We start from the raw sequence: 44,930 nt of genomic DNA, 5'->3' as shown, positions 1-44,930 counted from the left end.
GGGGGGGGGGGGGGGGGGGGGGGGGGGGGGTTGCTCCCCCTCATCCGCCCTTCGGGCACCTTCTCCCAGAGGGAGAAGGAAGTTCGTCAACGGTAGACCGGGAAGTCCGCGCACAGCCCGGCGACCTGGGTCGCCACCTTGGCCTCGACGTCGGCGTCGCCCAGATGGTCCAGCACGTCGCTGATCCAGCCGGCCAGCTCGCGGCACTGTTCTTCCTTCAGCCCACGGGTGGTGACCGCCGGGGTGCCGATGCGAATGCCGGAGGTGACGAACGGGCTCTGCGGGTCGTTCGGCACGGCGTTCTTGTTCACCGTGATGCCGACGCGGCCGAGGGCGGCGTCCGCTTCCTTGCCGGTCAGGCCCTGCTTCACCAGGCTGATCAGCATCAGGTGGTTGTCGGTGCCGCCGGAAACCACGTCATAGCCGCGTTCGATGAACACCTTGGCCATGGCCTGGGCGTTCCTGATCACCTGGGCCTGGTAGTCCTTGAAGCCGGGCTCCAGCGCTTCCTTGAAGCACACCGCCTTGGCGGCGATCACGTGCATCAGCGGGCCGCCCTGGGCGCCGGGGAAGACGGCCGAGTTGAGCTTCTTCTCGATCTCTTCGTTGGATTTCGCCAGGATCAGGCCGCCGCGCGGGCCGCGCAGGGTCTTGTGGGTGGTGGTGGTGACCACGTCGGCGTAGGGCAGCGGGTTCGGGTAGAGGCCGGCGGCGACCAGGCCGGCAACGTGGGCCATGTCGACGAACAGCAGCGCCCCGACCTTGTCGGCAATGGCGCGGAAGCGCGGGAAGTCCAGGGTCTTGGAGTAGGCGGAGAAGCCGGCGACGATCATCTTCGGCTGGTGCTCCACGGCCAGGCGCTCGACCTCGTCGTAGTCGATCAGCCCGGTGTCGGTGTTCAGGCCGTACTGCACCGCGTTGTACAGCTTGCCCGAGGACGACACCTTGGCGCCGTGGGTCAGGTGGCCGCCGTGGGCCAGGCTCATGCCCAGGAGGGTGTCGCCGGCGTTGAGCAGGGCAAGGTACACGGCGGCGTTGGCCGAGGAGCCGGAGTGCGGTTGCACATTGGCGTAGTCGGCGCCGAACAGCTGCTTGGCGCGGTCGATGGCCAGCTGCTCGACTTTATCCACATGTTCGCAACCACCGTAGTAGCGCTTGCCCGGATAACCTTCGGCGTACTTGTTGGTCAGCCCGCTGCCCTGAGCCTGCATGACGCGCTTGCTGGTGTAGTTTTCCGAAGCGATCAGCTCGAGGTGGTCCTCCTGGCGCGCTTCCTCGGCATCCATCGCCGCGAGCAGTTCGTCGTCATAGCCCTGGATCTGGTCGTGCTTGCTGAACATCGCTGGTCTCCCTGCGGCGCCCGGAAGCGCCATGGCCGGTACGGGACCGAGTGGTCCCCATGGCAGCGATGGTATGACTGGCCCAGCCGGTCCAGATGCCTGCGCACGTCGCGGGTAGGTGCGTTTGCGACATGCCGCGACAGGCGCAAAAGCGACCGGGTGCGTGGAATTGCTCGCGACGGCTGGTCAGAATGCGACATGCCTGCGCCAGGGCGGCGTGGCCGGTGGAGTCATGCGGATGAAGCGCTGCTTTCTATGGGGGTCGCTGGGCCTTGCCCTGCTGGTGTCGACGGGGTCGGCCTGGGGCATGTCGCGCCTGTTCGACGGCGACGCCAATGTCTGGATGCAGGGCAGGACGCTGTGCTTCGGCGGCGCGGCGTTCAAGTCGCCCGGTTTGTTCTTCAACCGCACGCTGAAGGTGGATGAGCGGCAGGTAGCGGTGCATGACATTGAGGTCTCCCGCGAGCCTTACGAGCCGTTCTGGGCATCTTCCAGTATCGAGCCGGCCCAGGGCGTGCCGCTGCGCAGCGACACCTGCTTCGCCTACGGCCAGGCGATCCCCGGCTTCACCGAGAAAACTCCGGCCCGGCCCCTCGAGCCGGGCCTGTACAGCGTCACCGTTGGTGGGCACGACAGCCGCGGGGACGGCGCACGGGCGACGTTCATGAGGACCTTCTGCCTGGAGTCGCGCGGCGACGGGCTCGCAGTCATTGACGCGGGCTTCGACGAGAGATCCGGTCGCTGGCTCTGCAAACCCGCGCAATGAAGCTTTGGATAGGAACCGCCCGGCCAAGGGACTAAACTGCGACCCTCACGAAATGCGAGGACGCCATGAACCGTTCCCTGACTCTGCTTTCCGCCCTGCTGCTCACCGCGACGCTGCAGGGCTGTGGTGACGACAGCAAACCCGCCAAGGCCGAAGCGCCCCAGGCTGCCAGCAGCGCCGCCGCTACCCCGGCTGGCGACAGTTGCTCCGGCCATGAACTGGAACGCGCGTTGCCGCCGACCAAGGCCGTCTACGGCTATCCCTACCTGTCCCGCGAGTGCGGCTATGACAGTGCCACCATCGTCTACGGCAAGGCCGATGGCAGCCAGCAACTGGTCGTGACCCTGACCGACACCGGCCTGCCGGCGCCGGGCGCCGACCAACAGGGTGAGGCCGCCAAGCAGTACCTGGCCGCCCAGGCCAAGCTGCGCGACACCACCGCGAAGAACGTCTCGCTGCTCAACCAGGCGCGCCAGGCCGCGCTGCAGAACGGCACCGCCGCGCAGTTCGGCGGCGAGCAGTACCTGCCGGTGATCGACAGCACCCGTATGGGCGACCCGCTGGCCATCAGCGTGCCGGGCCCGGACGACAAGGCTGGCGAGTCGAGCCTGACGGGGCTGATCAAGGGCCGCTACGTGCTCAACATGACCTCGCCGGACAAGCCCAACGGCGGCACCGCCCAGTCCCTGCGCGAGCTGTTCGTGCCGATCTCCGAGCAGATGGCGCTGACCAAGCTGCCCTGACAGATAGAGATATATCTGACAGGAAGTCATTCCGGTTTCTGATCCTCCATCTCACCTAGTTCTTAGGAAGATTCTCGGCATCGTTCGTTACCGATCGCCCGAGGCCGAGGTGGAGGACCATGAAATTCAAATTGAGAAACCTGCCCCTGCTGCTGGCAGCGGCGTTTTCGCTGGCCGGCCATGCGACGCAGATACCCGCGCAACCCGCACCCGAGGTCAAGGCCTACAGCGGTGCGGACGGCGTCAAGGTCTGGCTTGAACAGATAGGCCCGCGCAAGGCCAATATGTTCCTGGTGCGCATCGGCGGGGTGGCCCACGCATGGAACATGCGCATCCATCGGATGGATGGCCTCAGCCTGCTCGACGAATCCCTGTTCAAGCTGCATTCCCAGGACAGGGAACCTATCGCCCTGGTACTGCGGGGCGATTGCGGTGAAGTGATGCTCCCCGGCGAGAGCAATACCCGGAAGGTCTGCTACGACCAGCAGTTGTCGGCGACCCAGGATGCCAAGCAGTTCGTCAGCGCCTACGTGAACCAGCGGCTGTAAGAGTCCGGCTGCACGAGAGGCGGGGTTTTCGCTACGCTGCTGACTGACATTTCTGCGCAGTGCCGAGGCAGCCCATGACCGACAACACCCAACAGTTCGCCAGCGACAACTATTCCGGCATCTGCCCCGAAGCCTGGGCGGCGATGGCCGAGGCCAACCGCGGCCACGAGCGCGCTTACGGCGACGACCAGTGGACCGCCCGTGCCTCCGACTATTTCCGCGAGCTGTTCGAGACCGACTGCGAAGTCTTCTTCGCCTTCAACGGCACCGCGGCCAACTCCCTGGCCCTGGCCGCCCTGTGCCAGAGCTACCACAGCGTGATCTGCGCCGAGACCGCCCACGTCGAGACCGACGAGTGCGGCGCGCCGGAGTTCTTCTCCAACGGCTCCAAGCTGCTGCTGGCGCGCACCGACGCCCAGGGCAAGCTGACCCCGGCTGCGATCCGCGAGATCGCCCTCAAGCGCCAGGACATCCACTATCCCAAGCCGCGCGTGGTCACCATCACCCAGGCCACCGAGGTCGGCACCGTCTACCGCCCGGATGAGCTGCAGGCGCTCAGTGCCACCTGCCGCGAGCTGGGCCTGCACCTGCACATGGACGGCGCGCGCTTCTCCAATGCCTGCGCCTTCCTCGCCGCGACCCCGGCCGAGCTGACCTGGAAGGCCGGCGTCGAGGTGTTGTGCTTCGGCGGTACCAAGAACGGCATGGCGGTGGGTGAGGCCATCCTGTTCTTCAACCGCGAGCTGGCCGAAGGCTTCGACTACCGCTGCAAGCAGGCCGGCCAACTGGCCTCGAAGATGCGCTTCCTCGCCGCGCCCTGGGTGGGCGTGCTGCAGGACGATGCCTGGATGCACTACGCCAGCCATGCCAACCGCTGTGCACAACTGCTGGCCGAGCGCGTCGCCGATGTGCCGGGCGTGCAGCTGATGTTCCCGGTGGAAGCCAACGGCGTGTTCCTGCAGATGTCCGAACCGGCGCTGGAAGCCCTGCGTCAGCTCGGCTGGCGCTTCTACACCTTCATCGGCGCCGGCGGCGCGCGCTTCATGTGTTCGTGGGACACCGAGATCGAGCGGGTCGAGGAACTGGCCGCTGACATTCGCAAGGTCATGGCGGCAGGCTGAAGGGCGCCGGAGTTGTCCCCAGGCGCTGGGGACGGTTGCACGGGCAACCTGTCGCCAACCTGTGGATGAATGCTTGCAGGCCGCGGGCGGACTGGCCTGCACAGGTCTGGTCAATATTTGAGCGGCGCGGGTTGATGGTAAGAGCGAGCTTGCTCGCGAACATCCGTAGCCTCGCTTCACTCCGTGGAATCAGGCGGACTGCGGTTCGCGAGCAAGCTCGCTCCTACAAGGGGGCTCACTCTCCACGGAGCGATTGGCACAGGATGAGACGGTGGTCTCAGCCGGCACGGATTGCCCCCTCTCCCTGAGGGAGAGGGCTGGGGTGAGGGGAATGCAAGGCACGGACCTCCCGGAGCACAAGCAGGATTTCTATATCTTCACCGCCGTCCCGCTCACGCTGACCATCAGCATGCTGCCGTTCTGGCCCACCACCTCGTAGTCCAGGTCGATGCCGACCACGGCGTTGGCGCCCAGCTCCTCGGCGCGTTCCTGCAGCTCCTCGAAGGCAATCTCCCGCGCCCGCCCCAGCTCCTTCTCGTACGCTCCGGAGCGGCCGCCGATGATGTCGCGCAGGCCGGCGAACAGATCGCGGAACACGTTGGCGCCGAGGATCGCCTCGCCGACCACGATGCCGCGGTATTCCTGGATGGTCTTGCCCTCGATGGTGGGTGTGGTGGTCAGGATCATGGGACTGGCTCCTCTGCTGGGGAAATCCAGCATAGCCCTGCACCTCAGGGAAGGCCGCGCCGGCTGTGTTTCAGCGTTTGGCGAAGATACCGGGGAAACCTTGTGATAAAGCTGTGGACAACCTGGTGGAAAATGACACTCCCGCGGCACTTTCGTGACGGCTGGAAAATCGTCGCTCATTTTCGCAAGGTGCCCGTTATTCGCGGCTTGCAGAGGTAGAAGTGAGCGTTGGGGAGATCTCCACAGCTGCTGTGGAGGCACGCTTGCCCAACCTGTGGAAAACCTGTTGGGAGGTGCCTGCGGAGCTGGTGGTGCCTGGCTTGCCCGAATCTGGCTGTTTTCTGATCAACTCCTTCTTTTCAACCACTTGGGAGTCTGTGTATCGATTTTCGGCAAAGGGTCTGTGCACGATCTTTCCTCCGCTATCCCCGGTTTGTGTTGACCCGCTTGTGCGCCTCCTGTGGAAAACATCCTCCGCGCCACGCCTGCCGTGGGTTTCACAGCCTTGCTCAAGGATTGACCAGCAAGGGAGCAAGCAATTGATCCACAGCGACTTTTCCCCGGCGCCGGGAGCGGCGTAAAACTTTCCACAATGGCTGTGGGGCGAATCTCGAGGAAGCTGTGGACAAGCTGTACCCAGATCGCTGGAGGCCGCGCACGGCGCGCCGTCCTCATATCAGTACGTTTTTTGATCAAATGGCGAAAGTGGCGTCGTTACTGGCTTCCAGCGGCTTTTCCGGCGAGTTTTCCACATCGGCTGTGCAGCGTTCTGCCAGGAACTTGTGGGCGGGTTGTGGATGGATCGCTGCGAGCCCCGCTCCCTATGGCTCTCGCGGGGTTGATCAATATTTGTCCAGGGCCCTGGGGGAGGCTGCCTATAATTTAGCCACGGCGGGCAGAAACCCTGGTGGCGGGAGATCCAGCATGTCCAGTTACTCGGTGGAACAGATCCGCACCGTGGCCCTGGTCGGCCACGGTGACAGCGGCAAGACCCTGCTTGCCGAGGCGCTGCTGCAGCACGCCGGCGCAATCCCCAGCATGGGTTCGCTGGAGCGCGGCGACACCCTCTGCGATTCCGACCCCATGGAGCGCGAGTACCACCACTCACTGGCCGCCGCACTGGCGCACTTCGAGCACGCGGGCGCACACATCCGCCTGGTCGACACCCCCGGTTATCCCGACTTCATCGGCCACGCGTTGCCGGCGCTCGCTGCGGTGGAAACCGCGCTGGTGGTGGTGAATGCGCAGAACGGCATCGAGCTGTCCACGCGGCGGATGATGGACTGGGCGGGCGAACGCGGCCTGTGCCGGATGCTGGTGGTGAACAAGATCGACGCCGAGCGCGTTGACCTGCCGGCCCTGTTGGCGGGTTTGCGCGAGTCGTTCGGCAAGGAAGTACTGCCCCTCAACCTGCCCGCCGAGGGTGGCGCGCGGGTTGTGGATTGCTTCTTCAATCCTGACGGGCAGGCTGACTTCTCCTCCGTGGCCGAGGCGCATCAGGCGCTGGTGGACCAGGTGGTGGAAGTGGATGAGGCGCTGATGGCGCATTACCTGGAGGAGGGCGAGGTGGCGCCCGAGGCGCTGCATGAACCCTTCGAGCGTGCGCTGCGCGAAGGGCACCTGATTCCCCTGTGCTTCGTTTCTGCCCGCACCGGTGCTGGCGTCCCTGAGCTGGCCGACATTCTCGCGCGCCTCGCGCCCAACCCCGGCGAAGGCAACCCGCCGCTGTTCCTGCGCACCGACGACAAGGGCAAGGAACACCCGGTGACCTGCCAGCCGGACCCCAAGGCCCATGTGCTGGCCCACGTGTTCAAGGTGGTGATCGATCCCTTCGTCGGCCGCCTGGCTGTATTCCGCGTGCATCAGGGCACGGTGCGCCGGGAAATGCAGTTGTTCGCCGGCGACGGGCGCAAACCGTTCAAGGTCGGACACCTGTTGCGCCTGCAGGGGAAGAAGCATGAGGAGGCGCCGTGGCTGATCCCGGGAGACTTCGGCGCGCTGACCAAGGTCGACGAACTGGAGTACGGGGTGGTGCTGCACGATTCCCACGATGAGGACCACATCCACCTCAAGCCGCTGGAATTCCCCGAGCCGATGCAGGGCCTGGCCATCGAGGCGAGCCGCCGCGGCGACGAGCAGCGCCTGGCGGAAATCCTCCAGCGCCTGCAGGCCGAAGACCCCTGTGTGCGTCTGGATTACAACGCCTCGACCCAGCAGACCGTGCTGCGCGGCATGGGTGAGATGCACCTGCGCTACCTGCTGGAACGCATGGCCGGTCAATACAAGCTGGAGGTGCAGACCCGCGCGCCGGCCGTCCCTTACCGCGAGACCGCCACGCGAGCGGCAGAGGGCCACAGCCGGCACAAGAAGCAAACGGGCGGAGCGGGGCAGTTCGGCGAGGTGTTCCTGCGCATCGAGCCGCTGCCGCGTGGCGAGGGCTTCGCCTTCGTCGATGCGATCAAGGGCGGGGTGATCCCCGGCAACTTCATCCCCTCGGTGGAAAAGGGCGTGCGCGCGGCGCTGGCAGCCGGGCCGCTGGCCGGCTTCCCGGTGGAAGACGTCAAGGTCACGGTGTTCGACGGCAAGAGCCATTCGGTGGATTCCAAGGACATCGCCTTCCAGGCCGCCGGGCGCAAGGCGATGCTCGATGCGCTGCGCAATGCCGGGGGCATCGTGCTGGAGCCGGTGATGCAGATCGAGGTGACGACGCCCGAGTCGCATCTGGGCGATATCACCGCCGATCTCACCGGCCGCCGGGGCCAGGTGCTGGGTACCGAGTCGCTGTCGGCCAGCGTCGCGCTGGTGCGTGGCCAGGTCCCGCTGGCGGAGATGGACGGCTACGCCAATCGCTTGAAATCCATTACCGCCGGGCAGGGGCTCTACAGCCTTTCCTCCAGCCATTACAGCGCCGTCCCACAGGACGTGCAGCAGCGCCTGTCCAGTGGCTACAAGGCAACCCCGGAAGAAGATTGAACGAATGTGGATAGTTGTCGCAGGCGGGCGCCGCAAAGGCCCGTGCCTGTGCGCTTCCACGCGTCGCCACAATGGCCTCGTCGGTCTGCCGTAAGCCACGTGGCATGCGGGTTGCAGGCGGGATCGAGGCGGCCATTCGGGTCGGCCGGAGGTGTCTCCAGCCTTGCGCCGGGACACCCCTTTCCTGTGGATAACTCGGTGGGTAACGTGTGGGACGGATGGGGGCAGCCTGTGATCAGTACTCGATCACCACATCGCCCTTGGGCACGCTGCAGCAGGACAGGATGTAGCCTTCGGCGACATCTTCGTCGGTGATCCCGCCGTTGTGCTCCATCTCCACCTCGCCGGAGCGCTTCATTACTTTGCAGGTGCCGCAGATGCCCATGCCGCAGGCCTTGGGAATGTGCAGGCCGAGCTGGGCAGCGGCGGCGTGGACGGTCTCGCCCGGCGCCACGCGGATGCTTTTGCCGGTTTCGCAGAATTCCACGAGGTTCTGCTCGGCCAGCGGCACGGCTGGCGCTTCGGCGGCCTCGGCGGCCAGCTCCTTCACGTCGGCGCGCACTTCCGGTGGGGTCGGGCCGAAGGCTTCCTCGTGGTAGCGCGACATGTCGTAGCCTTCGGCTTCGAGCAGGCGCTTGACCGCATGCATGTACGGCGTCGGGCCGCAGCAGAAGACTTCGCGTTCGAGGTAGTCCGGCGCCATCAGTTGCAGCATCGCCTTGTTCAGGAAGCCCCGATAGCCGGCCCAGGACTCGCCCATCTCGTACTTCTCGCAGACCAGGTACAGCTTGAAGTTGTTGATCCGCGAGTTCATGTGCTCCAGCTCGCGGTGGTAGATGATGTCCTTGGGCGTGCGCGCGCTGTGCACGAAGACCATGTCGACGTTGGCGTTGGTGTCGAAGAACCAGCGCGACATGGACATCACCGGGGTGATGCCGACACCGCCGGAGAGGAATAGCACCTTCTCGGCGGGAAAATCGATGGCGTTGAAGTTGCCCACCGGGCCGTGCACCGGGATCTGGTCGCCTTCCTTCAGGTTGTCGTGCAGCCAGTTCGAGACCTTGCCGCCGGGCACCCGCTTGATGGTGATGGAGAAGCTGTACGGCACCGAGGGCGAGCTGGAGATGGTGTAGGAACGCATGATCGGCTGGCCGTCGATCTCCAGTTCCAGGGTGACGAACTGGCCGGGCTTGAAGAAGAACATGATCGGCGCGTCGGCCATGAAGCAGAAGGTGCGCACATCCCAGGTTTCCTGGATGGCTTTCACGCAGCGCACCAGGTGGCGGCCGTTGGCCCAGGTCTGGGTGTTCACCGGGTTGAGGAAGGTGTTCGTCGACATGCTGTCTCTCCGCGCACGCGGGCCGTGCTGGGCCTGAGGGGGCAGCGCCGGGGTCCGTTGCCTACGTCGCTTGAGCGTAGAAAGCACGGGGCCTGTCGGCATGCCTGATGGGGCGGATTGTGTGCACGAGGATGACCGGTGCATTTACCTGCCAGCGACATTTGCATGCTTATCGCGACCTGCCGCCTGGGACGTGCGGTTGCGCGTCGGGAAATGATCTGGCCGTGTCGCCCATGGATAAGGGTTCCTACAGGGCGCGGCCCCACACTCAGCTCCATGCCGAGCAACCCCCCAGGTTGAGCGAGACGGCGGGAAACGGCGCACTCGGCGCGCCTGGCACCTGCCGCAAATGCCCTGCGTGGCACACCGTATCAGCCACTTATTTCCGCCGGCAGCCAAACGGGCTGCGGCATGAGGACCTAGCAATGGACGTCACTACTACCCTGAGTCTGGGCGATCCGCTGGAACCGGCCCGCAAGGCCACCGCCGAGATGCTGCGCACTCGCGACCACAGCTTCTCGCTGCCGCAACCCTTCTACAACGACGAACGCCTGTTCCAGCTGGACATGCAGGAGATCTTCCACAAGGAATGGCTGATCGCCGGCATGACCTGCGAGATCCCCGCCAAGGGCAACTTCCTCACCCTGCAGATCGGCGACAACCCGGTCATCGTGCTGCGCGGCGCCGAGGGCAAGATCCACGCCTTCCACAACGTCTGCCGCCACCGTGGTTCGCGCCTGTGCGTCAGCGACAAGGGCAAGGTCGCCAAGCTGGTCTGCCCCTACCACCAGTGGACCTACGAGCTGGACGGCCGCCTGCTGTTCGCCGGCACCGAGATGGGCGCCGACTTCGACATGAAGGACTACAGCCTGAAACCGGTGAACGTGAAGACCGCCGGCGGCTACATCTTCATCTCGCTGTCGGAGAACCCGCCGGCCATCGATGACTTCCTGCGTACGCTCGAGCACTACATGGAGCCGTACGACATGGAGAACACCAAGGTGGCGGTGCAGACCACGCTGCGGGAAAAGGCCAACTGGAAGCTGGTGCTGGAAAACAACCGCGAGTGCTATCACTGCAACGGCTCGCACCCGGAGCTGCTGAACACCCTGCTGGAGTGGGACGACGTCACCGACCCGCGCGCCAGCCAGGCGTTCAAGGACCAGGTGGCAGCCTGCACCACCGCCTGGGAAGCGGAGAAGATTCCGTACGCCCACGCCAGCTTCGGCCTGCGCAACCGCATCGTGCGCATGCCGCTGCTGCAGGGCACCGTGTCCATGACCATGGACGGCAAGCAGGGCAGCAAGAAGCTCATGGGCCGCATCCAGAACCCGGACCTGGGATCGATGCGCATCCTGCACCTGCCGCACTCGTGGAATCACTGCATGGGCGACCACCTGATCGTCTTCACCGTCTGGCCGATCAGCGCGCAGGAAACCGTGGTCACCACCAAGTGGCTGGTGCACAAGGATGCGGTGGAAGGTGTCGACTACGACGTGGCGCGCCTGCGCGAAGTCTGGGACGCCACCAACGACCAGGACCGCCGCCTGGCCGAAGAGAACCAGCGTGGTATCAACTCCACCGCCTACCAGCCGGGGCCGTACTCCAAGACCTACGAGTTCGGTGTGATCAACTTCCTCGACTGGTACAGCGAGCGGATGTTGAACAACCTGGGCGAGGAATCCGCCCACGCGCGCCTGGTCGCCGAGAAGTAAGCCCCCGCCACCCAGCGCCCCCTTTGCGGGGGCGCTGTCGTTGAAGAGGAATCCCCTTGGACGCCATGCTCTTCTACAGCAGCTCCGCCTTCGTCACCGGCCTGGTGGCGTGGAACCTCTTCGCCTGCTGGCGCAAGCGCTGAAATCGCCCTGGCGCAGCGTTACTTGTAGGAGCGAGCTTGCTCGCGAATGTCCCCCGGCGGACCCGGTGCCGCCGACGAAATACCCCCTCCCTAACCCTCCCCCTGAAGGGAGAGGGGACTGTTCGTGCAGCGGGCAGATCAAGTGCTCGCTGGTTGACGCTGGTCTTTCCGCGAAATCAGGATCGCTCCCTCTCCCTTCAGGGAGAGGGCTGGGGAGAGGGCGTTTTCAGCTCTCACGCCGCGTCCCGCAACGAAGAGCATTCGCGAGCAAGCTCGCTCCTACAGGTACTGCGAACCCTGCAGCACATGGGGTTCCGCACCACACATTCCCCTGTGCGACGCAAACGCTGTCGCCCATGTCGCGAGGTTGACGCTTTCGGGTCGACCCTGGTCGTTTTCGAACCGGGTCGCCTCGGGGGGCAGGGATATCCTGCCTGCAAAGCGTCGGCACAAGCCCCGGCGCGCCAAGCCTGAGAAGGGGTACGCCAAGATGAGCCCAGCCGAAGTCCACGCCGACAGCATCGTCATCGATGGCCTGATCATCGCCAAGTGGAGCCGCGAGCTGTTCGAGGACATGCGCAAGGGCGGGCTGACCGCCGCGAACTGCACCGTCTCCGTGTGGGAAGGCTTCCAGGCCACGGTGAACAACATAGTCACGAGCAACAATTTGATCCGCGAGAACAGCGACCTGGTCATCCCGGTGCGCACCACCGCGGACATCCGCAAGGCCAAGGAGCAGGGCAAGACCGGCATCCTCTTCGGCTTCCAGAACGCCCATGCATTCGAGGACCAGATCGGCTACGTCGAGGTGTTCAAGCAGCTGGGCGTGGGCATCGTGCAGATGTGCTACAACACCCAGAACCTGGTCGGCACCGGCTGCTACGAGCGCGACGGCGGCCTCTCCGGTTTCGGCCGCGAGATCGTCGCGGAGATGAACCGCGTCGGCATCATGTGCGACCTGTCCCACGTCGGCTCGAAGACCTCCGAGGAAGTCATACTCGAGTCGAAGAAGCCCGTCACCTATTCCCACTGCCTGCCGTCGGGCCTCAAGGAACATCCGCGCAACAAGTCCGACGCCGAGCTGAAGTTCATCGCCGACCACGGCGGCTTCGTCGGCGTGACCATGTTCGCGCCCTTCCTCGCCAAGGGCATCGACTCGACCATCGACGACTACGCCGAAGCCATCGAGTACGTGATGAACCTCGTTGGCGAGGACGCCATCGGCATCGGCACCGACTTCACCCAGGGCCACGGCCAGGACTTCTTCGAGTGGCTGACCCACGACAAGGGTTATGCCCGCCGCCTCACCAACTTCGGCAAGATCGTCAACCCGCTCGGCATCCGCACCGTGGGCGAGTTCCCCAATCTCACCGAAACCCTGCTCAAGCGCGGCATGCCCGAGCGCGTGGTGCGCAAGGTCATGGGCGAGAACTGGGTGCGCGTCCTGAAAGACGTGTGGGGCGAGTAACACCGACTTTCCACTCTCCCGCTCGCGGGAGAGGCAAGGGGTGAGGGCCGCCGGCGCTCACCCGCGATCCTCTACATCCCGACCCTCTCCCAGAGCGAGCGGGTCCTACCCGGAATCGGAGCTGCACACATGGCCAAACACGCCCCCGAACTGCCCATCGAAGTCGACAGCGAAACCGGCGTCTGGACCACCGACGCCCTGCCGATGCTCTACGTACCGCGGCACTTCTTCGTCAACAACCACATGGGCATCGAGGAAGAGCTGGGCGCCGAGCGCTACGCGCAAATCCTCTACAAGGCCGGCTACAAGTCCGCCTGGCACTGGTGCGAGAAGGAAGCGGAGTGCCACGGCCTGGTCGGCGTGGAAGTCTTCGAGCACTACATGAAGCGCCTGTCCCAGCGCGGCTGGGGCCTGTTCCAGATCGAGCAGATCGACCTCGACAAGGGCACCGCCCAGGTTCGCCTGAAGCACTCGGCCTTCGTCTACGTCTACGGCAAGGTCAACCGCAAGGTCGACTACATGTTCACCGGCTGGTTCGCCGGCGCGATGGACCAGATTCTCCAGGCACGCGGCAGCGATATCCGCACCGTCGCCGAGCAGGTCTACAGCGGCGCCGAGGAAGGCCACGACGACGGCCTGTTCGTCGTCAAACCGCTCTGATCTTTCGCCCTCTGTAGGAGCGAGCTTGCTCGCGAACAAGCAGCCGCAAGGCCGCCAGACAACAAGAAACCTCTGATCCCGTGAGGATGCCGCAATGGCTTTCGAGGCAATGTTCCAGCCGATCCAGATCGGCAAGCTGACCATCCGCAACCGCGTACTCTCCACCGCTCACGCCGAGGTGTATGCCACCGACGGCGGCATGACCACCGAGCGCTACGTGAAGTACTACGAGGAGAAGGCCAAGGGCGGCATCGGCCTGGCCATCTGCGGCGGTTCCTCCGTGGTCGCCATCGACAGCCCGCAGGAATGGTGGAGCTCGGTGAACCTCTCAACCGACCGCATCATCCCGCACTTCCAGAACCTGGCCGACGCCATGCACAAGCATGGCGCCAAGATCATGATCCAGATTACCCACATGGGCCGCCGCTCGCGCTGGGACGGCTTCAACTGGCCGACCCTGATGTCGCCCTCCGGCGTGCGCGAGCCGGTGCACCGCGCCACCTGCAAGACCATCGAGCCGGAAGAGATCTGGCGGGTGATCGGCAACTACGCGCAAGCGGCTCGCCGTGCCAAGGCCGGCGGCCTGGACGGCGTCGAGCTGTCCGCCGTGCACCAGCACATGATCGACCAGTTCTGGAGCCCGCGGGTCAACAAGCGCACCGACGAATGGGGCGGCACCTTCGAGGGCCGCATGAAATTCGGCCTGGAAGTGCTCAAGGCCGTGCGTGCCGAAGTCGGCGACGATTTCTGTGTCGGCATGCGCATCTGCGGCGACGAGTTCCACCCGGACGGCCTGTCCCACGAGGACATGAAGCAGATCGCCAAGTACTACAGCGACACCGGCATGCTCGACTTCATCGGCGTGGTCGGCTCGGGTTGCGACACCCACAACACCCTGGCCAACGTCATCCCGAACATGACCTTCCCGCCGGAGCCGTTCCTGCACCTGGCCGCCGGCATCAAGGAAGTGGTCAACGTGCCGGTGCTGCACGCGCAGAACATCAAGGACCCGAACCAGGCCACGCGCATCCTCGAAGGCGGCTACGTGGACATGGTCGGCATGACCCGCGCGCACATCGCCGACCCGCACCTGATCGCCAAGATCAAGATGGGCCAGATCGACCAGATCAAGCAGTGCGTCGGCGCCAACTACTGCATCGACCGCCAGTACCAGGGCCTGGACGTGCTGTGCATCCAGAACGCCGCCACGTCCCGTGAGTACATGGGCGTGCCGCACATCATCGAGAAGACCACCGGCGTGAAGCGCAAGGTGGTGGTCGTCGGTGGCGGCCCGGCAGGGATGGAGGCGGCGCGCGTTGCCGCCGAGCGTGGCCACGACGTCACCCTGTTCGAGAAGAAGGAACAGCTCGGCGGACAGATCACCACCGCCTCGAAAGCCCCGCAGCGCGACCAGATCGCCGGCATCACCCGCTGGTACCAGCTGGAGCTGGCGCGGCTGAACGTCGACCTGCGCCTGGGCACCGGCGCGGATGCCGACACCATCCTCGACCTGCGCCCCGACGTGGTGGTGCTGGCCAACGGCGGCCATCCGTTCCTCGAGCAGAACGAACACTGGGGCGCCGCCGACGGGCTGGTGGTCAGCAGCTGGGACGTACTCGACGGCAAGGTCGCGCCGGGCAAGAACGTGCTGGTCTACGACACCATCTGCGAGTTCAGCGGCATGTCGGTGGCGGACTTCCTCGCCGACAAGGGCGCCCAGGTCGAGATCGTCACCGACGACATCAAGCCGGGCGTGGCCATCGGCGGCACCACCTTCCCGACCTACTACCGCAGCATGTACCCCAAGGAAGTGATCATGACCGGCGACCTGATGCTGGAGAAGGTCTACCGCGAGGGCGACAAGCTGGTAGCGGTGCTGGAGAACGAATACACCGGCGCGAAGGAAGAGCGGGTGGTCGACCAGATCGTCGTCGAGAATGGCGTGCGCCCGGACGAGAGCCTGTACTACGCGCTCAAGCAGGGCTCCCGCAACAAGGGCCAGATCGACGTCGAGGCGCTGTTCGCGATCAAGCCGCAGCCGTGTCTCAGTGCTCTTGATGACAACAGCGGGGGTGACGGTTACCTGTTGTTCCGCATCGGCGACTGCGTGGCCCAGCGCAACACCCATGCGGCGATCTACGACGCGCTGCGACTGTGCAAGGACTTCTAAGACACGTCATGTGATGTCCGGCAAGCACGGACAACCCCCTCTCCCTTCAGGGAGAGGGTTGGCGAGAGGGTGGTAGGCCAAGTGACCGAGCCGACCGGAAACACCCTCTCCCCCCGCCCTCTCCCGCAAGCGGGAGAGGGAGCTTGTCCAGCGCCCCCTGAGGTCCCGTAGGGAGACCAGAAATGCTCAACATCATCCTCCCCATCCTGCTCTTCGCCGCCCTCGGCCTCGCCGTGCTGGGCGCCGTGAAGCGCTTCGCGATGTGGCGCCGTGGCCGGCCCGCGCAGGTCGACTGGATCGGCGGCCTGCTGAAGATGCCGCGTCGCTACCTGGTCGACCTGCACCACGTGGTCGAGCGCGACAAGTACATGTCGAAGACCCACGTCGCCACCGCTGGCGGCTTCGTGCTGGCCGCGCTGCTGGCCATCCTCGTGCACGGTCTCGGCCTGCACAGCCGCATTCTCGGTTTCGCCCTGCTGGCGGCCACCGCGCTGATGTTTGGTGGCGCGCTGTTCGTCGCCAAGCGCCGCCTCGACCCGCCGTCGCGCCTGTCGAAAGGCCCGTGGATGCGCCTGCCGAAAAGCCTGCTGATGTTCTCGGCGAGCTTCTTCATCGCCACCCTGCCGGTGGCCGGCATCCTGCCGGAGGGTTTCGGCGGCTGGTTCCTCGCAGCCATTCTTGCCATCGGGGTGGCCTGGGGTGTGTCCGAGCTGTTCTTCGGCATGACCTGGGGCGGCCCGATGAAGCACGCCTTCGCCGGTGCCCTGCACCTGGCCTGGCACCGCCGCGCCGAACGGTTCTCCAGTAAAGATGGGCGCGGCGGCCGCTCCACTGACCTCAAGCCGCTGGACCTGCAGGACCCGATGGCGCCGCTGGGCGTCGAGAAACCCACCGATTTCACCTGGAACCAGTTGCTCGGCTTCGACGCCTGCGTGCAGTGCGGCAAGTGCGAAGCCATGTGCCCGGCGTTTGCCGCCGGCCAGCCGCTGAACCCGAAGAAGCTCATCCAGGACATGGTCATCGGCCTTGCCGGTGGCAGCGACGCCAACTTTGCCGGCAGCCCGTATCCCGGTAAACCGCTGGGCGAACACCGCGGCGGCCCGCACCAGCCGATCGTCGCGCTGGACGGCAAGGCGCTGGTGGATGCCGAGACGCTCTGGTCCTGCACCACCTGCCGCGCCTGCGTCGAGGAATGCCCGATGATGATCGAGCACGTCGACGCCATCGTCGACATGCGCCGCCACCTCACCCTGGAAAAGGGCGCGACCCCGAACAAGGGCGCCGAGGTGCTGGAAAACCTGATCGCCACCGACAACCCCGGCGGCTTCGCCCCCGGCGGCCGGCTGAACTGGGCGGCCGACCTGAACCTGCCGCTGCTGGCGGACAAGCAGCAGGCCGACGTGCTGTTCTGGGTCGGCGACGGCGCCTTCGACATGCGCAACCAGCGCACCCTGCGTGCCTTCGTGAAGGTCCTCAAGGCCGCCAACGTCGACTTCGCCGTGCTCGGCCTGGAGGAGCGCGACAGCGGCGATGTGGCACGCCGCCTGGGTGACGAAGCCACCTTCCAGACCCTGGCCCAACGCAACATCGCCACCCTGGCCAAGTACCGTTTCAAGCGCATCGTCAGCTGCGACCCGCACAGCTTCCACGTGCTGAAGAACGAATACGGCGCGCTGGGCGGCAACTACCAGGTGCTGCACCACACGACCTTCATCGATGAACTGGTGCGCAAGGGCGCGCTGAACCTCGGCCAGAGCAAGGCCGGCAGCGTGACCTACCACGACCCGTGCTACCTCGGCCGCTACAACGGCGAGTACGAAGCGCCGCGCGCCGTGCTCAAGGCCATCGGCATCGAGGTCAAGGAAATGGCCCGCTCCGGCTTCCGTTCACGCTGCTGCGGCGGTGGCGGCGGCGCGCCGATCACCGACATCCCCGGCAAGCAGCGGATTCCCGACATGCGCATGGTCGACATCAAGGAAACCGGCGCCGAACTGGTTGCCGTGGGCTGCCCGCAATGCACCGCCATGCTCGAAGGCGTGGTCGCGCCGCGCCCGGAGATCAAGGACATCGCCGAACTGGTCGCCGAGGTCCTCATCGAGGCCACCGAGGTGCCGGCAAAAAAGCCCTCGCTGGCGCGCCGTGAAGAAGCGGTGGAGGTGCACCTGTGAACGTCCTGCGTAGCCCCGTAGGGCGCATAAAGCCGAAGGCTTTATCCGCCGCCTCGGCCACTTCGGCGGATGACGCTGCGCGTTATTCGCCCTACTCCAGCCCGGAGCATCGAGCATGAGCGACATCATCCGCCGCGACCCGCGGGCCGAGTGGATCGCCCGCAATCGCCTGCACCCGCTGCACGCGGCCATGCAATCGGCTCAGGGTGGCGAGAGCCGCTGGATGGGGCCGAACGGCGTGGTGCGCAAGAATCCCCACGCCGTCGGCTTCATCGGGGCCAATGGCGTCAAGCGCATCGACCGTTCCGGTGGCCAGCAAGGTACGGCAGGCGGCAAGCGCAGCAGCGCGCCGGAGGTGATGCAGCTGCCGCTGGTGATCATCGAGCAGCCGGCCTTCCTGATTGCCGTGGTGCCCGACATGGTGGGCGGCCGCCTCTCCAGCCACGACCGCGACCTGCTGGGCCTGGCCCGCAAGCTGGCCGGCAGCGACGGTGCGGTGCTGGCCGTGGTGTTCGGCGAGCACAAGGAAACCGCCTTCGACACCGCCGGCGTCGACCGCCTGTTGCAGATCGAGGGCAACGAATACGACGGTTACGCCCCGGAACAAAGGGTGCTGGCGCTGCGTTCGGCCAACAGCCAGTTCGCACCGCGTCACTGGTTGCTGCCCGACAGCCGCACCGGTGGCGGCGAACTCGGCCGCCGTCTCGCCGCCAGCCTGGGCGAACGCCCGGCCACCCGCGTCTGGCAGGCCGAAGGCGAGCGCTGCATCGGTCGCGCCGGAGCCGGCCAGCAGGACCTGCACCGCGACCTGCCGCGCCTGATTCTGGCTGCCGCCGAGTGTGCGGAGCCGGTCAGCGAAACCCGGCACGAGGCCCGCGCCGTGGAACTGGAAAGCAGCGTCGCGCGCAACCTGCCGCGCATCGAGGACCTCGGCCCGGTGGCCGTGGACCCGGCGCAGATTCCCATGGCCGAGGCGGAGTTCATCCTCTCCGGTGGCAACGGCGTGAAGGACTGGGAGCTGTTCCATCGCGCCGCCGTTGCGCTCGGCGCCACCGAAGGCGCCTCGCGCGTGGCAGTGGACGACGGCCACATGCCGCGTGCCCGTCAGGTTGGCGCCACCGGTACCTGGGTCACCGCGCGGGTCTACCTTGCCGTCGGCATTTCCGGGGCGATCCAGCACCTGCAGGGCATCGGTTCCTGCGACAAGGTGGTGGCGATCAACATGGACCCGGGCTGCGACATGATCAAACGCGCCGATCTCTCGGTGATCGGTGATTCCGCCGCGATCCTCAAGGCGCTGATGGTCCTGGCCGAAGCCCATCGCAATGGAGCGGCGCGCGATGCGGCGTGATAGGAGTTCCTCGGTAGGGCGGATAAAGCCTTCGGCTTTATCCGCCGCCAACGCATCATCGGCGGATAACGCTGCGCGTTATTCGCCTTACGCCAGCTTGAAAGCCCGAGGTGGCTTATGAACGACCTGAACATCGTCGCCCTGGTGTCCATCGGCGCCCACCCGGCCTCTGGCCGTGCGCGGCGCGCCGACCAGGATGCCCGTGCGGTGGAACTGGGCATGAACCTCGCCGGTAAGCGCCTGCGCGTCGTGCATGCCGGTGATGCCGGGGAAGAAGCGCTGCGCGGTTACCTCGGCATGGGCCTGGATGAGCTGGCCGTGCTCGAACAGCCTGCCGGTGCCGACGTACTGCCAGCATTGGCCGCCTACCTGGGCGACAGCGATGCGCAACTGGTGCTCACCGGTACCCAGGCGGAAACCGGTGAAGGCTCCGGCATGTTGCCCTTCCTGCTGGCCGAGCGCCTCGGCTGGCCGCTGGTGGTCGGCCTGGCGGAAGTGGAGAAGTTCGAAGGCGGCAGTGCCCAGGTATTGCAGGCCTTGCCTCGCGGCCAGCGCCGTCGTTTGAAGGTGCGCCTGCCCTTCGTCGCCAGCGTCGACAATGCCGCGCCGGCGGCTCGCCAGAGCGCCTTCGGCCCGGCTCGCCGGGGTTATCTGGAAGCCCACGAAGTGGAGGTGGTGGACGATCCACTGCTTGCCGACGGCAACCTGCAACCCGCGCGCCCGCGTCCCAAGCGGCTGAAGATGATCAAGGCGAAGACCGGCGCCGAACGCATGAAGGCCGCCACCGCCAAGGCCTCTGGCGGTACCGGGCAGGTCCTCAAGGACGTCTCTCCCGAGGCGGGCGCCGAGGCAATCTTCAAGCTGCTGCGTGAGGAAGGCGTGATTCGCATCTGACGTTCCGGCTCTTCGTAGGAGCGAGGGGCCATCGATATTGCTCGCGAACAATCCCCGCAGCGAGCCCTGGTTCGCGAGCAAGCTCGCTCCTGCAGGATGCCTTCCCCATCGGAGCGGAAGCCGGCGCCGTAGGCGAACCTTGTGGGTTGATTCCCGGTCCAAATTTCGTTGGTGGTAGGAAATCATTGAAATAGCACGAGAATTATCTCGTAAGCCATTGAATCGACAGCATACGGCTTGTCAGAAGAACCGCGTTTTTACTGGCCCCGCCGCGCCCCTTTCTTTATCCTCCGCACCCTTTGAAAGGCTTTGCGGAGGCTCCCATGCTCGATTCCACCCTCGAACAACTTGAACAGCTGGTCGCCGAGCTGCTGCAGCAGAATGAAGTACTGGTGCAGGACAACGCCCAGGTGCGTGAAGAGCTGCTCAAGGCCCGTGAGGAAAACGACACGCTGCAACTGTCGCTCATGGAGCAGGAAGAGAAGCACAACGCCACCGCGACTCGCCTGCAGGCGCTGATCCGCCGCGTCAGCGACAGCCGCGCCAGCGCATGAGTGGCGACGGCGTCCGCGTCCTGCGCATCCTCGGGCGCGAATACAGCGTCCGGGCGCCGGCCGGTGAAGAGCGCCGGCTGCAGGACGCGGCTGCGCTGCTGCAGGCGGAGATCAGCGCCAGCAAGAAGAAATTCCCCTACGTCACCAGCAATGAGCTGATGGTGCTCTCTGCGCTCAACCTCTGCGCCCGCCAGCTCGGTGCGTCGGATACCGAGTGCGATGAGGCGGACGCCGTGGAGCGTATCGCCGCTCTCAATCGGCGGATTCTCGATCACCTGCAACGTCAGGATTGATCTCCCGCAGCCCCTGCTTTTTGTAGGAGCGAGCTTGCTCGCGAACCCCTCCTGCGCCGGTATTGACGGGAGGGAGATCGTGTTCGCGAGCAATGACGATGGCGTCCCCCTCTCTCCTACAGAAGCCGCACCGCCACGACCGGAACTCCAGGAAAGTGTTTTGTAGGGCGAATAACGCGCAGCGTTATCCGCCACTGTGCCTGGCACGGAACTGGCGGATCACAGCAAGCGGTTATGCGCCCTACGGTGCCGTGCGACTCATGCCAATCGCGGACGGAGTCCGTTCCTACGAAACCTGAACCGGCGTAGGCGCGGACTCCGTCTGCCATGTTTTCCGCCGCGCCCGGATTTCAGGCAAAAAAATAGGGACACCGGGGTAAGCGGTGTCCCTTCTAAAGGAGAGTGGGCCAAGAGGCCCCTCAACCGGTGAGACGTGGCGCCTCGGGTAAACCCGCGGCGCCGGGTATAAAAGAAGGGACTGGGGGTAACCAATCCCTGAAAGGTGAGGGAGGAATACTCCCCCTCAACCGGTGAGACGTGCCCGGCTCGCGCCGGGCGGAGGATCAGGCGCGCAGCGGAATCAGGCGCGGGGCGATCATGTTTTCCGGCAGCAGGATGTCGGCCAGGGTGGCTTCGTCCAGCAGCTTCTCCTCGCGAACCAGCTCCAGCACTCCGCGGCCGGTTTCCAGCGCAGTCTTGGCGATACGGGTGGAGTTTTCGTAGCCGATGTACGGGTTCAGCGCGGTGACCAGGCCGATGCTGTGCTCCACCAGCTGGTGGCAGCGCTCGACGTTGGCGGTGATGCCGGTGATGCAGTGCTCGCGCAGCATGTCCATGGCGCGCTGGAGCAGGCGGATCGAGTCGAAGATCTTGTAGGCGATCAGCGGCTCCATCACGTTCAGCTGCAACTGGCCGCCTTCGGCCGCGATGGTCAGCGCCAGGTCGTTACCCATGATTTCGAAGGCGCACATGTTCACCGCCTCCGGGATCACCGGGTTGACCTTGCCCGGCATGATCGAGCTGCCCGGCTGGCGCGGCGGCAGGTTGATCTCGTTGATGCCGGTGCGCGGGCCGCTGGACAGCAGGCGCAGGTCGTTGCAGATCTTCGACAGCTTGACCGCGGTGCGCTTGAGCATGCCGGAGAACAGCACGAAGGCGCCCATGTCGGAGGTGGCTTCGATCAGGTCGGCAGCCGGAACGACCGGGTGGCCGCTGATTTCAGCCAGGCGCTGGACAGCCAGCTTCTGGTAGCCGGGGTCGGCGTTGATGCCGGTGCCGATCGCGGTGCCGCCGAGGTTCACTTCGGTCAGCAGTTCCGGCGCCAGGCGACGCAGGCGGTCGAGGTCTTCGCCCAGGGTGGTGGCGAAGGCGTGGAATTCCTGGCCGAGGGTCATCGGTACCGCGTCCTGCAGCTGGGTACGGCCCATCTTCAGTACGCCGGCGAACTCGACGCCCTTGGCGGCGAAGGCCTGGATCAGGCTGTCGAGGCTGGCCAGCAGGGTGTCGTGGCCGAGCAGCAGGCCCAGGCGGATGGCGGTCGGGTAAGCGTCGTTGGTCGACTGCGCCATGTTCACGTCGTTGTTCGGGTGCAGGTACTTGTACTCACCCTTGGTATGGCCCATGGCTTCCAGCGCGATGTTCGCGATCACTTCGTTCGCGTTCATGTTGGTGGAAGTACCGGCGCCACCCTGGATCATGTCCACCACGAACTGGTCGTGGAAGTCACCGCGGATCAGGCGGGCACAGGCTTCGCTGATGGCAGCGTGCTTCTCGTTCGACAGGTGGCCAAGCTGGTGGTTGGCATCGGCTGCCGCCTGTTTGACCATCGCCAGGCCGACGACCAGTTTCGGGTAGTGCGACAGCGGCACGCCCGAGAGGCGGAAGTTGTTCACAGCGCGCAGGGTCTGGATGCCGAAGTAGGCGTCAGAAGGTACTTCGAGGGTGCCGAGGAGGTCTTTCTCGATGCGGAACGATGCAACAGGGGACATGACGGGGATTGTCTCAGGGAAACACGGCCAGTGCCGCGATGCCCGGTAGACTAGGGATTTCGCCTTTCGTCGGCCAATGCTGTTAAAGGCTGCCTCATGCACGAACGGCATAATGTACCCTGTGACGAATTGATGACGGCGAGCGTGTGACTGTGCTACGCGCGCCCGGCTCCTGACCAATCGATCAGCGTGTGAATGCGTTGGAGTTGACGTGAACCTCGAGACCAAATGGCTGGAAGACTTCAGCACCCTGGCCACCACCCGCAGTTTTTCCCAGGCCGCCGAAAAGCGCTTCGTCACCCAGCCGGCCTTCAGCCGACGCATCCGCAGCCTGGAAGATGCCCTCGGCCTGACCCTGGTGAACCGCCAGCGCACGCCCATCGAGCTGACTGAGGCCGGCCAGCTGTTCCTCGTCACCGCCCGCGCGGTGGTTGAGCAACTCGGCCAGGTGGTGCGCCACCTGCACCACCTGGAAGGCGGGCAGGGCGAGGTGCTGCAGTTCGCCGCCGCGCACTCGCTGGCGCTGGGCTTCTTCCCCGCGTGGATTTCCCGGCTGCGCTCGGAAGGCCTGAATATCGCCAGCCGCCTGGTGGCGACCAACGTCGGCGAGGCGGTACACCTGCTGCGCGAAGGCGGCTGCGACCTGATGATGGCCTTCTACGACCCGGACGCCGCCTTGCAGATGGACCCGGAGGTCTTCCCCTCGCTGCACCTGGGGCGCACCGAAATGCTGCCGGTGTGCGCGGTGAACTCCGCCGGCGTGCCGCTCTTCGATCTCGACAGCGGGCAGAGCGTGCCGCTGCTGGCCTACAGTGCCGGTGCCTTCCTCGGTCGCGGCGTGAACCTGCTGCTGCGCCAGCGCAACCTGCGTTACACGACGGTCTATGAAACGGCGATGGCCGACAGCCTTAAAAGCATGGCGCTGCAAGGCATGGGTGTGGCCTGGGTGCCGCGCCTGAGCATGGAGTCGGAGCTGGCGCGTGGTGAGCTGGCGCTGTGCGGCGGCCCGCACTGGATTGTCCCGCAGGAAATCCGCCTGTACCGCTGTGCGCTGGTGCGCAAGGCGCAGATTCGCCTGCTCTGGCGCAAGCTCGAAGGCGGCCTGGGGCTGGACGAAACGCCCTGAGGCAGACAGCCGGGGCTATTCTGTTTATTTGATAAGCATTATCATTTGCGGCTTTCCACGGTCTCCCCCTCGCACCGGTTTCGGTGCGGACCGCTGGCGAGCCTGCAGCCCCGATGTCCCATTCCGACCGCCCGGCCGATTCCCGCACCGCGGACGCCCCGGCGCCCGCCGAGGCGTTGCCGCGCGAGGATTTCCTGCGGGTGTTCCTTTCCCAGCGTCCGCGCATGGAAGCCCTGGTACGACGTCGCGTCGGTTGCCGGGCCACCGCGGCGGACCTGGTCCAGGACCTGTTCCTGCGCTTCTGGAAGCGCCCGCAGGCACCAGTGGAAGAACTCGGCAGCTACCTGCTGCGCAGTGCGCGCAACCTCGCCATCGATCACCTGCGCGGTGAAGATTCGCGCGGGCGAACCCTGAGCGCGCTGCTGCCCGACCAGGACGATGCCCAGCCTTCCCCAGAGCAGGCGGTGCAGGCCAGCGCCGAACTGGACCTCATCGAAGACGCCCTGCGCCAGTTGCCCGAGCGCACCCGCCATATCTTCCTGCTCAGTCGTGTGCATGGCCGCACCTACGGCGAGATCGCCGCGGCCATGGGGCTTTCCCAGAGCGCGGTGGAAAAACATATGATGCGCGCCCTCGATGCCTGCAAGGCGAGCCTTGAGCCCGCCGCGCGGGCAGATCGCCGTGGAGCCGCCGACCGATGAAGCCTGAAATCGCCACCTCGCCCGAGGACGCCCAGCGGCAGGCGCGCCAGTGGCTGCTGCGCCTGAACGACGCTGGCGGCGACGTATGGCTGGCGGCTTTCCAGGCGTGGCTGGCGGCCGATCCGCAACATGCCCGCGCCTATGCCGAAGTCGATGCGCTCTGGCAGGCCAGTGCCGCGCCGGCGCAACGGCTGGCGGCGGAAGAGGGCAATGCTTTGGGCGCCTATCTCACCGCGATGGACCGTCCGGCGCCGCGCCGCGCGCAGAGCAACCACCGGCGTTGGGCCTACCCGCTGGCCAGCGCCGCCTGCCTGTTGCTGATGCTCTGGGCCGGTGCCTGGTGGTCGCCGGGGCACTGGCTGACCGATCTCTCCGCCGACTACGTCAGCGCGCCGGGCGAAGTGCGGGAGATCACCCTGGGCGACGGCTCGCGCCTGACCCTGGACGCCGACAGCGCCGTCGCGGTTTCCCTGGACGGTGAACAACGCCGCGTCGACCTGCTGCGCGGTGCTGCGTCCTTTGCCGTGAAACATCTGCCCAAACCCTTCGTGGTGCGCGCCGGAGAGGGTGAAGCGCGGGTGCTGGGCACCGAGTTCGAAGTCCGTCGCCGGGGCGAGCAGACCCGCGTCACGGTCGCCGAAGGCCGCGTCTCGGTGCGTGGCAGCCATGCCGCCGGCATGCCGGAAGTGGTGCTGGGCGCTGGCGAACGGGTCGGCATCGACGGCACGCGGCTCGGTGATGCGCAGCCCGCCGATGCCCAGGCCGCGCTGGCCTGGCGCCAGGGCTGGCTGACCTTCTACCGCGCGCCGCTGGGCGAGGTGCTGGAGCGCCTGGGCACTTACTACCCGGGCCGCATCGTGCTGCTGGACAGCGAGCTGGCGCAGCGCCGGGTCAGCGGCAGTTTCCGCAGCACCGACCCTCAGGCGGCGCTGGATTCCCTGCAGGCGGTGGTGGGCTTCCATCAGCAGCCTCTGCTCGGTCGCTTCGTGCTGATCCGCTGAGGGCGAAGATTTTTTCGAAAAAGGGGTGAGGTACTGCGGCGGCTGCTCCGTGTAGTGGTCATGAATGCGATTTATTCGCATGTGTAGTCCGACCTTCGAGCAAGAGAGCCCCGATGATCCCGCTGCGCCGCGTTGTTCCCGAGCTATCCCTGAAACCCCTTGCCGCCGTCGTGCTGGGCGCTGCCCTGGTCGCCGCGCAGGCTCCCTCCGCGTGGGCCGAGAATGCCGCCGCCGGCGCTGCCCTGCAGGCGCGCTTTGGTTTCGCCATTGCGGCTCAACCCTTGCCCCAGGCGCTGAGCGAGTTCAGCCGGGTGACCGGCCTCAGTGTGGTCTACACCGACGAGGCGCCGTACGACCTCCAAGCCCCGGCGGTCTCCGGCCAGCTCAGCGCCAACGACGCGCTGAATCGCATGCTGGCGGGCTCCGGCTATCGCTTCCGCGACCTCGATGGCCGCACCCTGACCCTGGAGCGCGTGCCGACCGACACCCTGAGCCTCACCGATACCACCGTCACCGGCCAGGCGGCGTCGACCAGCTACCAACCGGCACCGGTCGCCTCCATCGGTCGCACCGACACGCCGGTGTTGGAAACCCCGCAAAGCATCGTCACTGTCCCGGCCCAGGCGCTGCACGACCAGAAGCCGCGCAATCTTGACGACGCGCTTGGCAACATCAGCGGTATCACCCAGGCCAACACCCTCGGCGGCACCCAGGACGCGGTGATGAAGCGGGGTTTCGGCGATAACCGCGACGGTTCGATCATGCGCGACGGCCTGCCCTCGGTGCTGGGCCGCAACCTCACCGCCACCGCCGACCACGTCGAAGTGCTCAAGGGGCCGGCCTCGTTGCTGTATGGCATCCAGGACCCGGGCGGCATCGTCAACGTGGTGAGCAAGAAGCCGCAGCTGCAGCAGTACAACGCCGTCACCCTGCGTGGCTCGACCTACGCCCACGGCAAACAGGGCAGCGGCGCGCAGGTCGACACCACCGGCCCGCTGGGCGAGACCAACCTGGCCTACCGGCTGATCGTCGATCACCAGGACGAGAACTACTGGCGCAATTTCGGCCAGCAGCGCGAGACCCTCGTCGCGCCCTCGCTGGCCTGGTTCGGCGAGGACACCACGGTGAACCTCAGCTACGAGCACCGTGAGTTCAAGACGCCGTTCGACCGTGGCACCGCCATCGACCCGCGCACCAACAAGCCGCTGGATATCCCCCGTACGCGTCGCCTGGACGAGCCCTTCAACATCACTGAAGGCCGCTCCGACCTGACTCGACTGGACGTCGAGCAGCGCATCGACGATGCCTGGAAGGCGCATTTCGCCTACGGCTGGACCCGTGAGACCTACGACGACAACCAGGCCCGCGTCACCAGGGTCAACAGCAACGGCACCCTGACCCGCCGCACCGACGCCACCCGCGGCGCGGTGAGCAGCGACAGCTTCGCCACCGCCGGGCTGAACGGCGACCTGCAACTGGGCGGCTTCCGCCACGAAGTCAGCTTCGGCATCGACAGCGAGAAGCGCAAGATCTACCGCGCCGACCTGATCCGCGACACGAAGAACACCACCTTCAATTACCTCGATCCGGTCTACGGGCAGATTTCACCCGCCACGCGCGTCAGCCCGGCGGACAGCGACCAGACCGACAAGCTGCGCAGCGACTCGCTGTTCCTGCAGGACTCCTGGCACCTGGACGACCACTGGATTCTGGTCGCCGGCGGGCGCTACCAGATGTATGACCAGTACGCCGGGCGCGGCCGGCCGTTCAAGGCCAACACCGATATCAGCGGACAGAAGTGGGTACCGCGCGCCGGGGTGATCTACAAGATCAACGACGAGATGTCGCTATATGGCAGCTACACCCAGTCGTTCAAGCCCAACTCCACCATCGCGCCGCTGTCCACGGGCGAGGTGATCGACTCGGCGATCCAGCCGGAAGAAGCGACCTCCTGGGAGATCGGCGGCAAGCTCGACATCCCCGGCCGTGTCACCGCCAACCTGGCCTTCTTCGACATCCGCAAGCGCAACGTGATGGTCACCCAGCTCGACGCCAACGGCGACAGCCGCGTCAGCACCGCCGGCAAGGTGCGCTCCTATGGCGCGGAACTGGATGTCACCGGCCAGCTGAGCGAGCACTGGAACCTGATCGGCAGCTACGCCTGGCTGGATGCCGAGGTCACCGAAGACCCGGTGCTGGAGGGCAACCGCCTGCAGAACGTGGCCAAGGAAACCGCCTCGCTGGCGGCGGTATACGACGCCGGGTCGATCTTCGGCGGCGACAACCTGCGCCTGGGCGGCGGGCCGCGCTACGTGGGCAAGCGTGCGGGCGACCCGTCCAACTCCTTCGAATTGCCGTCCTACACCGTGACCGATGCCTTCGCCAGCTACGACACGAAGCTGGGTGGCCACAACGTCGGCTTCCAGTTCAACGTGAAGAACCTGTTCGACCGCACCTACTACCCGTCGGCGGCGAACAACCTCTACGTCGCCGTGGGCGAGCCGCGGCAGTTCGAGGTTTCGACCACTGTGGAGTTCTGAAGCTGAGCCCGGACGCTCCTGCAGGAGGGTTGGAGCGCAGCGATACCCATGCTGTCTGCAGCGCAATCGATGGGTATCGCTGCGCTCCACGCCATCCTACGCAGAGCTTGGTGTTTGGAGCGGGGCCTACATCTCCACCACGATCCGTCCTTCGATCTGCCCGGCGCGCATGCGGTCGAGGATGGCGTTGATGTCATCCAGCTTGCCGGCGGCGACGGTGGCTTTCACCAGGCCTTCGCCGGCGAAGTCCAGGGCTTCCTGCAGGTCCGCGCGGGTGCCGACGATGGAGCCGGTGATGTGCAGGCCCTTGAGCACCACGTCGAAGATCGGCGTGGGGAAGTCGCCCGGCGGCAGGCCGACCAGCGACACGGTACCGCCCCGGCGGGCCATGCCGATGCCCTGGCCGAAGGCGCTGTTGGACACGGCGGTGACGACTACGCCGTGGGCGCCGCCGATATCACGCTGCACCACTTCGACCGGGTCCTCTTTCTTCGCATTGACGGTCAGGCTGGCGCCGAGCTTGCGCGCCAGCTCCAGCTTGGCGTCATCCACGTCCACTGCCACCACGTGCAGGCCCATGGCCTTGGCGTACTGCACGGCGACGTGGCCCAGGCCGCCGATGCCGGAAATGGCCACCCACTGGCCGGGACGTGCCTCGGTTTCCTTCAGCGCCTTGTACACGGTGACGCCCGCGCAGAGGATCGGCGCAATCTCGGTAAAGCCGACATTCTTCGGCAGGATGCCGACATAGTTCGGGTCCGCCAGCACGTATTCGGCGTAGCCGCCGTTTACCGAGTAGCCGGTGTTCTGCTGGCTTTCGCAAAGGGTTTCCCAGCCGGTCAGGCAGTGCTCGCAGCAACCGCAGGCGGTGTACAGCCAGGGCACGCCGACGCGGTCGCCTTCCTTCACGCGGGTGACGCCAGCGCCGACCGCGGCGACGAAACCGACGCCTTCATGGCCGGGGATGAACGGCAGGCTCGGCTTCACCGGCCAGTCGCCTTCGGCGGCGTGCAGGTCGGTGTGGCAGACGCCGGAGGCCTCGATCTTCACCAGGATCTGCCCGGGGCCGGGCAGCGGGACTTTGACTTCCTCGATCCGCAGCGGCTCGCCAAAGGCGTGGACGACAGCGGCTTTCATGGTCGTGGGCAGGGTCGTGGACATTGCACTCGCTCCTTGAAGGGTGAGGGACCTGCCCCGTCCGGGACAGGAACGTGTCAGAAGAGTCTGAGCCCCTGAGCCTAGGCCATCTTGAGCTGAGGCAAGCTTTTCCGAAGTCTCTTCGGAGGTCGTTGCAGGCATCTTCGATGCAGGAATGACGAAATCGGGACCAACGGTCATGCCCAGTGCACTCCGTCGTGCCCTTTGCGGTATACTGCGCCGCCTTCAAGCCGGCACTGCCCGCCGGTTTGGCCACGTACAAGCCACGCCCTCACGGAGTCGTGGCTTGTTGGTTTCTGACGCGCCCAAGAGCGCACTTGAGAGAGGCACGACGATGAGCGCACTGGTTGGCGTGATCATGGGTTCCAAATCCGACTGGAGCACCCTGAGCCACACCGCAGACATGCTGGACAAGCTCGGCATTCCGTACGAAGTGAAGGTGGTTTCCGCCCACCGTACTCCGGACCTGCTGTTCCAGTACGCCGAAGAGGCCGATGGCCGCGGCATCGAAGTGATCATCGCCGGCGCCGGCGGTGCCGCCCACCTGCCGGGCATGTGCGCCGCCAAGACCCACCTGCCGGTGCTCGGCGTGCCAGTGCAGTCCTCCATGCTCTCGGGCGTCGATTCGCTGCTGTCCATCGTGCAGATGCCCGCGGGCGTCCCGGTCGCCACCCTGGCCATCGGCAAGGCCGGCGCCACCAATGCCGCCCTGCTGTCCGCCAGCATCCTGGGCGCCAAGTACCCGAAATACCACGAGGCGCTGAAGCAGTTCCGCGCCACCCAGACCGAGACGGTGCTGGACAATCCCGATCCGCGCGAGGCCTGAGCAGAACCATGAAGATCGGTGTCATCGGTGGCGGCCAGCTGGGCCGCATGCTGTCCCTGGCGGGCACCCCGCTGGGCATGAACTTCGCCTTCCTCGACCCGGCGCCGGACGCCTGCGCGCAAGCCCTGGGCGAGCACATCCGTGCTGACTACAGCGACCAGGACCACCTGCGCCAACTGGCCGACCAGGTCGACCTGGTGACCTTCGAGTTCGAGAGCGTCCCGGCCGAGACCGTGGCCTTCCTCTCGCAGTTCGTGCCGGTCTATCCGAACGCCGAGTCGCTGCGCATCGCCCGCGACCGCTGGTTCGAGAAGTCCATGTTCAAGGACCTGGGGATTCCGACCCCGGCCTTCGCCGACGTGCAGTCCCAGGCCGACCTCGACGCCGCGGTGGCCAGCATCGGCCTGCCGGCAGTGATGAAGACCCGCACCCTGGGCTACGACGGCAAGGGCCAGAAGGTCCTGCGCAAGGCCGAGGACGTCACTGGCGCCTTCGCCGAACTGGGCAGCGTGCCCTGCATCCTCGAAGGCTTCGTGCCCTTCACCGGCGAAGTGTCGCTGGTGGCGGTGCGTGCCCGTGATGGCGAGACGCGCTTCTACCCGCTGGTGCACAACACCCACGAGAACGGCATCCTGCGCCTGTCCGTGGCGAGCACCGACCATCCGCTGCAGCAGCTGGCCGAGGACTACGTCGGCCGCGTGCTCGACAAGCTGGCCTATGTCGGTGTGATGGCCTTCGAGTTCTTCGAGGTCGACGGCGGCCTGAAGGCCAACGAGATCGCTCCGCGCGTGCACAACTCCGGGCACTGGACGATCGAAGGCTCCGAGTGCAGCCAGTTCGAGAACCACGTGCGCGCCATCGCCGGCCTGCCGCTGGGCTCCACGGCGAAAGTGGGCGAGAGCGCCATGCTCAATTTCATCGGCGAAGTGCCGCCGGTGGCCGAGGTGCTGAACATCGCCGACTGCCACCTGCACCACTACGGCAAGGCCTTCAAGGCCGGGCGCAAGGTGGGCCACGCCACCCTGCGCAGCACTGACCTGCCGACCCTGAAGGCGCGTATCGCCGAGGTCGAGGCGTTGATCGCCAGGGGTTGACCGTTACGGTGCTCCGAAAGAAGCCGCGTCAATCACTGGCGCGGCTTTTTTCATGCCGGTCTTCCACAACGCTGTAAGGCTGGCGAAACACCGGCAGTCGCTCTGGGGCGCGGCAAAACACGGAACGCCGACGTTTCCTACACTGTCCCATGACAAGCGCGTACTCACCGCGCTCAACCCACAAGGAGGGTTTGTCATGGGATTAATCGGAACCATCGTCATCGGCCTGATCGTCGGACTCATCGCACGCTTCCTCAAGCCCGGCGATGACAGCATGGGCTGGATCATGACCATCCTGATCGGCATCGGCGGCTCGCTGTTGGCCACCTATGGCGGCCAGGCGCTGGGCATCTACGCGGCCGGCCAGGCGGCAGGCTTCATCGGCGCGGTGATCGGCGCCATCGTGCTGCTGGTCATTTACGGCCTGATCAAGAAGAATTGACGGTGAATTCCGGCCCTCTCCCACCAGGGGGAGGGCGCTGGAGGAATATCCCGCCTGTGCCCGACCGGGCCTCTCGAGTCCACGATGCGCCGACCATTGCTCGCCTGCTGCCTGATTCTGCTGACTTCCCTGGCGTCCGCCGCCGAACTCCCGGAAACCGACTGGCTGTCCCTGATGCCGCCCAGTGACCGCAAGGCGCTGGAAAACATGCCGGAAATCACCCACAACGGCCCCGAGGCCAATGGCACCTTCACCAACAAGGGCGGGCTCAAGCAGTCCGACAAGAAGCTGCCGCAGGTGATGTACTCGACCAAAACCGTTGCCGCGCTCAATGGCAAGGCGCTGCGTCTGGGCGGCTACCCGGTGCCGCTGGAGAACGACGCCAAGGGGCGTGTCACCGAATTCTTCCTGGTGCCTTACCCAGGCGCCTGCATCCATGTGCCGCCGCCGCCGCCGAACCAGATCGTGCTGGTGCGCTACCCCAAGGGCATCCGGATCGACGATATCTACAACCCGATCTGGGTCAGCGGCACGCTGAAGGTCGAAAAGGTCAGCAATGACCTGGCCGATGCGGCCTACGCCATCGACGACGCCAAGGTGCGGCCGGTGGAGGAGAGCGATCTGTAGGGTATTGCCCTCGTAGGAGCAACGGTCTTCTTCAGATAAGTCCGTGCCAGTGCCTTCCCTCACCCCAGCCCTCTCCCTTTGGGAGAGGGCTGGGGTGAGGGCCGCCCCAAGCGCAGAAGCATCTCGTAGGAGACTCCGTCCGCGATTGGCGTCCGGCCCGATGCGGACCGATCGCAGACGGAGTCCGCTCCTACGTATTGTCATATCGCTGAGGCATCAGCCCTCCAGCGGTTTGCCCCAGATTTCCACCGTCATCGTTTCGCTGCGTCCCGGCGCCACGCTCATCACGTCGTCCCAGACCCGCGCGGTCTCGATACACAGCATCTGCTGCCAGGCATCGTCGGGGAACTGTGACAGGCGGGCGGCCTTGTCGATCCAGGGGTTCCACACCACCGCCGAGCGCGAACCGCTGGCCTTGATGTGGATGTCGCGCTCCCAGGCCTGGTCGCGGATCACCAGCGGCTTCTCCACGTCCAGGTAGATGCGGTCGGTTTCCCCGGCAATGCGCACCACGCCGTGTTGCTCGCGTAGCTCCCAGTTTTCCAGCGTTTCGACATAGCGGCAGCCCTGCAGCCCCTCGATGCTGGCCTGGCGCGCGTCGCCTACGGCGAAGTAGGTGTGCAGGGCCTGGCTGATCGGCAACGACGCGGTGCCCAGGTTGTGGGTGGTCATTTCCAGCGTCAGGTGTTCGCCGAAACGCATCACCAGCTCCAGCCGTGCGGAGTGGGCCCAGCCCGGCAGACCGTTGCGCGCGTCGAAGCTGAAGTGCACGGAAAGCTGGCCCAGCTCGTCGGCGATATCGTCCAGCTGCCAGTCCAGCGCTCGCACCAGGCCGTGGGCGGGGGGCTTGTCGCCCTGGTAGGCGGTACGGATTTCCACCGGGTTGCGCTCCAGGTTGCCAAACCAGGGCCAGCAGACGGGCGCGCCGCCGCGCAGCGACTGGCCATGGCGGTACTCCGCGGTGTCGCTCAGCCATACCAGCGGCGGTTGCTCGTGGGGCTGGTAGCTCAGCAGTTGCGCGCCCTGCTGGGCAATCAGGGCTTCACCATAAGCGGTATGGATGCGCCAACAGGGCAGCTCATCGATCTGCACCTGTTCGACGCGGGGAGTCTGGATGTCGCTGCTCATGGTGGTCTCCGGGACTGCGCTGCGAAAGTTTCAGTATCACCGATCCTTCGCGGCGCAGGCAGTTCCCGGAGAATGAAAAGATCAGCGCAGGCGCAGCTCTGCCAGGTGTGCGCGCTGTCGCCCTTCGCCGTCGAAGTTGGACGCACCCAGCCAAGCCTCGAAGGCCTGCTCGCAGCGCGGCCACTCGCTGTCGATGATGGAGAACCAGGCGGTGTCGCGGTTGCGGTCCTTGACTACCGTAGCCTGGCGGAAAGTGCCCTCGAAGACGAAGCCCAGGCGCTCGGCGGCGCGCATGGAGCGGGCGTTGAGCGCGTTGCACTTCCATTCCAGGCGGCGGTAGCCCATCTCGAAGGCCCACTTGGCCAGCAGGTACACGGCCTCGGTGGAGGCCGGCGAGCGCTGCATCACGCGGCCGTAGGCAATGTGGCCGATTTCGATGCTGCCGTCCTTGGGGAAGATCCGCAGGTAGCTGAGCAGGCCGACAGCGCGGCCGTTCGTACGGTCGATCACGGCGAAGAACAGCGGGTCATTGCTCGCCGCGTTGCCCGCCAGCCAGGCATCGAACGGCGCGCGTTCGGGGAAGGGCCCGTAGGGCAGGTAGTCCCACAGGAGCGGGTCGGAATCCGGACCTTGCAGCGCTAGCCACAGGTCATCGCCGTGGAGGGCGACGTCCAGCGGCACGAGGTTGATGCTGCGGCCGGTCAGGGTGCGGCGTTCGGGGCTGGCGGCGGGGTGCCAGTTCAGCAGGGGTTGGTCGTTCATGGGCGCTCCGGCTCAGAGAATCTTGCGGTACTGGACGAACCCGGAGCGGTCGGCGATCCGGTCGTAGAGGAACATGGCGTCGGTGTTGCTCTCGTGGGTCAGCCAGTGCACCCGCGAGGCGCCGTTGGCGCGGGCGTCGGCGTAGACGTGTTCGATCAACTGCGCGCCGATGCCGCCGCCGCGCTGGCCTTCAGCGACGTACAGGTCCTGCAGGTAGACGTAGTCGCCCTGGGTCCAGCAGGAGCGGTGGTAGATGAAGTGCACCATGCCGATGGCCTCGCCGTCGCGCCAGGCGAGGGCCGCGTGCATCGGCTCGGCCGCATCGAGGAAACGCTGCCAGGTGACCGCGCTGGTGGCCTCATCGATGGTGGTCTTGTAGAAGCGCTGGTAGCCCTGCCAGAGCGGCAGCCAGGCGGCGTGATCATCGGTGGTGATCGGGCGAATCTCGACAGCGGAAGACATGGTGACGGCCTTGTGTGCGTTGGAATGCTTCCAGCCTAGGCGCTGAATTGGTTCTGCTAAAGAGCCATTCGTGATCAAATCAAAGGAACCATTGCCGCTGCCCTGGAAGCTGCCCCATGAGTGTTCCGCTGCCTTTCAACCCGTCCGGTATTCGCCTCGATCCCGCGCGCCCGCTGGGGCTGCAGTTGTTCCAGGCGCTGCGTGAGCGGATTCTCGATGGCCGCCTCGCGGCGCGTTCGCGATTGCCGGCCAGCCGCGACCTGGCGGCGTCGCTGAATGTTTCCCGCAATACCGTGGTGCGCGCCTACGAGCAGCTCTACGCCGAGGGCTATATCGAGGGGCGTACTGGCGATGGAACCTATGTGGCCGAACGGGTGCAGCCCTCTGTTGATACGGTGCGCAATGAAACGCGCAGCCCCGACGCACCGTCGCTGGAGCGCCTCGCGCGCCATCATCTGCCGCTGCCGCCCACCGGTGCGCCGCGCGCTTTCCGGGTCGGTGTGCCGGCCTTCGATCTCTTTCCCTTCGATACCTGGGCGCGTCTGCAGGCGCGCTTCTGGCGCGATCCGCCGCTGGACTGCCTGGGCTACGGCGACCCGGCCGGCGAGCAGCGCCTGCGCGAACTGGTCGCCGCCTACCTGCGCAGTACCCGCGGCCTGCACTGCGACGCCGGGCAGATCATCATCACCAGCGGTGCCCAGCAGGGCATCGCGCTGTGCGCGCAGGTACTGCTGGCCGAGGGTGACGGCGCAGCCATCGAGAACCCCGGCTACCGCGCCGCCGGGCATGCGTTCGCCACAGCGGGTGCGCATCTGCATGGCGTTGCGGTGGACGCGGACGGTCTGCGTACCGACCAACTGGAGCAATTGCCGGATTGCCGGCTGGTCTACGTCACGCCTTCGCACCAGTACCCCACCGGCGTAACGCTCTCGCTGGCGCGCCGTCTGGAGTTGCTGGAATGGGCCGAGCGCAGCAACGGCTGGATCGTCGAAGACGACTACGACGGCGAGTACCGCTACAGCGGCACGCCACTGATGCCGCTGGCGGCGTTGGATCGCCATGACCGTGTGCTCTACGTCGGCACCTTCTGCAAGATCGCCTTCCCCGCGCTGCGTCTGGGCTATCTCGTCGTGCCGCCGGCGCTGGCGCAGGCCTTTGCCCGCCGCCGGGCGCTGGACGTACGCCACTCGGAGGTCGGCACCCAGCGGGTGATGGCCGACTTCATCGCCGAAGGGCACTTCCAGCGGCATGTCCGTCGTATGCGCCGGGCCGCTCGCAGCCGCCGTGACGCGCTGCTGCGTGGCTGGCCGGAGGTCGCCGGCTGTGCAGCGATGCCGACGGTGGACGCCGGCCTGCACCTGTGCGTGCGGGTCGATAGCCGCGAGCGAGAGTTGGAATTGGTGCGGCGCGCGGCGTCCGTCGGCGTGGAGGTAAATGCCCTGAGCGATTACTGGCTGCCAGAGTCCACCGAGCCGGAAGACCAGCGTGCCGGACTGGTGCTGGGCTTCGCGGCGGTGCCGGAGGCGCGGATCGCCGAGGCGCTCAAGGCCCTGCGCAAGGCCTGGGCGTAGGGCGAATGACCGTTCACGGTTATCCGCCGTCCGGCCCCTGGCACGGCGGTTTTGGCGGATAACGCTTGAGGCGTTATGCGCCCGAAGTCGTGTCCTGACACCTGGTTATTTCCTTAGCTGACTTACGAAGTTGGCGGGAGGCACTACGCTCCCTAGACTGTCGCCCCTCTCGAAAAAACCGGAGCCGCCATGAGCCTCGCCTTGTCCACCGTCCCCGAGCGCAAGTCCAGCGCGCTCTGGATTGCCTTCCTTCTGTTGCTGGCCGGCGCGCTGTTCCTCGCCCAGGCGGTAAGCGGGCGCCAGGCACTGTTGTTCCTGGTCGGCGGTGCGCTGGGGCTGACCCTTTACCACGCAGCGTTTGGTTTCACCTCCGCCTGGCGCGTGTTCATCCGTGAACGGCGTGGCGCCGGCTTGCGCGCACAGATGGTGATGCTGGCCATCGCGGTGCTGCTGTTCTTCCCGGCGCTTGCGGCCGGTACGCTGTTCGGCGAGCCAGTGAAGGGGCTGGTGTCGCCGGCCGGCACGTCGGTGATCGTCGGCGCCTTCATCTTCGGTATCGGCATGCAGCTGGGCGGCGGCTGCGCTTCCGGCACGCTGTTCACCGTGGGCGGCGGCAATGCGCGCATGCTGGTGACCTTGCTGTTCTTCATCCTCGGTTCGGTGATCGCCACCCACCATATCGGCTGGTGGTTCGCCCTGCCGTCGTTGCCGCCGACCTCGATCGTCCAGTCCCTTGGTCTGTTCCCCGCGCTGATACTGAGCCTGGCGCTGTTTGCCGGCATTGCAGCCGTCAGCGTCGTGCTGGAGCGTCGTCGCCATGGCGCGCTGGAGCTGATAGCGAGCAATGGCGAGCACGGTGCCGGCCGCTTCCTGCGCGGTCCCTGGCCGCTGGTGTGGGGCGCCGTGGCACTGGCTTTGCTGAACTTCGCGACCCTGGCGCTGGCCGGGCGTCCGTGGGGCGTCACTTCGGCTTTCGCCCTGTGGGGCGCGAAGGCGTTCGGAAGCCTGGGGATAGCCGTCGACCAATGGGCGTTCTGGCAGGCCGACGCCAACGCCAAGGCGCTGGCTGCGCCGGTCTGGCAGGACGTCACCAGCGTCATGGACTTCGGCATCATGATCGGCGCATTGCTGGCCGCCGGCCTCGCCGGTCGCTTCGCACCGAGCCTGAAGATTCCCGCTCGCTCGCTGGTCGCGGCAGTGATCGGCGGCCTGCTGCTGGGCTACGGCGCACGCCTGGCCTACGGCTGCAATATCGGCGCGTACTTCAGCGGCATCGCCTCCGGCAGTCTGCATGGCTGGTTGTGGCTGGTCGCGGCGTTCTTCGGCAATACCGTGGGGGTGCGCCTGCGGCCGATCTTCTTCCCCGCCGAGCGCGTGGAAGAGCGCCTGACCGGCTGCTGAGTCAGGCCGGGCGGGGCGTTTCGCGCTCTGCCCAGTAGGTCTGCCTATGGCCGCGCGCCTGGTAGTCCCGCGCCAGGGTTTCGGCCTCGGCGCGGGTCAGCTGGCGGCGCATGACGAAGCGGTTGCCGTTGTCGTCCAGGCGCAGCAGGCACCAGTCCCGCTCATCAGGCATCGAAAGTCGAGGTCTTGCGCAGGCGCAGTGCGAGCAGGATCAGCAGGACACCGAAGAACACCGAGTAAGCGCCGATCACCCAGGCCACAGCGATCGCCCCGGCACCTGGATTGCCGATCATCAGCACACCAAACAGCACCGACACCACGCCGGAAAGCCCCAGCCACCATTCGTTCTGCAGCGCCTTGCGCAGGCGGATCGCCGCGATGATCTGCAGCACCCCCATCACCAGCGCCCAGCCGGCGATCAGCATCAGCAGGCCGAGCGCAGTCAGCTGTGGCCAGAAGAAGGCGACCAGCCCGGCAGCAATCCCCAGCACTCCCACCAGCACCAGCGGCCACAAGGGCCGGCCGGATTCGCGCATCTGCGCGGCGGCGATCAGGGTGAAGAGTCCGTCGACGAAGGCGTAGGCGCCGAAGAACAGCACCATCACCGTCAGCACGATACCTGGCCAGACCATGGCGAGGATGCCGAACAGCAGGGCGGCGACGCCGCGCAGGGCGATCCATTTCCAGTGGCGGCCCAGGGCTTGCCAGAGTGGGTGTTGCGGCATGGCGGCGTTCCTCGCGAGGGGTATGACTGAAACCATAGTCGTTGGCGCGCGGCGCAGGTCCTGACGTAGGGCAAAAGAAAGCCCGGCAGGGGCCGGGCTGTGAAGGGCCCGTCGCAACGGGCAGGTGCCGTCAGGCGACGTCACCGGGGAGAGCGGCTACGACACATCCGGTGCGGATTCTGCGATCCTTGCGGGTTGGAGTGTGGCGTAGCGATGAACGGTACGGGCCCCGCCATGCGGGCGCCTGGGGGTGTTGATGCAACGCAGCATATTCTTAGTTGATTGAGCGTTCAATAAAAAACGAATAGACTGGCCCACAGTATCGCCGGACGGCACAGGTACGCCCGGCGAAGAGGAGATTGAAAAATGCCCAAGGTCGGTATGCAGCCGATTCGCCGCTCCCAGCTGATCCACGCGACCCTCGAGGCGGTGGACCAGGTGGGCATGAGCGACGCCAGCATCGCCCTGATCGCCCGCCTGGCGGGGGTTTCCAACGGCATCATCAGCCACTACTTCCAGGACAAGAACGGGCTGCTGGAAGCGACGATGCGACATTTGATGTCGGCATTGAGCAAGGCCGTCGCCGAGCGCCGCGCTACCTTGCGCAACGACGAACCGCGTTCGCATCTGCGCGCCATCATCGCGGGCAACTTCGACAGCTCCCAGGTCAACGGCCCGGCCATGAAGACCTGGTTGGCGTTCTGGGCCAGCAGCATGCATCAGCCGCAGCTGCGTCGCCTGCAACGGATCAATGACCACCGGCTGTATTCGAACCTGTGCAGCCAGTTCCGCCGCGAATTGCCGCTGGCCCAGGCCCGCAGCGCCGCTCGCGGGCTGGCCGCGCTGATCGACGGCCTCTGGCTGCGGGGCGCGCTTTCGGGCGACGCCTTCGACACCGAGCAGGCGTTGGCAATTGCCAACGACTACCTCGACCAACAACTGGCCAAGCGCCCCGGGTAGCGGGCGCAGCCTTGCGCTGACACCGACAAGAGAGGACCACCGCACCATGGCTCGATTCGAAGTACAGAAGCTCTACATTGGCGGTCGCTACGTGGAAGCCACCAGCGGCGCCACCTTCGAAACCATCAATCCGGCCAACGGTGAAGTCCTCGCCCAGGTACAACGCGCCTCGAAGGAAGACGTCGAGCGCGCCGTGCAGAGCGCGGTGGAAGGGCAGAAAGTCTGGGCGGCGATGACTGCCATGCAGCGCTCGCGCATCCTGCGCCGCGCCGTGGACATCCTTCGCGAGCGCAACGACGAACTCGCCGAACTGGAAACCCTCGACACCGGCAAGCCACTGGCCGAGACCCGCTTCGTCGATATCGTCACCGGCGCCGACGTGCTGGAGTACTACGCCGGCCTGGTGCCCGCCATCGAAGGCGAGCAGATCCCTCTGCGCGAGACCAGCTTCGTCTACACCCGCCGCGAGCCATTGGGCGTGGTCGCCGGTATCGGCGCCTGGAACTACCCGATCCAGATCGCCCTGTGGAAATCCGCGCCGGCCCTGGCCGCCGGTAACGCGATGATCTTCAAGCCCAGCGAAGTCACCCCGCTTTCGGTGCTCAAGCTCGCCGAGATCTACACCGAGGCCGGCCTGCCCGATGGCGTGTTCAACGTGCTCACCGGCAGCGGCCGCGAAGTCGGCCAGTGGCTGACCGAGCATCCTGCCATCGAGAAGATTTCCTTCACCGGCGGCACCTCCACCGGCAAGAAGGTCATGGCCAGCGCTTCCAGCTCCTCGCTCAAGGAAGTCACCATGGAGCTGGGCGGCAAGTCGCCGCTGATCATCTTCGAGGACGCGAACCTCGACCGCGCCGCCGACATTGCCGTCATGGCCAACTTCTTCAGCTCCGGCCAGGTGTGCACCAACGGTACCCGGGTGTTCATCCCGCGCAACCTGCAGGCGCGCTTCGAGGCGAAGGTGCTGGAACGCGTGAAGCGCATTCGCCTGGGCAACCCGCAGGACGAAAACACCAACTTCGGCCCGTTGGTGAGCTTTCCACACATGGAGAGCGTGCTCTCCTATATAGAGTCCGGCAAAGAACAGAAGGCCCGCCTGCTGTGCGGTGGCGAGCGCGTCACCCAGGGCGAGTTCGGCAAGGGCGCGTATGTCGCCCCGACCGTGTTCACCGACTGCCGTGACGACATGACCATCGTCCGCGAGGAAATCTTCGGGCCGGTCATGAGCATCCTCGTCTACGACAGCGAAGACGAGGCCATCCGCCGCGCCAACGACACCGAGTACGGCCTCGCCGCTGGCGTCGTCACCCAGGACCTGGCCCGCGCGCACCGGGCGATTCACCGCCTGGAAGCAGGCATCTGCTGGATCAACACCTGGGGCGAGTCGCCGGCCGAGATGCCGGTTGGCGGATACAAGCAATCGGGGGTCGGTCGTGAGAACGGCCTGACCACCCTGGCTCACTACACTCGCATCAAATCCGTACAGGTAGAGCTGGGCGACTACACCTCGGTGTTCTGATCGCCGCGATCGAGCCATGAAAGGCCGGTCGCAGGCATGACTCCCTGACCACCGGCCATTCCCCACACGCAGACACCGGCGCGCACGCGTCGCGGGCGGTGTCATGCCTGAAAAAGAGGAAGGCCTGCATGTCCCAGGAATACGACTACATCATCATCGGCGCCGGTTCTGCCGGTAACGTACTGGCCACCCGCCTGACCGAAGACGCCGACGTCAGCGTCCTGCTGCTCGAAGCCGGCGGCCCGGACTACCGCGCCGACTTCCGCACGCAGATGCCCGCCGCGCTGGCCTACCCGCTGCAGGGCCGCCGCTACAACTGGGCGTACCTGACCGATCCGGAACCGTACATGAACAACCGCCGCATGGAATGCGGGCGCGGCAAGGGCCTGGGCGGCTCCTCGCTGATCAACGGCATGTGCTACATCCGCGGCAATGCCATGGATTTCGACGGCTGGGCACAGGAGAAGGGCCTGGAAGACTGGACTTACCTCGACTGCCTTCCGTATTTCCGCAAGGCCGAGACGCGCGACATCGGCCCCAACGACTACCACGGCGGCAACGGCCCGGTGAGCGTCACCACGCCCAAGGCTGGCAACAATCCGCTGTTCCACGCCATGGTCGAGGCCGGCGTGCAGGCCGGTTACCCGCGTACCGAGGATCTCAACGGTTATCAGCAGGAAGGCTTCGGTCCCATGGACCGTACCGTTACCCCGCAGGGCCGGCGCGCCAGCACCGCCCGTGGTTACCTGGACCAGGCTCGCGAGCGCCCCAACCTGACCATCGTCACCCATGCACTGACGGACCGCATCCTGTTCAGCGGCAAGCGCGCCATTGGCGCGACCTATCTGCATGGCGATGACAACGCGCTGAAGGAAGTCCGAGCACGCCGCGAAGTGCTGGTCTGCTCTGGCGCCATCGCTTCCCCACAACTGCTGCAGCGCTCCGGCGTCGGCCCGTCCGCCTTGCTGCGCGACCTGGGCATCGAGGTCGTGCACGACCTGCCCGGCGTCGGCCAGAACCTCCAGGACCATCTGGAGATGTACCTGCAGTACGCCTGCAAGCAGCCGGTGTCGCTGTACCCGGCGCTGCAATGGTGGAACCAGCCGCAGATCGGCGCGCAGTGGATGTTCCTCGGTACGGGGCTGGGCGCGAGCAACCAGTTCGAGGCCGGCGGTTTCATCCGCAGCCGTCCGGAATTCGAGTGGCCGAACATCCAGTACCACTTCCTGCCGGTGGCGATTAACTACAACGGCAGCAACGCGGTGAGCGAGCATGGCTTCCAGGCCCATGTCGGTTCCATGCGCTCGCCCAGTCGCGGGCGAATCAACCTGACCTCGCGCGACCCGCGCAAGCACCCGAGCATCCTGTTCAACTACATGTCCTGCGAACAGGATTGGCAGGAGTTCCGCGACGGTATCCGTCTCACTCGCGAGATCATGAACCAGCCGGCGCTCGACCCTTATCGCGGTCGCGAAATCAGCCCGGGCCTGGACAAGCAGAGCGACGCCGACCTGGATGCCTTCATTCGCGAGCATGCGGAAACCGCGTTCCACCCGTCCTGTTCCTGCAAGATGGGCGAGGACGACATGGCGGTGGTCGATGGGGAAGGCCGCGTGCACGGCATGGAGGGGTTGCGGGTGATCGATGCGTCGATCATGCCGCTGATCATCACCGGCAACCTCAACGCCACCACCATCATGATGGCCGAGAAGCTCGCCGATAAGGTGCGCGGCCGTCCGGCACTGCCCCGCAGTACCGCCGACTACTACAAGGCCAACGGTGCTCCGGTGCGCGGCAAACCGCTACGCTGATTCCGTAAAGCGGAGACGAAAACGCCGGCGAGAGAGCCGGCGTTTTCAGTTTTCAGCCACGACGCGGAGGAACCGGACGGGTACGGCCGCTGCCGTCGATGGCGACGAAGACGAACACCGCCTCGGTGACCTTGCGCCACTCGCTGGACAGCGGGTCGTCGCTCCAAACCTCGACCAGCATGCGGATCGAGCTGCGGCCCACTTCCAGGGTCTGTGTATAGAAGGAGAGCTGCGCGCCGACAGCGACCGGGACCAGGAACGCCATACGGTCGATGGCTACCGTGGCTACGCGGCCACCGGCAATGCGGCTGGACATGGCGGTACCGGCGAGATCCATCTGCGCCACCAGCCAGCCCCCGAAGATGTCGCCGAAGCCGTTGGTTTCGCGTGGCAGGGCGGTGATCTGCAAGGCCAGGTCGCCCTGCGGGATGGGGTCTTCTTGTTCAAGCTCGATCATAGGTAAGGGCCTCGTGCCCCCGGCGTACTCATGGTGAGGTTGTGGAAAAACTCTCCCAAGACACCTGCCGGTGCAAGGCCTTGGGGCAGCTTTTGATCGGCCCGGCTGCATTATATAGAAGCAGGGCCCTGTGCGACGACCGCAGGACTTCGAGATTTTCCCGTGGGCGCGGCCGCTGTGTCGTCTTCGTGCAATTTGCTATGGTGCGGCACCTGCGGCTGCCGGCCGCAGCCACCTTGCCTGCAGAGATAAAAAGCACCATGCCTTCTGTGAACGCTCCTGCCGCGCCCGCGTCACGTCCGTTGACCCGCAGCGACTACAAGACTCTCTCCTTGTCCGCCCTGGGCGGCGCCCTGGAGTTCTACGACTTCATCATCTTCGTCTTCTTCGCCACCGTGGTCGGCAAACTGTTCTTCCCCGCCGACATGCCCGAGTGGCTACGCCAGTTGCAGACTTTCGGCCTGTTCGCCGCCGGCTACCTGGCCCGCCCGCTGGGCGGCGTGGTCATGGCGCACTTCGGCGACCTGCTGGGCCGCAAGAAGATGTTCACCCTCAGCATCTTCCTCATGGCCGTGCCCACACTGATCATGGGCCTGCTGCCGACCTACGAGCAGATCGGCATCTGGGCGCCACTGGCGCTTCTGCTGCTGCGCGTCATCCAGGGCGCTGCCATTGGTGGTGAAGTGCCGGGGGCCTGGGTATTTGTCGCCGAGCACGTACCGCATCGCCATGTCGGCTATGCCTGCGGCACGCTCACGTCGGGTCTGACTGCGGGCATCCTTATCGGTTCGCTGGTTGCGACCCTGATCAACAGTGTCTTCAGCGCGGAAGAAGTCCATGGCTACGCTTGGCGGATTCCATTCCTGCTGGGCGGCATCTTCGGTCTCTTTTCCGTCTACCTGCGCCGCTGGCTGCACGAGACGCCGGTGTTCGCCGAACTGCAACTGCGCAAGCAACTGGCCGAGGAAGTGCCGCTGGGTGTGGTCGTGCGTGAACATCGCCCGGCGGTGGTGCTGTCCATGCTGCTGACCTGGGTGCTGTCTGCCGGCATCGTGGTGGTGATCCTGATGACCCCGTCGGTACTGCAGACCATTTACGGCTTCGATGCGGCGACCGCGCTGAAGGCCAACAGCGTGGCCATCGTCTGCCTGAGCGTCGGTTGCATCCTGGCCGGTCGCCTTGCCGACCGTTTCGGCGCGGGGCGCACCTTTATAGTTGGAAGCATCCTGCTGGGCGTAGTGTCCTGGGCCTTCTATACCAGCTTGAAGGCGCATCCGGACTGGTTGTTCCCGCTGTATGCGATTACCGGTCTGTGCGTCGGCGTCATTGGCGCAGTGCCTTATGTGATGGTCAACGCCTTCCCGCCGGTGGTCCGCTTCACCGGTCTGTCCTTCTCGTACAACCTGGCGTACGCCATCTTCGGTGGCCTAACCCCGATGGTCGTCGCGCTACTAATGAAGGAGGATCCGCTGGGCCCGGCTTATTATGTGGTGGCGCTGTGCTTGGTCGGCCTGTTGGTAGGTGTCTACCTGCTGCGCCAAGAGCGCCGTCTGCCAGGGCAGGCGATGGCGATAAACTGATCGATCGGACAGTTTTTTGCAGAAAGTTTAAATTAGTCGTTGACGGCCAATTTAAACTCCCTATAATGCGCACCACTCCCAGCGGCGAAGCGCTGAAAGAACTTGAAAATCAAGTACT

Annotated in this window: 39 protein-coding genes; 28 read left to right on the top strand and 11 right to left on the bottom strand. The window is 65.8% G+C overall.

Translation table 11 applies throughout. The annotated features are described in order from the left end of the window. Nucleotides 1–86: 86 nt before the first annotated feature. Nucleotides 87–1,340: a serine hydroxymethyltransferase gene (glyA, locus tag A9513_RS16535; protein WP_065085100.1), complete on the bottom strand. Its 1,254-nt coding sequence runs from the start codon at nucleotides 1,338–1,340 to the stop codon at nucleotides 87–89. A gap of 163 nt (nucleotides 1,341–1,503) precedes the next feature. On the opposite strand from glyA, the gene A9513_RS16530 reads away from it, so the two are divergent. From A9513_RS16530 to A9513_RS16515, 4 genes are all read left to right on the top strand, one after another. Then, complete coding sequence (locus A9513_RS16530; RefSeq protein WP_141678439.1) at nucleotides 1,504–2,106, top strand: hypothetical protein; 603 nt, start codon at nucleotides 1,504–1,506, stop codon at nucleotides 2,104–2,106. Nucleotides 2,107–2,171: 65 nt separating this feature from the next. Beyond that, a complete protein-coding gene (locus A9513_RS16525) occupies nucleotides 2,172–2,849 on the top strand; it encodes a hypothetical protein (protein ID WP_024767031.1) in 678 nt (225 codons plus the stop codon). Between the two features lie 119 nt (nucleotides 2,850–2,968). Further along, nucleotides 2,969–3,397, top strand: coding sequence for a hypothetical protein (locus A9513_RS16520; protein WP_024767032.1), 429 nt, complete (start codon nucleotides 2,969–2,971; stop codon nucleotides 3,395–3,397). A 74-nt stretch (nucleotides 3,398–3,471) separates the two neighbouring features. Continuing rightward, a complete protein-coding gene (locus tag A9513_RS16515) occupies nucleotides 3,472–4,518 on the top strand; it encodes a low specificity L-threonine aldolase (RefSeq protein ID WP_065085098.1) in 1,047 nt (348 codons plus the stop codon). A 369-nt stretch (nucleotides 4,519–4,887) separates the two neighbouring features. On the opposite strand, the gene A9513_RS16510 is transcribed toward A9513_RS16515, so the two are convergent. Continuing rightward, nucleotides 4,888–5,205 (bottom strand): heavy metal-binding domain-containing protein, encoded by a 318-nt coding sequence (locus A9513_RS16510; protein ID WP_037012683.1) that lies wholly within the window; start codon nucleotides 5,203–5,205, stop codon nucleotides 4,888–4,890. A 924-nt stretch (nucleotides 5,206–6,129) separates the two neighbouring features. Between A9513_RS16510 and fusA the strand changes: the two genes are divergently transcribed. Then, a complete protein-coding gene (fusA, locus tag A9513_RS16505) occupies nucleotides 6,130–8,178 on the top strand; it encodes an elongation factor G (RefSeq protein ID WP_065085097.1) in 2,049 nt (682 codons plus the stop codon). A gap of 235 nt (nucleotides 8,179–8,413) precedes the next feature. On the opposite strand, the gene gbcB is transcribed toward fusA, so the two are convergent. Further along, nucleotides 8,414–9,517, bottom strand: a complete 1,104-nt coding sequence (gene gbcB, locus A9513_RS16500) for a glycine-betaine demethylase subunit GbcB (RefSeq protein WP_038803790.1) — start codon at nucleotides 9,515–9,517, stop codon at nucleotides 8,414–8,416. Between the two features lie 425 nt (nucleotides 9,518–9,942). Here gbcB and gbcA point away from each other — a divergent pair, with 425 nt between their 5' ends. The 9 genes from gbcA to A9513_RS16455 all read left to right on the top strand — a co-directional run bounded on the left by gbcA (nucleotide 9,943) and on the right by A9513_RS16455 (nucleotide 20,933). Then, nucleotides 9,943–11,232 (top strand): glycine-betaine demethylase subunit GbcA, encoded by a 1,290-nt coding sequence (gene gbcA / locus A9513_RS16495; protein WP_024767036.1) that lies wholly within the window; start codon nucleotides 9,943–9,945, stop codon nucleotides 11,230–11,232. A 633-nt stretch (nucleotides 11,233–11,865) separates the two neighbouring features. After that, nucleotides 11,866–12,843: a dipeptidase gene (locus A9513_RS16490; RefSeq protein WP_024767037.1), complete on the top strand. Its 978-nt coding sequence runs from the start codon at nucleotides 11,866–11,868 to the stop codon at nucleotides 12,841–12,843. 129 nt (nucleotides 12,844–12,972) lie between these two features. Further along, nucleotides 12,973–13,503: a 4-vinyl reductase gene (locus tag A9513_RS16485; protein ID WP_024767038.1), complete on the top strand. Its 531-nt coding sequence runs from the start codon at nucleotides 12,973–12,975 to the stop codon at nucleotides 13,501–13,503. Nucleotides 13,504–13,597: 94 nt separating this feature from the next. Continuing rightward, complete coding sequence (gene dgcA / locus A9513_RS16480) at nucleotides 13,598–15,673, top strand: dimethylglycine demethylation protein DgcA (protein ID WP_065085096.1); 2,076 nt, start codon at nucleotides 13,598–13,600, stop codon at nucleotides 15,671–15,673. Between the two features lie 182 nt (nucleotides 15,674–15,855). After that, nucleotides 15,856–17,841, top strand: a complete 1,986-nt coding sequence (dgcB, locus tag A9513_RS16475) for a dimethylglycine demethylation protein DgcB (RefSeq protein ID WP_065085095.1) — start codon at nucleotides 15,856–15,858, stop codon at nucleotides 17,839–17,841. 115 nt (nucleotides 17,842–17,956) lie between these two features. Next, nucleotides 17,957–19,192, top strand: a complete 1,236-nt coding sequence (locus A9513_RS16470) for an electron transfer flavoprotein subunit alpha/FixB family protein (RefSeq protein ID WP_065085094.1) — start codon at nucleotides 17,957–17,959, stop codon at nucleotides 19,190–19,192. 117 nt (nucleotides 19,193–19,309) lie between these two features. After that, entirely contained in the window at nucleotides 19,310–20,086 is a 777-nt protein-coding gene (locus A9513_RS16465; RefSeq protein ID WP_065085093.1) for an electron transfer flavoprotein subunit beta, read from the top strand. A 323-nt stretch (nucleotides 20,087–20,409) separates the two neighbouring features. Continuing rightward, nucleotides 20,410–20,640 (top strand): hypothetical protein, encoded by a 231-nt coding sequence (locus tag A9513_RS16460; protein ID WP_024766748.1) that lies wholly within the window; start codon nucleotides 20,410–20,412, stop codon nucleotides 20,638–20,640. Further along, nucleotides 20,637–20,933: a cell division protein ZapA gene (locus tag A9513_RS16455; protein WP_024766747.1), complete on the top strand. Its 297-nt coding sequence runs from the start codon at nucleotides 20,637–20,639 to the stop codon at nucleotides 20,931–20,933. The genes A9513_RS16460 and A9513_RS16455 overlap by 4 nt, the downstream gene beginning before the upstream one ends. A 563-nt stretch (nucleotides 20,934–21,496) precedes the next feature. Here A9513_RS16455 and A9513_RS16450 read toward each other — a convergent pair. Next, the gene (locus A9513_RS16450) at nucleotides 21,497–22,921 is read right to left on the bottom strand and encodes an aspartate ammonia-lyase (protein ID WP_065085092.1); all 1,425 of its coding nucleotides are present in this window, start codon (nucleotides 22,919–22,921) and stop codon (nucleotides 21,497–21,499) included. A 211-nt stretch (nucleotides 22,922–23,132) separates the two neighbouring features. Here A9513_RS16450 and A9513_RS16445 point away from each other — a divergent pair, with 211 nt between their 5' ends. From A9513_RS16445 to A9513_RS16430, 4 genes are all read left to right on the top strand, one after another. Next, nucleotides 23,133–24,047: a LysR substrate-binding domain-containing protein gene (locus A9513_RS16445; protein ID WP_024766745.1), complete on the top strand. Its 915-nt coding sequence runs from the start codon at nucleotides 23,133–23,135 to the stop codon at nucleotides 24,045–24,047. A gap of 113 nt (nucleotides 24,048–24,160) precedes the next feature. After that, entirely contained in the window at nucleotides 24,161–24,748 is a 588-nt protein-coding gene (locus A9513_RS16440) for an RNA polymerase sigma factor (RefSeq protein WP_065085091.1), read from the top strand. Beyond that, a complete protein-coding gene (locus A9513_RS16435) occupies nucleotides 24,745–25,749 on the top strand; it encodes a FecR family protein (RefSeq protein ID WP_065085090.1) in 1,005 nt (334 codons plus the stop codon). Before A9513_RS16440 ends, A9513_RS16435 begins: the two co-directional genes overlap by 4 nt. A gap of 113 nt (nucleotides 25,750–25,862) precedes the next feature. Further along, nucleotides 25,863–28,289 (top strand): TonB-dependent receptor, encoded by a 2,427-nt coding sequence (locus A9513_RS16430; protein WP_065085089.1) that lies wholly within the window; start codon nucleotides 25,863–25,865, stop codon nucleotides 28,287–28,289. Between the two features lie 126 nt (nucleotides 28,290–28,415). Here A9513_RS16430 and adhP read toward each other — a convergent pair whose 3' ends face one another. Next, complete coding sequence (adhP, locus tag A9513_RS16425; protein ID WP_038803792.1) at nucleotides 28,416–29,450, bottom strand: alcohol dehydrogenase AdhP; 1,035 nt, start codon at nucleotides 29,448–29,450, stop codon at nucleotides 28,416–28,418. 331 nt (nucleotides 29,451–29,781) lie between these two features. Between adhP and purE the strand changes: the two genes are divergently transcribed. The 4 genes from purE (at nucleotide 29,782) to A9513_RS16405 (ending at nucleotide 32,436) form a co-directional block, all read left to right on the top strand. Beyond that, nucleotides 29,782–30,273 carry a 5-(carboxyamino)imidazole ribonucleotide mutase gene (gene purE, locus A9513_RS16420; protein ID WP_024766741.1) on the top strand — a complete coding sequence of 164 codons (492 nt, stop codon included), beginning with the start codon at nucleotides 29,782–29,784 and terminating at the stop codon, nucleotides 30,271–30,273. 8 nt (nucleotides 30,274–30,281) lie between these two features. After that, nucleotides 30,282–31,367 (top strand): 5-(carboxyamino)imidazole ribonucleotide synthase, encoded by a 1,086-nt coding sequence (locus A9513_RS16415; protein WP_065085088.1) that lies wholly within the window; start codon nucleotides 30,282–30,284, stop codon nucleotides 31,365–31,367. A gap of 196 nt (nucleotides 31,368–31,563) precedes the next feature. After that, nucleotides 31,564–31,809 (top strand): GlsB/YeaQ/YmgE family stress response membrane protein, encoded by a 246-nt coding sequence (locus A9513_RS16410; protein ID WP_017521572.1) that lies wholly within the window; start codon nucleotides 31,564–31,566, stop codon nucleotides 31,807–31,809. A gap of 84 nt (nucleotides 31,810–31,893) precedes the next feature. Next, nucleotides 31,894–32,436: a DUF3299 domain-containing protein gene (locus tag A9513_RS16405; RefSeq protein WP_024766739.1), complete on the top strand. Its 543-nt coding sequence runs from the start codon at nucleotides 31,894–31,896 to the stop codon at nucleotides 32,434–32,436. A 216-nt stretch (nucleotides 32,437–32,652) separates the two neighbouring features. Here A9513_RS16405 and A9513_RS16400 read toward each other — a convergent pair whose 3' ends face one another. From A9513_RS16400 to A9513_RS16390, 3 genes are all read right to left on the bottom strand, one after another. Next, nucleotides 32,653–33,564 carry a D-hexose-6-phosphate mutarotase gene (locus tag A9513_RS16400; protein WP_065085087.1) on the bottom strand — a complete coding sequence of 304 codons (912 nt, stop codon included), beginning with the start codon at nucleotides 33,562–33,564 and terminating at the stop codon, nucleotides 32,653–32,655. Between the two features lie 81 nt (nucleotides 33,565–33,645). Next, complete coding sequence (locus tag A9513_RS16395) at nucleotides 33,646–34,326, bottom strand: GNAT family N-acetyltransferase (protein WP_024766737.1); 681 nt, start codon at nucleotides 34,324–34,326, stop codon at nucleotides 33,646–33,648. A 12-nt stretch (nucleotides 34,327–34,338) separates the two neighbouring features. Then, nucleotides 34,339–34,788 carry a GNAT family N-acetyltransferase gene (locus A9513_RS16390; RefSeq protein WP_065085086.1) on the bottom strand — a complete coding sequence of 150 codons (450 nt, stop codon included), beginning with the start codon at nucleotides 34,786–34,788 and terminating at the stop codon, nucleotides 34,339–34,341. A gap of 116 nt (nucleotides 34,789–34,904) precedes the next feature. On the opposite strand from A9513_RS16390, the gene A9513_RS16385 reads away from it, so the two are divergent. After that, on the top strand, nucleotides 34,905–36,359 hold the full coding sequence (locus A9513_RS16385; protein WP_024766735.1) for a PLP-dependent aminotransferase family protein: 1,455 nt from the start codon (nucleotides 34,905–34,907) through the stop codon (nucleotides 36,357–36,359). 189 nt (nucleotides 36,360–36,548) lie between these two features. Continuing rightward, entirely contained in the window at nucleotides 36,549–37,760 is a 1,212-nt protein-coding gene (locus A9513_RS16380) for a YeeE/YedE family protein (RefSeq protein ID WP_065085085.1), read from the top strand. 1 nt (nucleotide 37,761) lies between these two features. On the opposite strand, the gene A9513_RS36105 is transcribed toward A9513_RS16380, so the two are convergent. Together A9513_RS36105 and A9513_RS16375 are read right to left on the bottom strand one after the other, a co-directional pair. Beyond that, nucleotides 37,762–37,932 carry a hypothetical protein gene (locus A9513_RS36105; protein WP_176707255.1) on the bottom strand — a complete coding sequence of 57 codons (171 nt, stop codon included), beginning with the start codon at nucleotides 37,930–37,932 and terminating at the stop codon, nucleotides 37,762–37,764. After that, entirely contained in the window at nucleotides 37,925–38,485 is a 561-nt protein-coding gene (locus A9513_RS16375) for an HdeD family acid-resistance protein (protein WP_065085084.1), read from the bottom strand. The genes A9513_RS36105 and A9513_RS16375 overlap by 8 nt, the downstream gene beginning before the upstream one ends. A gap of 366 nt (nucleotides 38,486–38,851) precedes the next feature. Here A9513_RS16375 and betI point away from each other — a divergent pair, with 366 nt between their 5' ends. The 3 genes from betI (at nucleotide 38,852) to betA (ending at nucleotide 42,775) form a co-directional block, all read left to right on the top strand. After that, nucleotides 38,852–39,445 (top strand): transcriptional regulator BetI, encoded by a 594-nt coding sequence (betI, locus tag A9513_RS16370; protein ID WP_024766732.1) that lies wholly within the window; start codon nucleotides 38,852–38,854, stop codon nucleotides 39,443–39,445. Nucleotides 39,446–39,491: 46 nt separating this feature from the next. Next, a complete protein-coding gene (betB, locus tag A9513_RS16365; RefSeq protein ID WP_065085083.1) occupies nucleotides 39,492–40,964 on the top strand; it encodes a betaine-aldehyde dehydrogenase in 1,473 nt (490 codons plus the stop codon). 128 nt (nucleotides 40,965–41,092) lie between these two features. Beyond that, the gene (gene betA, locus A9513_RS16360; RefSeq protein WP_024766730.1) at nucleotides 41,093–42,775 is read left to right on the top strand and encodes a choline dehydrogenase; all 1,683 of its coding nucleotides are present in this window, start codon (nucleotides 41,093–41,095) and stop codon (nucleotides 42,773–42,775) included. Between the two features lie 52 nt (nucleotides 42,776–42,827). Here the strand turns inward: betA and A9513_RS16355 are convergent, their stop codons facing one another. After that, the gene (locus A9513_RS16355) at nucleotides 42,828–43,232 is read right to left on the bottom strand and encodes an acyl-CoA thioesterase (protein ID WP_017521585.1); all 405 of its coding nucleotides are present in this window, start codon (nucleotides 43,230–43,232) and stop codon (nucleotides 42,828–42,830) included. 260 nt (nucleotides 43,233–43,492) lie between these two features. Between A9513_RS16355 and A9513_RS16350 the strand changes: the two genes are divergently transcribed. Next, nucleotides 43,493–44,812: an MFS transporter gene (locus tag A9513_RS16350; protein ID WP_024766729.1), complete on the top strand. Its 1,320-nt coding sequence runs from the start codon at nucleotides 43,493–43,495 to the stop codon at nucleotides 44,810–44,812. Nucleotides 44,813–44,930 lie beyond the last annotated feature (118 nt).

The organism is Pseudomonas sp. AU12215 (assembly GCF_001675465.2).
GTDB classification, from domain to species: Bacteria; Pseudomonadota; Gammaproteobacteria; order Pseudomonadales; family Pseudomonadaceae; genus Pseudomonas; species Pseudomonas nitroreducens.
Note: the sequence above shows the minus strand (reverse complement) of the source record. Positions and strands in the feature narration are given on the sequence as shown.

Excerpts from the sequence above, each read along its gene's own strand:
- A9513_RS16430 (WP_065085089.1), top strand. The coding sequence starts at position 25,863 with ATGATCCCGCTGCGCCGCGTTGTTCCCGAGCTATCCCTGAAACCCCTT.
- A9513_RS36105 (WP_176707255.1), bottom strand. The coding sequence starts at position 37,932 with ATGCCTGATGAGCGGGACTGGTGCCTGCTGCGCCTGGACGACAACGGC.
- betI (WP_024766732.1), top strand. The coding sequence starts at position 38,852 with ATGCCCAAGGTCGGTATGCAGCCGATTCGCCGCTCCCAGCTGATCCAC.
- betA (WP_024766730.1), top strand. The coding sequence starts at position 41,093 with ATGTCCCAGGAATACGACTACATCATCATCGGCGCCGGTTCTGCCGGT.
- A9513_RS16385 (WP_024766735.1), top strand. The coding sequence starts at position 34,905 with ATGAGTGTTCCGCTGCCTTTCAACCCGTCCGGTATTCGCCTCGATCCC.
- dgcB (WP_065085095.1), top strand. The coding sequence starts at position 15,856 with ATGCTCAACATCATCCTCCCCATCCTGCTCTTCGCCGCCCTCGGCCTC.
- glyA (WP_065085100.1), bottom strand. The coding sequence starts at position 1,340 with ATGTTCAGCAAGCACGACCAGATCCAGGGCTATGACGACGAACTGCTC.
- A9513_RS16455 (WP_024766747.1), top strand. The coding sequence starts at position 20,637 with ATGAGTGGCGACGGCGTCCGCGTCCTGCGCATCCTCGGGCGCGAATAC.
- A9513_RS16380 (WP_065085085.1), top strand. The coding sequence starts at position 36,549 with ATGAGCCTCGCCTTGTCCACCGTCCCCGAGCGCAAGTCCAGCGCGCTC.
- A9513_RS16525 (WP_024767031.1), top strand. The coding sequence starts at position 2,172 with ATGAACCGTTCCCTGACTCTGCTTTCCGCCCTGCTGCTCACCGCGACG.
- A9513_RS16395 (WP_024766737.1), bottom strand. The coding sequence starts at position 34,326 with ATGAACGACCAACCCCTGCTGAACTGGCACCCCGCCGCCAGCCCCGAA.
- fusA (WP_065085097.1), top strand. The coding sequence starts at position 6,130 with ATGTCCAGTTACTCGGTGGAACAGATCCGCACCGTGGCCCTGGTCGGC.
- A9513_RS16490 (WP_024767037.1), top strand. The coding sequence starts at position 11,866 with ATGAGCCCAGCCGAAGTCCACGCCGACAGCATCGTCATCGATGGCCTG.
- A9513_RS16440 (WP_065085091.1), top strand. The coding sequence starts at position 24,161 with ATGTCCCATTCCGACCGCCCGGCCGATTCCCGCACCGCGGACGCCCCG.
- A9513_RS16405 (WP_024766739.1), top strand. The coding sequence starts at position 31,894 with ATGCGCCGACCATTGCTCGCCTGCTGCCTGATTCTGCTGACTTCCCTG.
- A9513_RS16465 (WP_065085093.1), top strand. The coding sequence starts at position 19,310 with ATGAACGACCTGAACATCGTCGCCCTGGTGTCCATCGGCGCCCACCCG.
- A9513_RS16520 (WP_024767032.1), top strand. The coding sequence starts at position 2,969 with ATGAAATTCAAATTGAGAAACCTGCCCCTGCTGCTGGCAGCGGCGTTT.
- A9513_RS16415 (WP_065085088.1), top strand. The coding sequence starts at position 30,282 with ATGAAGATCGGTGTCATCGGTGGCGGCCAGCTGGGCCGCATGCTGTCC.
- A9513_RS16375 (WP_065085084.1), bottom strand. The coding sequence starts at position 38,485 with ATGCCGCAACACCCACTCTGGCAAGCCCTGGGCCGCCACTGGAAATGG.
- gbcB (WP_038803790.1), bottom strand. The coding sequence starts at position 9,517 with ATGTCGACGAACACCTTCCTCAACCCGGTGAACACCCAGACCTGGGCC.
- A9513_RS16435 (WP_065085090.1), top strand. The coding sequence starts at position 24,745 with ATGAAGCCTGAAATCGCCACCTCGCCCGAGGACGCCCAGCGGCAGGCG.
- gbcA (WP_024767036.1), top strand. The coding sequence starts at position 9,943 with ATGGACGTCACTACTACCCTGAGTCTGGGCGATCCGCTGGAACCGGCC.
- A9513_RS16410 (WP_017521572.1), top strand. The coding sequence starts at position 31,564 with ATGGGATTAATCGGAACCATCGTCATCGGCCTGATCGTCGGACTCATC.
- A9513_RS16355 (WP_017521585.1), bottom strand. The coding sequence starts at position 43,232 with ATGATCGAGCTTGAACAAGAAGACCCCATCCCGCAGGGCGACCTGGCC.
- betB (WP_065085083.1), top strand. The coding sequence starts at position 39,492 with ATGGCTCGATTCGAAGTACAGAAGCTCTACATTGGCGGTCGCTACGTG.
- A9513_RS16450 (WP_065085092.1), bottom strand. The coding sequence starts at position 22,921 with ATGTCCCCTGTTGCATCGTTCCGCATCGAGAAAGACCTCCTCGGCACC.
- A9513_RS16350 (WP_024766729.1), top strand. The coding sequence starts at position 43,493 with ATGCCTTCTGTGAACGCTCCTGCCGCGCCCGCGTCACGTCCGTTGACC.
- adhP (WP_038803792.1), bottom strand. The coding sequence starts at position 29,450 with ATGTCCACGACCCTGCCCACGACCATGAAAGCCGCTGTCGTCCACGCC.
- A9513_RS16470 (WP_065085094.1), top strand. The coding sequence starts at position 17,957 with ATGAGCGACATCATCCGCCGCGACCCGCGGGCCGAGTGGATCGCCCGC.
- A9513_RS16515 (WP_065085098.1), top strand. The coding sequence starts at position 3,472 with ATGACCGACAACACCCAACAGTTCGCCAGCGACAACTATTCCGGCATC.
- dgcA (WP_065085096.1), top strand. The coding sequence starts at position 13,598 with ATGGCTTTCGAGGCAATGTTCCAGCCGATCCAGATCGGCAAGCTGACC.
- A9513_RS16390 (WP_065085086.1), bottom strand. The coding sequence starts at position 34,788 with ATGTCTTCCGCTGTCGAGATTCGCCCGATCACCACCGATGATCACGCC.
- A9513_RS16485 (WP_024767038.1), top strand. The coding sequence starts at position 12,973 with ATGGCCAAACACGCCCCCGAACTGCCCATCGAAGTCGACAGCGAAACC.
- A9513_RS16460 (WP_024766748.1), top strand. The coding sequence starts at position 20,410 with ATGCTCGATTCCACCCTCGAACAACTTGAACAGCTGGTCGCCGAGCTG.
- purE (WP_024766741.1), top strand. The coding sequence starts at position 29,782 with ATGAGCGCACTGGTTGGCGTGATCATGGGTTCCAAATCCGACTGGAGC.
- A9513_RS16510 (WP_037012683.1), bottom strand. The coding sequence starts at position 5,205 with ATGATCCTGACCACCACACCCACCATCGAGGGCAAGACCATCCAGGAA.
- A9513_RS16400 (WP_065085087.1), bottom strand. The coding sequence starts at position 33,564 with ATGAGCAGCGACATCCAGACTCCCCGCGTCGAACAGGTGCAGATCGAT.